Source organism: Albibacterium sp. (assembly GCF_035514885.1).
Taxonomy (GTDB): Bacteria; Bacteroidota; Bacteroidia; order Sphingobacteriales; family Sphingobacteriaceae; genus Albibacterium.
Window position 1 is genome coordinate 171,704 of sequence record NZ_DATJCH010000005.1, and the last position, 57,671, is coordinate 229,374.

Sequence of the window (57,671 nt, forward strand, 5' to 3'; positions counted from 1 at the left end):
ATAAGATTATAGTTACTGCAGGTGCACCTATGGTACCCGAAATTATGTTAAAGCAGCTCAAGATAGGAGGTATTCTTGTGATTCCGGTGGGTGATGAGAAGCAGCAGAAGATGGTGACAATTCTGAGGGTAGGAGAAGATGATTTTGATCGAATAGAGTTGGATACTTTTCGTTTTGTTCCGCTTGTAGGCGATGAAGCTTGGTAGTTAAAAATTAGAACCTTAGTATTGTTCGTCTGTACCAGGGAAGCTATTGTCTTTCACGTCTTTTATATATTGCTGTACTGCTCCTTTGATTTCTCCATGTAAATTTAAGTACTGTCTTAAAAATTTAGGTTTGAAGTTCTCAGTAAGACCTAACATGTCATTCACAACTAATACTTGTCCGTCACAACCCATTCCGGCACCTATGCCAATTGTTGGGATACGTGTGTGGCTTGATAATTCACCAGCTAGTTTTGCTGGTATTTTTTCTAGTACAACTGCAAAGCATCCTGCTTCCTGAAGGACATGAAGATTGTTTTTTAAAACATGAGCTTCTGATTCGCTTTTTGCACGTACTCCAAAACTTCCGAATTGATTGATTGATTGGGGTGTTAGTCCTAGATGTCCTACTACAGGTATTCCTGCTGAAACGATTTTTTCTACTGCTTCTTGGATTTCTGCTCCTCCTTCCAGTTTAACACCATGTGCGCCACTTTCCTTCATAATCCGGATTGCTGATTCTAAGGCCTTACTTGAAGAGCCCTGATAGCTTCCAAAAGGCAAGTCGACAATTACCATAGCCCACTTTACTGCCCTTACTACAGATGAGGCATGGTAAATCATTTGATCTAAGGTAATTGGTAATGTTGTACTATGTCCTGCAAAGACATTGGCGGCAGAGTCGCCTACTAATATGATTTCAATACCAGCTTGATCCAGAATACTGGCCATTGAGTAATCATAAGCTGTTAACATCGTTATTTTTTCGCCAGAATTCTTCATCTCCATGATGGTAGATGTACTGATGCGTTTCATTTCTTTGTGTTCAGACATAACACAAATGTAAATAATTCATTTCATTTTTTGTTATCTTTGTTCGTATGTTAACTATAACCGAAGAGAACTATTTAAAAGCATTGTTGCATCTTTCTGCACGTGAATTAAAGAATCTAGGTGTTGGTACGAATCAACTTGCAGTAAAATTGAATGTCCGTCCGGCTACTGTTAATAATATGGTAAAGAAGTTGAAGGATAAAGAGTTGGTTGATTCTGAAAAGTATGGTAAGATATCTCTTACAAGTAAGGGTAGATCGTTGGCTGTGCAAATCATCAGGAAGCATAGGTTGTGGGAAACATTTTTATTTACCAAACTTGATTTTACTTGGGATGAGGTACATGAGGTAGCTGAACAACTTGAACATATTCGATCTGAAAAGCTGATTGAGAAGCTGGATAAGTTCTTGGATTATCCGCAATATGATCCGCATGGAGATGAAATCCCTTCGAAGAATGGTAAGTATAAGGTTGAGGTAAAAAAAACTCTGTCCGATTGTAAACCCGGTTCTGTTTGCGAGATTGTATCTGTGAAAGATAATGATACTGATTTCTTGCAGTATGTAGGTTCACTTGGTATTGGAATTAATAGCAAAGTTGAAGTGATCAACAAATTAAATTTTGACGGTACACTTTCTTTGAAGATAGATAATAATAAAGTCAGCGTTTCTCAGAAAATAGCCGAAAATATATATATAAAATAATTATGAATTTGTCGTCAGACATTAATGTAAAGAATAAGAAGGCTTATTTTGAATACCATATACTCGATAAATATATTGCAGGTATTTCTTTGTTAGGTACTGAAATAAAGTCGATCAGGTCGGGTAAGGTTAATATAAATGATTCATTTTGTTCCTTTTTGGATGGTGATTTACACATTCGTAACATGCATATTTCGGAATATTCACACGGATCATTTTATAACCATGAAGCACGACGGGACCGGAAGTTGCTTTTGACAAAGAAAGAACTGAAGAAGCTTTTAGTTAAGGGAGAAGAGCGGGGCTATACAATAGTTCCTTTAAGGATGTTTATTAGTAGTAGGGGTTTCGCAAAGTTGGAAATAGCTTTGGCTCAGGGTAAGAAGGATTTTGATAAACGAGATACCATTAAAGATCGTGAGAATAAACGTGAGCTTGATAGGGTAATGAAGCGAGGTTAATTTAAAAGTTAATCTTGTATTGCTTTCCAGATTAGATCCTTTAATTCTGACAAATTCTTCTGTGCAGCTGCAGATATAAAAACATAAGGCACATTTTTCGGAAGTTCTTTTTCCATTTCTTGCTTTAGCTCATCATCCAGTAAATCAAGCTTAGTGATTGCTAAAACGCGTGGCTTATCGATAAGTTCCGGGTTGTATTCTGTTAATTCTTTCAATAGAATTTCATATTCCTGAGCAATACTTCTTGTTGTATCAGTTGGAATAGTGAATAATAGCACGGAATTTCTTTCTATATGTCTTAAAAAACGATATCCCAATCCTTTACCTTTTGATGCACCCTCAATGATTCCGGGAATATCTGCCATGATAAACGATTTGTTATTACGATAGGAAACAATTCCTAAATTGGGTACAAGTGTTGTAAACGCATAATCAGCAATTTCAGGTTTAGCTGCTGACACAACAGAAAGCAACGTAGATTTGCCAGCATTAGGGAAGCCAACTAGGCCGACATCAGCAAGGATTTTTAATTCTAGTATTATCCAGCGCTCCTGACCAGCTTCTCCGGTTTGTGCAAAGCGTGGTGTTTGTTTTGTAGCACTTTTAAAGTGCCAGTTACCTAAACCACCACGGCCACCAGGAGTTAATATTTTAGTTTCTCCATCTTCAGTAATTTCGAAAAGTATTTCGCCAGTTTCAGCATCTTTTGCAACGGTTCCTAAAGGTACTTCTAGGGTATCATCGTTTCCGTCTTTACCGGTGCTAAGTGATTTGCCACCATTTTCTCCATTCTCAGCAATTATATGCTTTCTGAATTTTAAATGAAGAAGGGTCCAGAGTTGTTTATTACCCTTTAATATTATATGTCCGCCACGACCACCGTCACCACCATCCGGGCCACCTTTAGCTGTGTTTTTATCTCTATGGAGATGTGCAGAGCCAGAGCCTCCTTGTCCTGAACGGCAGCAAATCTTCACATAATCAACAAAATTGGAGCCCTGGGACATGTCTTTTCTTATTTTAATTTTTCAATGACTTCAGATATTTTATTGAAAATATCGTCGATTGTGCCAATACCGTACACTGTGTTAAGTTTTCCTTGTTGTTTGTAAAAATTGGCAACAGGTGTAGTTTTCGATTGGTATTCTGCAATTCGTTTTCGGATAATTTCTGGATTAGCATCATCTGCTCTTCCCGAATCTTTGCCACGTAATAGTAGTCTCTTTTCTAATTCATCTTCATTTACTTCAAGAGAGATCATTCCGGCAATTTGCTCATTGTGCTTTTGTAAAAGAGCATCTAATGCCTCTGCTTGGGCAACTGTTCTTGGGAAACCATCAAAAATAAATCCATTAACATCTGGATTTTTAGCTAATTGGTTATTTATCATTCCGATTACTACTTCATCGGGCACCAATTTGCCCTCATCCATTAATTTCTTTGCTTCTAAGCCTAAGGTTGTACCATTGCTTATTTCGCTGCGAAGTAAATCTCCTGTTGATAAATGAATCAGTTGGTATTTCTCGATTAATTTTTGTGATTGAGTTCCTTTACCGGCTCCTGGTGGGCCAAATAATACTAAGTTTAGCATAGTAGTATAAAGTTAAAAAGCCTAATCAGCTGTTAGATTAGGCTTTGTAATTAAAAACGTGCACTTGAAGGGAGTCGAACCCCTAACCTCCTGATCCGTAGTCAGGTGCTCTATCCAGTTAAGCTACAAGTGCGTCCTGAATCGGAATGCAAAGATATAATTCCATTCTAATATCCGGAAATATTTCTGCTAAAATATAAAATTATTTTTTTCACCCTGATAAACGGATCCCGGCTGTGCTTGGTATTCAGTAGATTAATGATTTTATTACAGGTGATTTATATTAAAAATTAACAGAATGATATTCTTTGACACTATTTTGTACTTTTAACGTTATATTTAGGAATATGAAAATTTCCAGTTATTTGCAATTTAATGAAAAGGTTACCATGAAGCGTAAAACGGTTCGTGTCAGAGATATAAGTATTTCTTATTTACTTAAAGATAGTTCTCAAGCAGAATCAACAATCATTTTTATTCATGGATTTCCCTTCAATAAGAATATGTGGATTGGACAATTAGATGCTTTGCCTTCTGCCGTTCGTGGAATTGCTTTGGATGTTCGTGGCCATGGCAATACAACAAGCGGTCATGGGTTTTTTAATATGGACGTGTTTGCGAAGGACCTTATTGCATTTATTGAGACTTTGAAGTTAGAAAGAGTTGTATTGTGTGGAATTTCTATGGGAGGATATATTGCTTTAAGAGCTTTTGAATTAAGACCTGCACTGTTTTCAGGAATTGTTTTAAGTGATACCCATTCTTTTGCAGATACAGATGCAGGGAAGCTCAAACGCTTTGCTACAATTGAATCGGTGTTGAAGCATGGTAAGAGAATTTATGCGATTGGATTCGTCTCCAGTATTTTTTCTAAAAAGTCTATTGAAGAAAAGCCGGAGGTTGTAGACCTCATAAAAAGTTCTATTCGTAGGAATACGGAGTCTAGCATATGTGCCACACTATTGGCTTTAGCTTCGAGGACTGACACAACTTCAGTTTTGAAAAATATGAATGTGCCGGTCTTGATTCTTCGGGGAGAGGAGGATGGCATTGTTTCATTGGAGCAGGTGAAGAGTATGGAAGAATTAATCCCAGATGTAAAACATATCGAAATTCCCGATTGCGGGCATTTGCCGAATCTTGAAAACCCGGTTCGTTTTAATGGTGAAATCAGAAACTTCTTAATAAGTAAAATTCTGTAGACTCCTGTTTTTTCGATAAAAAATGGGTTAGATTTGTATCTAATTCTAATAGAAATGATTCGTGTCGCAATTAATGGTTTTGGCCGGATTGGTCGAAATACGCTTCGTACTATTCTCAATAGGCAAGAGAGGATAAGAGTAGTTGCAATAAATGATTTAGCGGATAGTAAAACATTGGCTCATTTATTTAAGTATGATTCTGTTCATGGTCCTTATCCTGGAGAAGTTTTAAGTGAGTCTGGAAAGATTATTGTTGATAGTAATGAAATTCTAGTACTTTCGGAGAGAAATCCTGCTACGTTACCCTGGAGTGAATTAAATATAGATGTTGTTATTGAGTCAACAGGTTATTTTACTCATAAGGCAGATGCAGAAAAGCATATTTTAGCAGGTGCAAAGCAGGTATTAATTTCTGCTCCTTCTCCTGATAGGGAAATACCAACCGTGGTTTTGGGAGTCAATGATTCTAGCATTGACTTTGATTTACCTATTCTTTCTAATGCTTCTTGCACTACAAATAATGTTGCTCCTTTGGTAAAAGTATTGGATGATAACTGGGGAATTGTGGATGGGTATATTACGACTGTTCACTCTATGACTGGTGATCAGAATTTACATGATGCGCCGCATCGCGATCTGCGAAGAGCACGAGCTGCATCAGCATCTATTATCCCTACCAGCACAGGGGCTGCTAAAGCAATTACCAATGTGTTCCCTCATTTAGAGGGTAAATTAGGGGGGGCAGGGATCCGTGTTCCTGTTTTAAATGGATCCCTAACTGATTTTACGTGCATTCTGAGAAAACAACCTACGGTAGAGGAGATTAATAACGCTTTTAAGAAAGCGGCTGAAGGTTCCTTGAAATATATATTGCAATATACAGAAGATCCTATTGTTTCAGTTGATATTGTAAACAGTGCTTATTCATGTATTTTTGATTCCTTATTGACTTCGGTGGTTGGGGGATTAATAAAAGTGGTAGGATGGTATGATAACGAATTTGGTTATTCTAATCGATTAGTAGATTTGTTGGTCTTGATTGAAGAGCGGAAATTAAATTAATTTGGGATGAGAATAGCTTTTATTACATCTGATGAAACATTGTCTTTGAGAAGCTTGCAACTTAGAGATGGCTGGGAATTCGATCGATGTCGTTTTGATTCTGATGAGATTGATGGAGCTTTTCACTTGGCACAAATCAATGATGATGATGAAGTAGTTTGTGTTTTATCCTTGCATCCACAAGAATATGAAAATTTAAATGGTAAAGGTTTTCAATTAAGAGGAATGGCTACTCATCCTCATTATTATAAAAAGGGACTTGGAAAGTCTTTAATAAAGTTTGCTGTTGCGGAGCTAAGAAGCAAAGGTGTTGATTATATCTGGTGTAATGCACGGAGAAATGCTTACCCTTTTTATGAAAAGATGGGCTTCGAATATATGTCGGATGAGTTTGAAATACCTACTGCTGGTCCGCATCGTAGAATGTATTTACAGCTTTCTGTCTAAATTTGTTTCTGTCGTGAATTATTCTAAATTTGTTGCGCGAATTGAATATTTTATAAAGAAGTAATAAATAATGAGAACAATAGATGATGTAAATTTTTCGGGTAAAAAGGCTTTGGTACGTGTAGACTTTAATGTTCCTTTGGACGAAAAGTTTAATGTGACAGATGATACACGTATCCAGGGGGCTTTGCCAACAATAAAGAAAATATTAAAAGATGGTGGAGCGGTTGTTTTAATGTCGCATTTTGGTCGCCCAAAAGAAGGGCCTACTGATAAATATTCTTTAAAACATATAGTAGATCATCTTTCAAAAGTATTGGATAAACCTGTACAATTTGCTACTGATTCTATTGGTGAAGATGCTCTTAAAAAAGCCTCTGACTTAAAATCGGGAGAAGTTTTATTGCTTGAGAATCTTCGTTTTTACAAGGAAGAAGAGAAAGGGGATGCAGATTTTGCTAAAAAGCTAGCTGCATTGGGCGATATTTATGTAAACGACGCTTTTGGTACTGCTCATAGAGCACATGCTTCGACTTCAATCATAGCGAATTATTTCCCTGACAATAAAGTTGTTGGTTATTTAATGGCAGCAGAGTTAGATAATGCAAAAAAAGTATTGGAACATGCCGATAAGCCTTTTACAGCCATTATGGGTGGAGCAAAGGTGTCTGATAAACTGCAGTTAATTGAATCGCTATTAAACAAAGTTGATAATTTGATCATCGGTGGAGGAATGGCTTACACTTTTATTAAAGCTCAAGGCGGTAGAATCGGTGATTCATTGGTTGAATTAGATAAGTTAGATTTAGCTCTTGATCTGATGAAAAAAGCGGATGAGAAAGGTGTTAATTTGATTCTTCCTACTGATGCAATTATAGCAGATTCGTTTTCGAATGATGCACCTCATTATCCTGGTGCCAATAATGAAATCCCTGATGATAAGATGGGATTAGATATTGGACCTAAATCTGCAGAGCACTTCGCTCAAATAATTAAGGCCTCCAATACCATTTTATGGAATGGGCCGATGGGGGTTTTTGAGATGGATAGCTATGCAAACGGAACAAAACTAGTTGCGAGTGCAATTGTTGCGGCAACTGAAAACGGAGCATTTTCATTAATCGGAGGTGGAGATTCTGCTGCAGCAATATCTAAATTTAAGATGACTGAGCATGTGAGTTATGTTAGTACTGGTGGTGGTGCACTTTTAGAATATATGGAGGGTAAGGAATTGCCTGGTGTAAAAGCAATAACTGAATAAAACCAATTATAACCTATATTATAATCCCTGATCGCTTAAGAGCTTTCAGGGATTTTTTTATGCTTTTAATAATGTAATAAAGCGAGGTTTTTTAGAAATATAGAATATTTGTTTTTGGTTGCTTTTTGAATAATCTTAGTTTTTGCATTTAAAACGGACTTTTTGTCTGATTTTAGCTGTGGAAAACTTTTTTGTGGGGGAAAGTGGGAGAAAGTGGAAGAAATTCATACTTTTACATTTGATTAGTTGAAATCGCTAAAGTATGGAACACTTTCTCGGAGAGTATGAATGCAAGTTAGACGCCAAGGGAAGAATGGTGTTGCCAGCTGCGCTCAAAAGGCAAATGCCTGATGTTGAGCGGGAGGGGCTTGTTATTAACCGAGGTTTGGAAAGTCATTTAGTAATTTATACTCGTCGGGAGTGGAATAAAATAATGGATGAGCTGAGTCGTTTGAATCAGTTTGAAAGGAAGAGTAGAGAATTTATTCGGAAATTTATGCGCGGAGCTTCTGAGCTCACATTAGATGCATCGGGTCGCGTGTTAATTCCAAAATCTTTGCAAGCCTATGCGGATATATCTTCCGAAGTCGTTTTAGCAAGCCAATTTAATAAAATCGAGGTTTGGTCAAAAGCAAAATATGATGAGCAATGGATAGATGAAGGAGATGATTTTGCAATTTTGGCTGAAGAGGTTATGGGTAACTTGAAAAGGAGGGAAGATGGAGAATGAGTATCATGTGCCGGTAATGCTTGACGAGTGTATTGAAGGTCTTCGTATAAATCCTGACGGAATATATGTGGATGTAACTTTTGGAGGTGGCGGGCATTCGAGAGCGATATTAGCCCGGTTAAGCGATCGGGGGAAGTTGTATGCTTTTGATCAGGATCCTGATGCAAAAAGGAATGTAATTCCGGATAGCCGTTTTACATTAATTCAGCAAAATTTCCGGTTTTTAAAAAATAATCTGAGGCTTCATGGTATTGAGGCCGTAGATGGAATTTTAGCTGATTTAGGAATTTCATCACATCAGATAAATGAACGTGAGCGAGGGTTTTCAACGCGCTTTGATGCTCAGCTGGATATGCGAATGGATCAGGTAGGTGAGTTGGATGCAAAAGAAGTTGTTAACAGTTATCCGGAGGAAGAATTGCATCGGATTTTCGGGATGTATGGAGAGGTTCAAAATGCTAAGACACTGGCACGAGCAATTACTTCTGCTAGGGCTCAGGAACCCATTGTAAGTATAGATCAGTTGAAGTCCTCTATTAGTAAAGTGGCTCCTAGGAATAAAGAGAATAAATATTTTGCTCAGGTTTTTCAGGCTTTACGTATTGAAGTAAATAAAGAACTTGAAGCCTTAGAGGCGTTTTTGCAACAATCAGTTTCTGTTTTAAAGCCGGGTGCTAGGTTGGTTGTAATGTCGTATCATTCGCTTGAAGATCGGTTGGTAAAGAATTATATGTTGAAGGGGAAATTTAGAGGGGATGTTGATAAGGATTTTTATGGAAATGAAATTAAACCATTTAAAATAGTTTCAAAGAAAGTTGTTGTTGCTTCAGTTGAAGAAATTGAAAGGAATAACCGTGCTCGAAGTGCAAAGTTAAGGATTGCAGAAAGGATCTAAACTATGGGGAATACATATAAGAAACAACCACTGAGTGAAAAAGTGCAGCAAGAGATGCAGGATTCTGTTGAAGCGAAAGCGTCTGCCACAGAAGAATTTGTCCATAAAGTTCTTACTGGAGGGAGGGTGTCTTCATGGACCGTGGTAAACAGTATTCCTTTTTTGCTTTTTTTTGCTTTTCTGGGAATTGTGTATATCGCTAACAGGCATTATGCAGAGAATACAGTACGTAAAATATCGAATTTAAATGGTGAGGTTAAGGTTTTAAGTTGGGAATTTAAAACCCTAAAGGCTGACTTGATGCTTAAAAGTACTCAATCTGAGATATTAGCTCAAGTTGATACGTTAGGTTTAAAAGAGTTGGTTGTTCCGCCGAGGAAAATTATTGTTAAGAAAGAGAATAAGAAATAGAAATGCCGGGTTGACATGAATATAAGAACTGACATATTGCTAAGAGCCTATATTTCCTTTGGAATTATGGTGGTGATAGCGATAGCTGTGTTATATAAAATGTTTACTATTCAATTGGTTCAAGGTGAGAAGTGGGTTGCTATGGCAGATAGCTTATCAACGCGTTATGTGGATATTGAACCTGCTCGTGGGAATATTTATTCAGTAGACGGAAGTTTATTGGCTACCTCTGTTCCCGAGTACGATATACGAATGGATTTGTTTGCTCCTGGAATTGCTGCTGATGATGTTTTTTATTCAAAAGTGGATTCTTTGGCTAAGGCATTGTCTTCTTTTTTTGGTGATAAATCTTCAGCTCAATATACCCGGTTATTACGGTCAGCAAGAACTCAACGAAATCGTTACTTTCTGATAAAGCGTGATGTTAGCTATCAATCGATGAAGAAAATGCGCACGTTCCCGATTTTTAATTTAGGTATTATGAAAGGTGGGATGATAGCAGAACAGAAAAACAAAAGAATCTTACCGTTTAAGACTTTAGCTGAACGAACCATTGGGTATAAAAATGAGCATGTTCAGCCAGTAGGTTTAGAGGGGGCTTATGCAAATTATATTGATGGCGAAGGTGGAAAACGTTTGGTTCAACGGATTGCCGGAGGAGTTTGGATGCCAGTTAATCCGGATATGGATGTTGCACCCGTGGACGGTGCAGATATTATTTCTACAATTGATATTGGAATGCAGGATGTTGCGCAGCGAGCTTTGGAGAATCAACTAATTAAAAGTAATGCGGATAATGGTTGCGTCATTTTAATGGAAGTTGCTACTGGTGAAATTCGTGCTGTTGCAAATTATACACGAGTTTCGGAAGGAGTATATCAGGAAAAATTTAATTACGCTATTGCGCAGAGTGCAGAACCGGGCTCTACATTTAAGTTAGCCTCATATTTAGTGGCAATTGAAGATGGAAAAATAGATACAGGGACGATGGTGGATACAGAGGATGGAACTTATCGTATTGCTGGTAAAACTGTTAGGGATTCTCATCATGGCGGCTATGGTCAAATAAGTGTTAAAAGAGCTTTTGAGGTTTCTTCAAATACAGCAATAACAAAACTTATTTACACACATTATAAAGATAATCCTGGAGAATTCACTAAACATTTGCGCAGACTTCATTTAAATGAAAAGTTGGGTTTGCAATTTCCTGGTGAGGGTAATCCCCTGATTAAAACTCCTGATTCAAAATCATGGAGCAAATTATCATTAACGCAAATGTCATATGGTTATGAGTTATTGATGACACCCTTGCAAATGTTGACCTTTTACAATGCTGTTGCAAATGATGGGAAAATGATAGCTCCTCTTTTTGTACGGGAGATTCGTCGGTTGGGAAATACTATAGAAAAGTATCAGGCACGAGTTATTGATGAAAGTATTGCTTCCGCCTCTACAATTAAGAAATTGCAAGAAATGCTGGAAGGAACTGTTGAACATGGAACGGGTGGGGTTGTGAAGAACTCGCTTTTTGGAGTTGCTGGTAAAACAGGTACTGCTCAAATGGCCGATGGTGCTGCTGGTTATCGAGGAAACGTAAAATATCAGGCATCTTTTGCAGGTTATTTTCCTGCCAATAATCCTAAATATTCAATGATTGTAGTGATACAAAACCCTCGGAATGGTTATTATGCGGCTACTGTTGCGGGACCGGTATTTAATGAAATTGCTCAACGTGTTTATGCTGGAGACATTTCTATGTATCAAAGTTATAATTCGTTTAAGTCTGCTGATAACAATATACAACCAGCAACTAAAAAAGGTTCAAAAGAGGCAATTAGTCGCTTATATACACAGTTTGGGTTGAGGAATAGCTCTTTTAATGAAGGAGTTTCGGAAGATAAGGACATTGAAGTGGGTAGGGTGCCCGATTTGATTGGCATGGGTCTAAAAGATGCATTGCATGTTCTGGGCAATGCTGGATTTAAAGTATCAGTGAATGGTAAAGGTAAAGTGGTTAATCAATCTTTAGCCGCTGGTGAGCAATTGGCAAAGAATCTTTTAATTTCAATTGAACTGAAATGAAGAAGCTGAAAAACATATTATCGGGAATAACAGTCTTGCAATTGAAAGGATCGTTAGATGTTTCTATTGGTCGGATTAACTTTGACTCCCGAAAAATAGCTAATGGAGATTTATTTATTGCCGTAAAGGGGACTCAAACAGATGGACATACTTATATTGAAAAAGCTATAGAGAAGGGTGCAAAGGTAATTGTTTGCCAAGAGTTGCCTGCTCATTTGGATGAATCAATAATCTATTGTTTAGTTGCTGATTCTGCTTTTGCATTGGGGGTTATTGCCCACAATTATTATGATAGGCCTTCGGAAAAAATTAAGCTGGTAGGTGTGACCGGTACAAATGGTAAAACTACTGTTGCGACTCTTTTGTATCAACTGTTTGAGGGGCTAGGTTACTATTCTGGATTAGTTTCTACCGTGCAAAATAAAATTGGTGATCGTATTATTCCATCCACGCATACTACACCAGATCCCATCAGTTTGAATGACTTGCTTCATGATATGGTTGAAAATGGTTGTGATTACTGTTTTATGGAAGTTAGCTCACATGCAATTGTTCAAAAACGTATTTCGGGCTTGAAGTTTACAGGAGGATTATTTACCAATATTTCTCATGATCACCTTGATTTTCATCTGACCTTTGATAATTATATTAAAGCAAAGAAGTTGTTTTTCGATACACTTCCTAAGAATGCTTTTGCTTTAACGAATATCGATGATAGAAATGGGATGGTTATGTTGCAAAACACGAAAGCCTATAAGAAAACCTATGGCTTAAAATCATTAGCGGATTACAATGCTCAGATTATTGAAAGTCATTTTAGCGGAATGCTTTTAAATATTAATAAAGAAGAGGTGTGGGTGAAACTTGTGGGTGAATTTAATGCTCATAATATATTAGCTGTCTATAGTACTGCTATGTTATTGGATCAAGATAGTAAGAAAGTTCTTACTGTTTTGAGCCGCTTAAAAGGTGCAGAAGGAAGGTTTGAAACGATGATTTCCAAGAATGGTAAAGTTGCAATTGTAGATTATGCACATACGCCGGATGCTTTAGAGAATGTATTATTGACTATTCGGCAATTACGAATGAATGAAGTTCAAATAATAACAGTAGTTGGTTGTGGCGGCGATCGGGATAAAAGTAAACGGGCTGTTATGGCGAAAGTAGCTGTGGGTTTAAGTGATAAGGTAATTTTGACTTCTGATAATCCACGTAGTGAAGATCCATTGTTAATTCTCAAGGATATGGAAGAGGGAATTTCGTTTGATATGAGAAGAAAATCATTTACAATTTCGGATCGAAGAGAGGCTATTCGTGCGGCTTGCCATTTAGCTCAGGAAGGGGATATCATTTTGGTAGCTGGTAAAGGGCATGAAACTTACCAAGAAATCAAGGGGGTTAAGCACCCTTTTGATGATAGAGAAGTATTGAAAGAAACTTTTAAGGAACAATAATAAACGAAATATGCTATACTACTTATTCAAGTATCTCGAGCAATATGTTCACATCCCAGCGGGTGGTTTGTTTAATTATATTTCGTTCAGAACCGCGATGGCCGTAATTCTATCATTGATAATTACGACTGTCTATGGTGGGCGCTTAATTAGGATGTTACAAAATAGACAAGTAGGAGAGACTGTTCGTGATCTTGGACTGGCTGGTGAAAGTCAGAAACAAGGTACTCCAACAATGGGAGGATTGATTATTCTGGGAGGGATATTAATACCTACAATTTTATTTGCCAAGCTTGAAAATATATATGTGATCCTGATGCTGGTTACTACCATTTGGATGGGAGCTATCGGTTTTTTAGATGATTATATTAAAGTATTTAGAAAGAATAAAGAAGGTTTAGCAGGAAGATTTAAAATAATTGGACAGGTCGGATTGGGAATAATTATTGCTTGTACAATGCAATATCATCCTGATATTCTAGTTCGACAAAAAGTTGCAGTTAGTCAAACACCAATTGAGGCTCAGTCACAGCTTGAAGAACAAGTGGGAGTAAATGGGCAAAGTTATTATACAGAGAATGTAAAGTCGACTAAAACCAACCTTCCTTTTTATAAGAAGAATGAATTCGATTATGGAAATGTTCTTACCATATTTGGCATTCCTTCCGGAAAATTTGTGTTCCCTTTATTTTTGGTTGTTGTTGTTTTTATTGTTACAGCTGTTTCAAATGGTGCTAATATTACAGACGGCGTTGATGGTCTAGCCACTGGTACGTCTGCTATAATTGGTATAACACTCGCGATACTCGCATACGTTTCCGGTAATACTATTTTTGCTGACTATTTGAACATCATGTATATACCTAATTCGGGAGAATTGGTTGTGTTTGCTGGGGCATTTGTGGGTGCTTGTGTAGGCTTCTTATGGTATAATTCTTATCCAGCTCAAGTTTTTATGGGCGATACCGGTAGTTTAGCCATTGGTGGAATTATTGCTGCCTTTGCTATTATGATTCGGAAAGAGCTGCTTATCCCAGTTCTCTGTGGTGTTTTTCTTATTGAATTGGTATCTGTGATTGTTCAGGTTTCTTATTTCAAATATACAAAACGAAAATATGGTGAGGGAGTAAGAGTGTTTTTGATGTCACCCTTGCATCACCATTTTCAGAAGAAAGGCTATCATGAATCAAAAATTGTAACACGCTTTTGGATTATTGGAATATTGCTGGCAATTATAACTATTGTAACTCTTAAGATTCGATAATTATGTTAAGTGAAGAACAACATATAGAACAGTCTGCTAAGAAATTAGTCGTTTTAGGAGCAGGAGAGAGTGGAGTTGGCGCAGCCATACTTGCCAAACAGAAGGGGTATGATGTGTTTGTGTCAGATTCGGGAATAATTAATGAAGAATATAAAAAACAGCTTATAGATATCAGTATTGACTTTGAGGAGGGCTCTCATACCGAGAGTCGGATTTTAAATGCGGATATAATTGTGAAGAGTCCAGGTATTCCACAAAAAGCTACAATCGTTAAAAAAGTAAGAGAAAGAGAGATTGAAGTATTATCCGAGATTGAATTTGCAGCTCGATATACTTCAGCGAAGTTGATTTGTATAACAGGCTCTAATGGAAAATCCACTACCTCTACTCTGACCTGGTTTATTTTAAATAAGGCAGGATTGAATGTTGGTTTAGCTGGAAATATCGGAAAAAGTTTTGCTTTACAAGTAGCGAATGAAAATTTTGATTATTACGTTCTTGAAATAAGCAGTTTCATGCTTGATGATATGACTCAATTAAAGGCTGATTTCGCTGTACTGTTAAATATAACACCCGATCATCTGGATCGATACGATTATAAAATGGAGAACTACGTTGAATCTAAATTTAAGATTATCCAGAATCAGCAGGAAGAGGATTTCTTTATTTATGATATGGATGACGAAGAGATTCTAAATGGATTAACAAAGTATAAAAGCAAAGCAACTTATATTCCATTTAGCCAGCAAAGAATACTCGAGCAAGGCGCTTTTCTGGATGAGAATAGTACAATAAATATAAAAGTTACTAACCAACCTACATTTACTATGTCAATAAATGAATTGGCCCTACAGGGAAAACATAATGTGTATAATAATATGGCTTCGGGCATTGTCGCGAAAGTATTGGAGCTGAGAAATGAATCTATTCGGGAGAGTATGGGTGAATATCAAAATATTGCTCATCGGTTGGAGCATGTTGCTCAGATTGCCGGGATAAATTTTATAAACGATTCAAAGGCTACTAATGTAAATTCTGTATGGTATGCTTTAGAGAGTATGCCAGCGAATGTTGTTTTGATTATGGGAGGAGTGGATAAAGGAAATGATTATAACATTCTAAAGGATTTGATTCATAGTAAGGTAAGTGCAATAGTTTGTATAGGGAAGGATAATGCTCGTATTCATGAAGCATTTGATGATGAAACAGAAGCTATTGTAAATACAAATTCTATGAAAGAGGCTGTTACATTAGCTTACCATTTAGCAAAGAAAGGAGATACAGTATTGCTTTCTCCGGCGTGTGCAAGTTTCGATTTGTTTAAAAATTATGAAGACCGCGGAGATCAATTTAAAGCTGCTGTTCGCGAATTATAGCTATTAAAATTAAAGACAATGGTAGATAGGATATTTAGCAAATTAAAGGGTGATCGGTGGATATGGATAATTGTGATTATTCTATCTATATGGTCGATGCTGGCTGTTTATAGTTCGGTAGGAACTTTGGCTTATAGGAATAGTAAAGGATCTGAAGTATACCTAATAAAACATACCTCTATGATAGTGGGAGGTTTTGCATTGATGTATTTTTCGCATTTGCTTGACTACCGATACTATGCTGGAATTTCGAAGATTCTGATGATTGTAACCATTCCAATTCTGTTATATACATTGGTTTTTGGAGAGACCATTAACGATGCTAATCGCTGGGTTACTATTCCGGTAATAAATCAAACATTTCAGACTTCGGATTTGGCCAAATTGGCCTTAATAACTTTTTTGGCCAGAATGCTCACCAGAAAACAGAGTAATATTAAAGATGTGAAGAAGAGCTTTATTCCTGTGATGGGCTCTGTTTGTATAATTTTTGTGCTGATTGCTTGGGCGAATTTATCAACCGCATTGATGTTGTTTGGTGTGAGTATCTTGTTGTTAATAATAGGGAGGATAAGCCTAAAGCAAATAGCCTTAGTTTGTGTAGGGGGAGGGCTGCTTCTTTTACTGGTAGTCTTTGTGGGTCCTCGTAGAGAAACATATATTTCTCGGGTTAATACTTATATGAATGGAGGAGATGCAGATCCTGATAAATCATATCAGGCTGATCATTCAAAGATAGCAATTGCTACAGGAGGGTTTTTTGGTAAAGGGCCTGGGAACAGTACAGAGAGGAACGTACTTCCTCATCCTTATTCGGATTTTATTTTTGCAATAATAGTTGAGGAGTATGGTGCTCTAGGTGCAATAGTATTAGTTTCCTTATATATCGTTTTTATGTATCGATGCATAAGGATTGTAACGCAAAGTCCAAAGGCATTTGGTGCTTTATTGGCTGCTGGTTTAGGTTTTAGTTTAACTATACAAGCATTAGCAAACATGGCGGTTGCTGTAGGTTTAGGCCCAGTTACAGGTGTTCCTCTTCCCTTAGTAAGTATGGGTGGAACTTCCATTCTCTTTACAAGCGTTGCATTGGGTATCATATTGAGTGTTAGCAGAAATATTGAAGAAGCAAAATTAGAATCTAATAAAAAGGTAATTGTGGGAGAGATTCCTGCAATAAGTTAATGATTATGGGAACGGGCAAAAGAATAATAATCAGTGGTGGAGGAACAGGCGGACATATATTTCCGGCGGTATCAATTGCGCGTGCTTTACAAAGGATTGCACCTGATACAGAGATTTTATTCGTAGGAGCTCAAGGGCGAATGGAGATGGAAAAAGTTCCTGCTGCTGGTTTTAAAATTATCGGTTTGGATATCCAAGGATTTAATAGAAAGTCTTTGCTAAAGAATTGGAGTTTGCCTTTTAAACTATTAGGTAGTCTGAAAAAGGCAAATAAGATTTTACGCGATTTTAAACCACATGTTGCAGTAGGTGTTGGTGGTTATGCATCTGGTCCACTTCTTTATGCCGCAGGAAATCAGAATATTCCCTACGTTATTCAGGAGCAGAATTCTTATGCAGGCATAACTAATAAAAAGCTAAGTAAGAAAGCAAATAAAATCTGTGTAGCATTCGAGAATATGGATAAGTTCTTTCCTGCTGATAAAATACTTGTAACGGGAAATCCAATACGTAAGGAATCTGTTGATATACAAGGAAAGCGAGAGGAAGCTTTACAGTTTTTTAATTTATCAGCAAGGAGAAAGACAGTTTTGTTAATAGGAGGAAGTTTAGGGTCTTTGACCTTAAATAATAGTGTATTTGAGGCGATTAATAAAATTATTGACGGGGATATTCAAATGATATGGCAGTGTGGCAATTATTATTACGAGTCATTTAAAAATAAACTTCCGGAAGCATACGAAAGTCAGATAAAATTATTTCCGTTTTTGCAGCGGATGGATTTAGCGTATGCGGCAGCGGATATAATTATCTCTAGAGCGGGGGCAGGAACAATAGCAGAATTATGCGTTGTTGGAAAGCCTGTAGTATTAGTTCCTTCTCCAAATGTTGCAGAAGACCACCAGTCTGTAAATGCTAGAACGTTGGCTAATAAGAATGCTGCTGTTGTGGTGACAGATGATAGTGCTCGGGAGTTTTTAATAGATATAATAATAGAATTATTGAATAACGAGGTTCATTGTACAGATTTAGCTCTGAATATAATGAAAATGGCGGTTTATAATGCAGATGATGTGATAGCAAATGAAGTGTTAAAATTAGCAGAATTGAATAGAAATGAATATTGATCGAATTAAGAATGTTTATCTAATAGGTGTCGGTGGTATCGGAATGAGTGGACTTGCCCGGTATTTTCATCACCTTGGTTATTTGGTCAGTGGTTATGACAAGACAGAAACTATCTTGACAAGCGAGCTAATTGCTGAAGGTATTGGTATTGTTTTCGAAGATTCAGAAAATATTATTCCCTCTATATTTATAGAGAATGTTGATGAAACTCTTGTAATATACACTCCTGCTGTACCGAAGGATTCAAAAATAGTTCAGGCATTTAAGCATTCGGGGCATATCCTTCATAAAAGATCAGAGGTTTTGGGTTTTATAAGTTCTAGTAAGTTTACAATTGCTATTGCTGGTACTCACGGAAAAACAACTACTTCAACACTTGTGGCTCATATTCTACAAGATAGTGGTTTTGATTGCTCTGCTTTTTTAGGAGGTATATCTATTAATTACGATTCAAATGTACTGTTTTCTTCAAGTAATATTATGGTCGTTGAGGCGGATGAATTTGATCGTTCATTTTTGACGCTACATCCAGATATTGCTGTAGTAACTTCAATGGATGCTGATCATTTGGATATTTATGGCGATCATCAGCATCTTATTGATTCCTTTAGATTATTTATAGGTCAAGTTAAAGATGGTGGAACCCGCATAGTCCGTGAAGGTTTGGATCTTCCTGCTACCTGGTATTATGACATTGATGAGGGTGCAGATATATATGCTTCTAATATTCGAATAATTGAAGGGGATTTTTATTTTGATTATCATAATGGAGAAGACGCTATTAAGGATATTCAATTGGGTATTCCTGGCAGGCATAACGTTGGTAATGCAGTAGCTGCAATAGCAGCAGCAAAGGTATGCGGAGTTCCAGATGAGGCAATTAAACATGCTTTAGCACGCTTTAAAGGAATAAAACGCCGTTTTCAGTATATTGTTAAAAATAAACGTGAAATATATATCGATGATTATGCCCATCATCCCAAAGAATTAGAAGCTTGTTTTGAGGCTGTAAAGAGTATTTATCCGGATCACAAACTCACTGTTCTGTTTCAACCTCATTTATTTTCAAGAACACGTGATTTTATAGACGACTTTGCTAAAGTTTTAAGTTCTGATGGAATTGGTAAATTGATATTGTTACCTATATATCCAGCAAGGGAGATGCCTATTGATGGTGTATCATCAGAATGGTTGCTTGATAAGATAGAGTTATCGGATAAGGTATTGTTAAGTCCGGATGGTGCTCTCAAGTATATTAAAGAAGAACGTCCAGAGCTTATATTAACAGTAGGAGCTGGAGATATTGATCGTTTGGTCAAACCTATAAAAGAAATTTTAACCAATGATTAGGTGGATAAAAAATATAAGATGGAAGCGGATATTCTTGAGTATCCTGTGGCTTAGTTGCTTAGGAGGGCTAATTTTTTTAATGGGTTTTATATCTGTTAAGAGCAATAGCTTGGTTTGTAGTGATTTGCATATTGTTATTCCGGGTGAACAATCTTTCGTTATTCGTGAAGACATTGATCAATTATTGATGAAAGAACATGGAGAGATTTTAGGGAAAACGTTGGCAACACTACCTATTCATGAAATTGAAGGTGATCTTCAAGCAATTCCTTTTATTGAAGAGGCTAGAGTAAATGTAGATATGAATGGTGTAATGACTATAAATATTAAACAAAGAGAGGCTACTTTACGTGTTATTAATGTGCGTGGGGAAGATTTTTATATAGATGAAAATGCCATTAAGTTTCCTTTATCTAAGCATTATGCGCCTAACGTTTTAGTAGCTAATGGCAATATAGTTGAAGAATTTGGATCAAATGCAGATAGTATTCAAACGTCACTGCTAACAGATATTTTTAGAACTGCTGAGTTTATACAGGCTGATTCTCTTTGGGATGATCAGATAGAACAGTTGTATGTGAATGCAAATGGCGCGATAGAAATGGTTCCAAGAGTTGGAGACCAACAAATTATTTTGGGAAATGCAGATTCGTTACAAACGAAATTCAATAAGTTATTATTATTCTATAAACACATAGCCCCAACAGTTGGTTGGGATGTTTATAAAGCAGTGGATTTAAGTTTTGCAAATCAGCTAGTATGTACTAAAAAGGAAAATTTACTTAATAACAGCATTAATTAATAGGGATATGGAAAAAAGAATTACAACCAGTATTGAAACTCCAATTGTTGTAGGACTTGATATTGGTACTACAAAGATCTGTGTTACGGTTGGCAGACGTAGTGGAATCAATAAGATTGAAGTTTTAGGCGTAGGATATGCTGAATCTTCTGGAGTTAATAGAGGCATGGTTGCTAATATTCAGAAGACAGTTTCAAGCATAACACAAGCTGTTGAGGCTGCTAGCGTTCAGTCGAATGTGAATATAAATATTGTTCACGTTGGTATCGCCGGACAACATATCAAAAGTTTGCAGCATCGTGGTATATTGACAAGAAAGGATGATACTGAGATAAACCGTAAAGATATCGAGCAACTTGTTGAAGATATGTATAAATTAGTTTTGCCTCCGGGTGAAGAAATCATTCATGTTTTACCTCAAGAGTTTACTATTGACAATGAGCCTGGAATTAAAGATCCTATTGGTATGGCTGGTAGAAGAATGGAGGCGAATTTTCATATTATATCTGGACATGTTAGTGCAGTAAAGAATATTCAGAAGTGTGTAGCTAAAGCAAATCTAGAAGCTCAAGAGTTGATATTAGAACCTTTAGCATCATCTGAGGCTGTTTTAGATGAAGCAGAGAAAGATGCAGGTGTGGTACTAGTTGATATTGGTGGGGGAACAACAGATGTTGCAATTTTTCATGAAGGAATTATACGTCACACTGCCGTAATTCCTTTAGGAGGAAATATTGTAACAGAGGATATTAAACAAGGCTGTTCTGTTCTAAGAAACCAAGCGGAACTTTTGAAGATTAGGTTTGGCTCAGCATTGGCAGATGAAAATCGTGATAATGAGATTATAAGTGTACCTGGTTTAAGAGGAAGGGATCATAAGGAAATCTCAGTGAAAAATCTTGCTTATATAATTCAGGCAAGAATGGAGGAAATCATTGAGCATGTATATTATGAAATTAAATCTTCTGGATATGAGCGTAAATTAATTGGCGGAATCGTAATCACTGGTGGTGGTGCACAATTGAAGCATTTGGTTCAGCTAGTTGAATATGTAACCGGATTGGATTGTCGTGTTGGTTTCCCAAATGAGCATTTGGCTAAAAATGAAGAATTACCAAAGAAGGTTTTTGATGAATTGAAGAGCCCGCTTTATGCTACTGGAATTGGATTGTTAATTAAAGGAATTGAAGCTGCTGAGTACAATTCTGATTCAAAAGAAAAACCTGGTAAACTTGATGTAGTGGGTATATCTGAAAGAGGTCGTTCTCGTTTCGGTTTTTTAGATCGAATAGTTAAATTTATCAGTGATGATAGCAACGTGAATGTAGATGATAAGGAATATACTAAGTAGTTTTTCCACATTTATCAATTTTTCCACAGTTTGAACATTTGTGGAAAACATTTGTGGAAAAACCTTATTATTACATTAGAATAATTGAATAAAATAATAATATTTATATCGCTCAGCAAGAGTTAAATAAGGAATTGATATGGCAGAATTAAAGTTCGAAATGATCAAAGAGCAATCATCGATTATAAAAGTAATTGGTGTTGGAGGTGGAGGTGGTAACGCTGTTAACCATATGTATAAGCAAGGAATTAGTGGAGTAGATTTTATAATCTGTAATACCGATGCTCAAGCCCTTGAGTTAAGTCCGATACCTAATAAAGTTCAATTAGGTACTAGCTTAACGGAAGGTATGGGTGCTGGTTCTGATCCTGATGTGGGCGAAAACTCTGCCATAGAGAGTATTGAAGACATTAAACGCATGCTGGGCGTTAATACTAAAATGTTGTTTATAACTGCCGGAATGGGTGGAGGAACAGGAACAGGAGCAAGTCCGGTTTTAGCGAAAGCTGCTAGAGAGCTAGGAATTTTAACTGTAGCCATTGTGACTACTCCTTTTACTTTTGAGGGTAAGAGAAGACGTCTACAAGCTGAGGAAGGTCTGGCTGAATTAAAGAAATATGTAGATTCTTATTTAGTTATTTCGAATGATCGGTTGAGGGAAATTTTTGGTAATTTAACAATGGGCGCTGCCTTCGCTAAGGCTGATGATATTTTAACAACTGCAGCCAAAGGTATTGCTGAGATCATTACTATCCCAGGTTATGTGAACGTTGATTTTAAAGATGTTAAAACTGTAATGAATGATAGCGGAGTAGCTATTATGGGTAGTGATAAAGCTGAAGGAGAAGATCGCGCACAGAAAGCTGTCGAGGGTGCTTTAGCTTCACCTTTATTAAAGGATAATGAAATAGAAGGTGCTCGTTACATTCTATTGAATATAACTTCTGGTAAGAAAGAAGTAACAATGGATGAAGTGACGATTATTACTGACTATATTCAGGGTCAGGCAGGAATGACTGCTGATCTAATTTGGGGAAATTGTGTGGATGAATCACTCGAGGATCATCTGTCTGTAACAATTATTGCAACTGGATTCCAGACTTCCGAAGATCGAATAAAGGAAGAACAGAACAAACGTGTCGAGATTCCTTTTGAAGAAGCTCCTCTGGTTCGTCCAGTGAATCAAATGAACACGACGTCTCAAACTCAAGAATTGAAGGATAAAAACATTGTTGAGGTGGACGTGAAAGTGGAAAAACAGGAAACAGTAAAGGTTCAACCTATTGATTTATTTAGTCCGTTTTCAAAGAAACCGAATAATTTAAAAGCTGATTATGAAGCTAAAGAACCAATAGTTCGTCATACCCTAATTGAGGAAGAAGAAGTAGAGCAAGAGGAAGAAGTAGATATTAAGGATGGGTATGTTTTAAAGCAAAGTGAATCTGAGTTTCATTTTAAGCTTACAGACGAATATACTTCAGAGGAAAGTGCGTCATTGGATAGACAAGAAACAATGCATTCTGATACTCCGTCTAGTAAGTCTGTTTCTAATCCAGATGCTAATCGCACAGAAGAGTCTGTTGAAGAGCAGCTAAGAAAAGCAAAAGAGCGCATTTTGCGTCTTAGAGATTTAGGTATAAAGTTAAGGTCTGCCAGTGGTTTGCAAGAGATTGAAAGTGAACCAGCATTTCGTCGTAAACAGATGTCTTTAGATAACGTCGTTCATTCTTCAGAATCACATGTCTCAAGATTTACGCTTTCAAAGGATGATGAAGAGGGTGGTATAAGACCGAATAACAGCTTCTTACACGATAATGTAGATTAGCACAGCATTTATATTAATAGAAGTATGCCTCATTGGACTGCCTAGTCTTATGATTAAAAAATCTTATATTTGTAAATCTATTAATATTGTTTTAACAAAAAATAACTATACTTTGGATTTATTTGAAAAGATATCAAACAACCTTGGACCGCTTGGTCAACATCATAAATGGTCTCATGGGTATTTCTCTTTTCCAAAATTAGAAGGTGAGATTGGTCCTCATATGAAATTTAGGGGAAAAGAGCATTTAGTGTGGAGTTTGAATAATTATTTGGGATTAGCCAATCATCCAGAGGTTCGAGAGGCAGATATTCAAGGCTCTATTGATTATGGGTTGGCATACCCAATGGGTGCAAGGATGATGTCTGGGAATTCCAATCATCATGAGGCTTTAGAACAAGATTTAGCAGCCTTTGTGAATAAGGAAGATGCCTTCTTATTAAACTATGGATATCAAGGTATGGTATCAATTATTGATGCTTTGGTAGACCGAAACGATGTAATTGTTTATGATGCAGAATCACATGCTTGCATCATTGATGGTGTACGTCTACATATGGGTAAACGTTTCGTTTACCAGCATAATGATATAGAGAGTTGTCGTAAACAATTAGAACGCGCCACTAAGCTTATAGAACAAACCGGAGGGTCGATTTTATTAATTACGGAAGGTGTTTTTGGCATGTCAGGAGCACAGGGTAAATTGAAAGAACTTGGAGAGCTAAAGAAGGAATATCCTTTTCGTATGTTAGTAGACGATGCTCATGGGTTTGGAACAATGGGGGAAACAGGTGCTGGCACGCATGAAGCACAAAATTGCAATGATGCGGTTGATATCTATTTTGGAACCTTTGCTAAATCAATGGCGGGTATTGGTGCATTCGTTGCATCAAAAGAGGAGATCGTTACTTTCCTTCGTTATAATATGCGTTCTCAAACGTTTGCAAAATCTTTACCACTACCAATGGTTGTTGGTTTAAGAAAGAGACTTGAGTTATTGAAGAGTCACCCAGAATTTCGCGAGAGACTATGGAATATAGCAACTACATTGCAAAAGGGCTTAAGAGAGAGAGGATTTGATATTGGTACAACAGATACTGTTATAACACCAGTCTTTTTAAAAGGGGATTTAACTGAAGCGACTTCCTTGACAATGGATTTAAGAGAGAATTATGGTATTTTCTGTTCAATCGTTGTTTATCCTGTAATTCCTAAAGGACTTATTGAACTAAGGTTAATTCCAACCGCAATGCATTCATTGGAGGACGTACAACGGACCCTTGAGGCGTATACAGAAATTGGCAAAAAACTTAAGGACGGTTATTATAAGCAACAGAATCTTGTTCACACCTAATTTACCCTTTGTTAAAATCTGATTTAAAGCTTAGCATGCATTTGTTTTTCGCTCTATTTGCTTTATAAATGCACTTATTAATGTATTTTATAGTGTATTTAGTTTTTTTTTTCGAAAAAAGATTCTACTTTTAGATTAATATTAATATTAACTTAATTTACAAATTAAAAGGAGTAATTAATTATGGCAACTATCGAGAAATTCAATGAGTTAAAAAGCCTATTAGAAGGTTTAGAATCTGACGCAGATAAATTCTTTAACAAAGGAAACAGTGCTGCTGGTACACGTGTAAGAAAAGGTCTTCAAGAATTGAAGAATCTTTCTCAAGATCTTCGTTTGAAAATCCAGGAATCAAAAAATGCTGGCTCTAAATAGGAAAAGCTAATAAAAAAAGAGATTGACCTTTAGCCAATCTCTTTTTTTATTTAATTGAAATTTCTAAAGATTCTTTAATTCTCTAATTATAATACTTCTGGTCTCGTCACTTACAGAAGTTAAAGGAAGTCTGGTTTTATCACCACAAATATCAAGTTGTTTAAGAATTGCTTTAATCCCTGCAGGATTCCCTTCTATAAAGCATAAATCTATAATCTTTGATAGCATGATATGGATTTTACGCGCCTCTTCGAAATTATTTTCATTACATAGGCTGGCTAAGCGACTTACATAGGTAGGGAATGCGTTTGCCAAAACTGAGATAACCCCGGATGCTCCAACTGCTGCCATCGGAAGTAAGAGTGCGTCATCTCCCGAAATGAGAAAAAAGTTGGAAGGCTTATCTCTCATGATTATAGTGTATTGGTGGAAATTGCCAGAAGCTTCTTTGATGCCAATTATATTTTTAAAAGTATTTGCTAGCCGAATTGTAGTTTCGGGTTGTATATTACTTCCAGTTCTGCCAGGGACATTATAGAGTATTATAGGAAGTGGTGATGACTCTGCTATAGCTTTATAATGTTGAAATAAACCTTCTTGTGTAGGGCGGTTGTAGTAAGGACTCACTGATAGAATTGCTGAATATCCGCTTAGATCGAAATAATCAAGCTCTTCCAAAATTTCTTTCGTGTTGTTCCCTCCAATTCCGGCAATTAAGGGAATCCTACCATTTACTTTTTCAGCTATAATTTTAAATATCTCTTGTTTTTCCTTTTTGTTCAGAGTTGCAGTTTCACCAGTTGTACCTAAGGCAACAATGTAGTCTATTCCTCCTGATATTTGATATTCAATTAATTTATCTAATGATTGAATATCTAGGGTGTCGTCTTCATTAAATGGAGTGATCAAGGCAACTCCAGAGCCAGTAAGAGCTTTCATTAACTTCTTTTTATCCTATTATTTTTACAAATATGGCTATTTTATCATTTCAAATAACTCTTCTTGAGAAATTATGTTAATATTTAATTTTTGAGCCTTTATTAATTTGGAAGGACCCATGTTTTCTCCAGCAATTAAATAGTCTAAATTTCCAGAAATTCCGCTTAACATCTTTCCTCCATTAATTTCTATTATTTGTGTTAATTCATTCCGACTTATATTTTCAAAAACCCCAGATATTAAAAAAGTTTTTCCATTTAGTTTTATACTAGTTGATTGCTTTTCTATTTTTTCTGTTTGGAATTTTAAACCTGATTGCTTTAAAAGCGTGATTTGTCCAATATGTTCTGAATTATTAAAGTAATTAATTAAACTTTCGGCAATGCGATCTCCAATCTCATGTATTGCAATAATTTCTTCGTAAGGTGCTGAAATTAGCGAATCGATGTCTTCAAAGTGTTCGGTAAGCTTTTCTGCAATAGTTGCTCCGATGTGTCTTATGCCTAAGCCGAAAAGAACTCGATGAAAGGGTTTCTCTTTCGATTTTTCAATGCCTGATAACATATTATTGATTGATTTCTCACCAAATCTTTCCATCTCTATTAGTTGATCGTAGTGACTATTTAAAGTATATAGATCACTAATATGTTCTATAATACCAGCTTTATAGAGAGCTTCAATAGTCTCGTTTCCTAAACCGCTAATATCCATAGCCTTTTTGCTTGCAAAATGTTGTATCCCACCAATAATTTGAGGAGGGCAGTGTTGGTCGTTCGGACAGTAATATATGGCTTCTCCTTCTTCTCGTTCTAATAGACTTTCACATTCCGGACAATAACTTGGATACTGAATGGGTAAAGAATCTAATTTTCTCTTACTGATATCAACGGCTATAATTTTAGGGATGATTTCTCCGCCCTTTTCTATAATCACTGTATCATGCTCATGTAAATCTAGTCGCTTTATTTCATTGGCATTGTGTAGTGTTGCACGTTTTACAGTTGTACCAGCAAGTAAAACTGGTTTTAAATTAGCAACAGGTGTTACAGCGCCTGTGCGTCCTACTTGATAGCTAACCTTATTTAATATTGTTTGAACTTCTTCAGCTTTAAATTTATATGAAATTGCCCATCTTGGAGATTTTGCTGTAAATCCTAGATCTTCTTGCTGAATGTAGTTATTTACTTTAATGACGATACCATCAATGTCAAAACTGAGTTTGTGTCGGTTTGCCTCCCAGTAAGAGATGAATTTTAAAACATCATCAATGTTTTTACAAGTTGAAAAATATTCACTTATTGGAAAGCCCCATTCTTTTAGTGCTAGTAAACTTTCAGAATGTGTTTTGAATAGCTTGTCCCGGTTATTGGCGTATAAAAAATAGAAGAAACAATCGAGAGGACGTTTTGCTACCTCTGCGGAATCTTGTAACTTAATTGTCCCAGCCGCAAAATTTCGTGGATTTGCAAAAGCAGTCTCTCCTAATTCGGTCCTGTTATTATTTAAACGAAGAAATGCAGCACGATGCATAAAGATTTCACCTCGTACTTCGAAGATAGCAGGATAATCGTTTTTCTCTAGTTGGTGAGGAATACTTCGTATAGTTTTGACATTATTTGTGACATTATCACCTCTGGTACCATCGCCTCTGGTTATAGCCTGAATTAGTTTTCCATTCTCGTAACGAATACTTATTGATAAGCCATCAAACTTGAGCTCGCAAATATATTCTATATTCTCACCTACGATTTTTCTTACCCGATCGTCAAAATCTTTTAACTCTTGCTCATTATAAGTATTACTTAGAGAGAGCATTGGCCATGCATGGGCTACTGTCTCAAATCTTTTTGTGATATCGCCACCTACTTTTTGAGTTGGTGAATTCTTATCATAAAATTCTGGATAAGTGTTCTCTAATTCGTTAAGCTCTTTTAGCTTTTGGTCGAAATCATAATCAGAAATGGTTGGCTGTGCTAAAACATAATAGTTATAATTGTGTTTTTTTAGCTCAGATCTTAAAGTTTCAATTTTCGTTCGAATTGTTGAATTAACCATAAATACGAAGTTAAATATTCTGAGAATTAATTAAGATTTTAATTAATAGAATCCTTGAGTTTATTATTTGATTTAGGAATGAATAGTAAAATCAAATAGCTTGAAATTGCACAAGCAGCCATTATTGTAATCATGGGTATATTGGTTCTGTTATGGGCGATACTTACTAATACAGATGCGACTGCACCAATAGAAAGTTGGATAGTACCTAGTAGTGCTGAAGCACTTCCCGCGGATTTAGAAAATGGATTTAGTGCTAAAGCTGAAGTATTCGGAAATACAAAACCTTGACAAGCTAGGAAACAAAAAATAAGGATAACGATTCCTGAAAGTGTCAAGGAGTTAACGAGTGCTAAAATTAACATTAAAGACCCAGCAGTAGCTTGCACCATTAAAGCATATTTTGAGATGATTTCACTGCTAAATCTTTTTAGCATCAAGGTGTTTAATTGGCTGGTTGTAATTAATCCTGCAGCTAATAATGCAAAAATCCATCCGTATTGTTTTTCATTTAATCCATATATCTCCATCATGACAAAGGGTGACCCGGAAAGGTAGGCATAAAGGCCTGAAGATGCTGTTCCGCCAGCTATGGAATATATAAGGAATTGTGGATTTTTAAGAACTTTCCAAAATCCTCTTATAATCGGTGTAGGGAGTAAAGAAATATTAGTGTTAGGTTTGCTTTTTGGAAGTATGAAAATAACACCTAAAGATATTAAGACCGTCAATACAGTAAGAAAAACGAAAATGTAATGCCAACCCCAAATCTCAATAATATAACCTCCCATTGTAGGTGCTAATATTGGTGAAATGCCAATTACTAACATTAACATAGAGAATATCTTTGCAGTTTCCGAAGGAGGGAAATAATCTCGAACCATGGCTCTTGAGGCTACCATTCCTGCGCAGCTTCCTAAGGCTTGAATAAAGCGAAGAAAAATCAAACCATCTGCTGATTGTATAAAAACACAGCCAATAGAAGCTCCAATATAAATTAATAGGCCTATTAATAAAGGAAATTTTCTTCCGAAGCGGTCTAATAACGGTCCGTAAATCATTTGTCCACCGGCAATTCCTATAAAGAAACTAGTTAAGGATAGTTGAATATGTTCAATATTTGTTTGTAGATCTAAAGCTATTGCTTTAAAACCTGGCAGGTACATATCAATAGAAAACGGGCCAATTGCTGATAATAAGCCAAGCATTAATATGATTAAAAACTTTTTGTTTTTATTCTGAGCCATTGAAAATTTTAATTCGAACCATTAATTTAGTTTATCAAGTTCCATTTTAACAAAATCCACAAGTTCTTTTACGTATTCTTTGTTAAACTTAAAAGTAATGCCTGCTGTTTGATATATTTCTGGAATGGTTTTAGTATAGCCAAGTTTCAATGCATTTAGATAGTTATTTAAGCCTTTCTCTGGATTTTCGATATAGTTTTTCCATATAGCAATAGCTCCTAACTGGGCCATTCCGTATTCTATGTAGTAAAAAGGCACTTCAAAAATATGAAGCTGTTTTTGCCATAGGTTTTTGAGAGCATCGGAGTGTTCATCCCAATTTGCAAAACTATGTCCGAACCTTATAAATATCTTTTTCCATTCTTGTTCTCTTTCTAAATCGGTATGATTGGGATGAGTGTAGATCCAATGTTGAAATTGATCTACGGTGGCAACCCATGGTAGCGTTTTTAATACATCAACAAGCTGATCACGTTTGGCTCGTTTTAAATCTTCTTCATTGTCAAAAAAGATATTCCAATGTGACATAGAAATTAATTCCATTGACATTGAGGCAAGTTCTGCTACCTCACTTGGTAAATGTTTAAAATCATTAAGTTCTAAATCTGCTGAGATAAAAGTGTGCAAAGCGTGACCACCTTCATGTACCATGGTAGTAAGATCTCGGAAAGTATTCGCAGAATTCATAAAAATAAAGGGCGCCCCGCTTTCAGATAATGGATAATTGTATCCACCAGGGGCTTTTCCTTTCCGGCTTTCTAAATCGAATAAATTATTGGCTTTCATTATTTCTATGCGTTCACCAATGTAATTGTCAAGTTTTTGGAAACACAGCTGGGTTTTTTGTATTAAATCCTCTCCATCAATAAAAGGTTTGAGAGGAGCATGGCCTGAAGGATCAACATCCATATCCCAAGGTTTTAAGCTTTCTAATCCAAGCTTCTCTTTTCTTCTTTTTGCTTCCAGAGAGAGTATGGGTACCACGGTTTTCTCAATAGCGTCATGAAATTGATAGCAATCCTCAGGAGAGTAGTCGAAACGGCCCATCGCTTCAAACATATAGTCTCTGAAATTATTAAAATCAGCATTATTTGCAACTTGGTGTCTTAAGATTATTAATTGGTTAAATAATTCGTTGAGCTTTGTTTTATCTTCTAACCTACGGGTAGTAATTGCAGTCCATGTGGTTTCCCGGATATATCTATCAATATCTTTTAGAAAAACAGCTGCTTGCTCTAAGGTATATTCTTTTTCATTCAAGAAAACAGACATGGAGCCTGTAATTGACTGATATTTTTGCTGTTCTAATTGAATCTTTGTTTGGAGAGGAATGTTTTCTTCTCGAAACAGGTCAAGAGACTTTTGAACACTTCGTAGATAAATAAAATACTTATTGGAATCAAGTTCTTTAGCATACGGGGAATCAATTAATTTTTTATTTAATTGATTATTAATGGGAGCTATCTTAGGTTCAATTTCAGTTGCAAAATATTGAAAGTCGCGAAGAAGTTTTTCGTCTGCCGTATTACAGGTCATCCTAATATAACGCCAAGCTGCGTCTTCTTCTATAATTGCTTCTAGTTCGCTGCGATTTTGCATCCATTTCTCAAGTTCGCTTAATGAATGGATAGGTCGATTTAGCAGATCAAGAAACAGTGGATGCAGCTCTTCCCAAACAATTTGAAGATTTTGTTTCGCAAAATTTCTTTTCTTTTTTTTTAGTGTCAAGTTTTTCATTCTTTAAATCTTTAAAGCCAGATATCCAATAGAAAAAATAAAGCGAAAATGACAGAGGCTATTCCGTTCGTGGTCATAAAGGCTCTATTTACCCGTCTTAAGTCTGAGGGGCTAATAATTATATGCTGATAAATTAATAGCGAGATATAAAATAACACGCCTATATAATATAGCCATCCCAGATCTATATAGAATACAGGTAGAGTGATGAATATTACGGATAGTCCATGGAAAGTTTCAGAGATATGTAAGGCATTCTTTTTTCCGAAAAAAGTAGGGATGGAATTCAATTTATGATCTTTATCAAATTCTTCGTCTTGTAGGGCATAGATGATATCGAAGCCACTAACCCAAAAGATAACCGCTAGAGAAAAGAAAATAGGTACAATATTAAATGTTCCGGTTACAGCAAGGTAAGCACCTAGAGGTGCTAGTCCTAACCCAATTCCTAAAACAATATGACATAAAGCTGTGAATTTTTTAGTGTAGCTATAACCTAAAATAACAGCTAAGGCAATTGGTGAAAGATAGAAACAAAGTGGATTAATAAACCACGTTGCCGCTATAAATAGCATACAGTTTAGGAGCGTGAAAGTTAGAGCTTGAGATGCTGAAATTTTTCCAGCTGGGATATCTCGCATTGCTGTACGTGGGTTCATTGCATCGATATCTCGATCAAGGTATCTATTAAAGGCCATAGCAGCATTTCGGGCAAAAACCATGCAACAAAGCATTAGGATAAAGATAGGCAGTGTAAAACTTGCATCTGTTATATAAGTGGCTAAAAAGAAACCTATGATAGCAAATGGAAGAGCAAAAATGCTATGTGCAAAGAGTACTAATGAAAAGTATTTTTTCATATCTTAAAGAAAACAATGTTTCGACTAGGACTGAAAGTTATTATTAATAACGTTAATAGCACTTAAAACGTCAGAGCAACCTATATTTGTTTCTGCAGAAGTAAGAAATGTCTCAGGTACTTCTTCGAACCATTCCAATAGCGCTTTTTTAAATTTAGAAATATTTTGAGTGGATTTTAGATTTGACTGTTTATCTGCTTTCGTAAAAATAAGTAAAAAAGGAATCCCGTTCTCTCCAAGCCATTGACAAAATTCTAAATCAATCTTCTGAGGCTCAAGACGACTATCAATTAGCACGAATAGACATTGGAGATTTTCACGTACACGTAAGTATTTACGAATAAATTTTTCCCATTCAGTCCGGTTTGAGCGAGAGGTTTTTGCATATCCATATCCTGGTAAATCAACCAAATACCAATCGTTATTAATTAAGAAGTGGTTTATTAATTGGGTTTTTCCGGGAGTTTGAGAGGTTTTTGCTAAATTCTTTTTATTAGTTAGCGCATTTATAAGCGAGGATTTACCAACATTAGAGCGGCCAATAAAAGCGTATTCAGGTAAATTAAGTTCAGGTAATTTGTCGGTTCTTGTATTGCTACATAGAAATTCAGCGCTTTTAACATTCATAATGCAAAGTTAAAACATTAATATGAGAAATTGAATGTTCAATCAGTTACATGAAATCACGCTTTTGTTTATAAGTTTTTATGGATTCAGCTTTGTATATTTGCGTTTAACAATGTCAAAAACTATTACACCGTACGAGAAAGAAAATATAAGCAAGAAGCAACAGGTTGCTGATATGTTTAATAATATCTCAAGAAAATACGACTTTCTGAATCGTGTTTTATCTTTTGGGATTGATAAAATATGGAGGAGGAAAGCTATTCATACATTAAAAACATTAAAGCCTCAGCTTTTGTTAGATGTAGCAACAGGAACTGGTGACTTTGCTTTAGAGGCTATCCGGCTTTTGAAGCCAAGAAAGGTTGTTGGTGTTGATATTTCAGAAGGCATGTTGGCTATAGCAAGAGATAAAATAGCGGACCGTAAATTGTCGGATTGTTTCGAAGTTCAGTTGGGAGATTCTGAAAGGTTGAGTTTCTCAGATGGTACATTTGATGCAGTTACAGTAGCTTTTGGCGTTCGGAATTTTGAAAATCTGCAACAAGGTTTAGACGATATTTGTCGGGTTATCCGTCCGGGTGGCCAGGTAGTGATTCTAGAGTTTTCTAAACCGAGAGGATTCCCAATCAAGCAACTGTATACATTTTATTCTAAAAATATTTTACCCCAAATAGGGAAACTATTTTCTAAAGATAGCAGAGCTTATTCTTATCTACCTGAATCTATTGCCCAGTTCCCAGATGGAAATGATTTCACTGACTTATTATTAAATGCCGGATTTAAACAGGTTTCATGTAAGCCACAAACTTTTGGTATTTGCACGATATATATTGGAATTAAATAAAAAATTAAATGACGGCTTGATAAGCAGATTTATTTAATTGTAAATAATATTTTTCAGAATATGGCAAAAATAGCAATGATTACAGGAGCCAGTGCTGGAATTGGGCAAGCCTGTGCGGAAATTTTCGCAAAGAATGGATATAACCTTATTTTATCTGCGCGTAGGTATGAACGGCTTGAAAAATTATCCAAACGATTATCGAGTGATTATGGTATCGTTGTACAGGTAATGGAAGTTGATGTGCAGAATAAGGAAGAGGTGATTAATAGTTGGGAGATGTTATCTGAAGACTGGAAGCAAATTGATGTTTTAATTAACAATGCGGGTTTGAGCTTAGGTTTAGAGCCTATTTATAATGGTGAAATTGATGATTGGGATAGAATGATCGATACCAATATCAAGGGATTATTGTATGTAAGTAAGGTGGTAATTCCAAGGATGAAGGAAAATGAGTCTGGTCATATAATTAATATTGGCTCAATTGCAGGAAAGGAAGTATATCCCAATGGCAACGTTTATTGTGCAACAAAGCATGCTGTAGACGCTTTAAGTAAATCAATGCGGGTCGAATTGTTGCCTTATTCTGTGAAGGTAACAGTTTTACATCCAGGGGCAGTGGAAACAGAGTTTTCAGTAGTTCGTTTTAAAGGTGATACACATCGTGCAGAGAAGGTTTATGATGGGTTTGATCCATTATTGGCAAATGACATTGCTGATGCTGCATGGTACGTTGCTTCGCGACCGCAACATGTAAATATTAATGAAATGCTAATTATGCCTACCAATCAAGCTAATAGTATTTCCTTTAATAAAAATTTGAATTAGGGTATTGTACAATATAAAATAAGTAAAGAGTTTATTAATAATTTAATTTCATATGGCACTAAAGAATCAAATTGACCAAGATATAAAAACAGCTATGTTGGCAAAAGATCAAGCACGATTAAGAGGTCTTCGTGCTATAAAATCAGCAATTTTGGTGGCTGAAACAGAAAAGAATGCAGGCGTATTTAATGAAGAGTCTGAAATAAAGGTCTTACAACGTCTTATTAAGCAGCGCAAGGAGTCTGCAGAAATCTATCAGCAACAGAATCGCCCTGATTTATATGCAATTGAGAAGGAAGAGCAGGATGTTATTGAAAGTTACTTGCCACAACAATTAGATAAAGATGAAATCAGAAAAATAATTCTTTCAGTTGTTAAAGAAAACGGCTTTACCAGTATAAAAGATATGGGTAAGGTTATGGGTATGTCAAATAAAATACTTGCCGGTAAAGCCGATGGAAAGACCATCTCGGAAATTGTTAAAGAAGTACTGATACCTTAATAAACAACAATAAATTTAACCAATTTTATTACATTTAGAAAAAATTGGGCACTCATTTGAAATGTAGCCTAAGGAGAAATAACAAACTAGTTAAAGATATTCTATGGATTTTACCATAAAAGAAGATAAAGGTTTTAAATACGTTGATGAGGGAGCGGGAGAGGTAATAGTATTACTTCATGGATTAATGGGTGCATTAAGTAATTGGGAGTATGTAGTTAATCAATTTAAAGATAGCTATCGAGTAATCATTCCAATGTTGCCAATTTATGAAATGCCAATTCTAACTACGGGTGTAAAAAGCCTGTCCAAATTTTTGAAGAAGTTTGTGACGCATATGAAACTTAAAGATTTCGTTATAGTTGGGAATTCTTTAGGAGGACATGTAGGATTGATGTATGTTGCATCGAATCAGGAGAATGTTAAAGCGTTGGTATTAGCAGGAAGTTCTGGTTTATACGAAAACGCATTTGGAGGATCTTTCCCTAAACGTGGTAATTATGATTATATAAAAGAAAAAGTTCAGTTTACTTTTTACGACCCTGCTACAGCTAGTGAAGAACTTGTCGATGAGGTTTTTTCTACAGTAAATAATCGTGAGAGAGTTATTCGCATTTTAGCGAATGCTAAATCAGCTATCCGCCATAATATGGCGAAAGATCTACCTAAGATAAAAATCCCTGTTTGTATCATATGGGGAAAACAAGATAAGGTAACACCCCCAGATGTAGCTGAACAGTTTAATACATTATTACCAAATTCAGAATTACACTGGATTGATAAATGTGGACATGCTCCAATGATGGAACAACCTGTAGAGTTTAATATTGTATTAAAGGAATATTTAAGTAAATTAAACTAAATGCAATATAAATCGTTTAATCTATAAAGAATACGACGGTGACTGCAAAAGAAATAATATCAGATTCTATCTATCCTGCTAAAACTTCCGACAGCTTACGGACATTGATAAATCGTATGCATGAATATCGGATTGAGCATTTACCTCTTATTCGGTATAATCAATTGGTTGGTCTAATACATGAAGATGATGTTATCTCAGCTATTGAAAGAAAGGATGATTCTAAACTTAAAGATCTGCCTCATGAGTTAATTTATGTGTATGAAAACCAACATATATATGATGTAGTGCGTCTATTTTATCTTCATCAATTAGATTTATTGCCTGTTATTGATGAAAAACAATATTATGTTGGATGTATTACCATACATGATATTCTTAATAAAGTTGCAATGATTATCGCCTCCGATGAACCTGGCGGGATTATCATTCTTGAAGTAAATAACCGTGATAACTCGTTATCTCAAATTGCACAGATTGTCGAATCGGATAATGCTCAAATTTTGAGTTCCTATGCTCGATCTTTTCCGGACTCAACAAGGATGGAGATTACTCTGAAACTTAATAGAACAGATATTGCATCTATCGTAGCGTCATTTCTAAGATATGATTATGACGTGAAGGCTACGTTTAACGAGGTTCGGGTTTATGATACTTCGCGTGATAGATATGAACAGCTTCTTAATTATTTAAATATGTAATTATAGCTGTCTAAAATAGACAGTTATGTATTGTCAAGACCCCTCAGAAATAAATGAAAGTTGCAATTTACGGTATTGAATTTCAGAAAGCAGTAATTCCATATGTTGAACAGCTTTTCGAATTGTTGAAAAGTAAGAATGTGGAAATCTGGGTATATAAAGAGTTCGATTCTTTTCTGTCCATTTTTATGGACTGTGGTTTGCGAAGTACGTATAAAGATAGATTTGAACTACCTTCTGATATAGATTTTATGTTAAGCTTAGGAGGAGATGGAACGATGCTTTCGGCTGTTTCCATATTACGTGATTCAAAAATTCCAATAACCGGAATAAACTTAGGTAGATTAGGTTTTTTAGCAAGTATAAATAAGAATCATGTCGATCAAGCTTTAGAGCTTTTACTAAATAAAGAGTATAGTATTGAGAAAAGAACTCTTTTATCTGTTGAAGCCCATGGCATAGACTTGTTTAATGGTGATAGATTTGCATTAAATGATGTTACTGTACTAAAAAGGGATTCGTCAGCGATGATTACAGTCAATGTTTATTTGAATGGTGAGATTCTGAATGCGTATTGGGCAGATGGAATAATATTTGCAACCCCTACAGGGTCAACTGCTTATTCTTTGAGTTGTGGTGGACCAATCATTTTGCCAGGGTCTGGTAATTTTGTTATAACGCCTGTTTCACCTCATAATTTAAATGTAAGACCACTTGTTATATCTGATAAAGACGAATTAACTATTGAAATCGATAGTCGTAGTGATAGTTTTTTACTGTCATGTGATTCTCGAACATGTGATTTGAAGACGAGTGTAAAGCTTAAAATCACGAGAGCTGATTTTAATATTAATCTCATTAGATTGAAAGGAGAAAGTTTCTTCTCTACGCTTCGACAGAAGTTATTATGGGGGTTAGATACAAGAAACTATTAAATCTTCATAAATTTATAACATTCTACTTACCTTTGGCTTTTAATTCCAAAAAAATATCTCTAGAAAAAAGCTTTCTGATAAAATTTTATCTTAATTTATAAATAAATTGGTAATCAAATTATAAATGGAACTAAAAGAACAGATAGATCTAAATAAATTACCGAAACACATTGCTATTATTATGGATGGTAATGGCCGATGGGCAAAGGAAAGAGGAAAATTACGAGTGTTTGGACATAGTAAAGGGGTAGATTCTGTTCGCCAAGTTGTTGAAGCAGCTGTTGAAATAGGTGTTTCATATCTTACATTATATGCGTTTTCAACGGAAAACTGGAAGCGACCTAAGCTTGAAGTAATTGCTCTAATGGAGATTTTAGTATCTGCAATTAATAAAGAAACTCAAACCTTAATGAAGAATGGTGTGAGGTTAAATGCAATAGGAGATTTGAAACAATTACCTGAAGCTTGTTTTAAACAACTATCCAAAGCAATCGACCTGACTTCAAACAATACGAATTGTACGTTAACTCTAGCATTAAGTTATAGTTCTAGACAAGAGATAGCTGATGCTACTAAAAGAATTGTTAAGCAAGTATGTGATGGAAAGTTAAGTATTGAGCAAATAGATCAGGATGTTGTTTCTAGTAATCTGGAGACCGCAAATATGCCTGACCCGGAATTAATGATCAGAACAAGTGGAGAGCAGCGAATCAGTAATTTTCTATTATGGCAACTAGCATATTCTGAATTATATTTTGTTGATAAATTATGGCCTGAATTTAACAAAAATGATTTCTATGAGGCTATAATAGCCTATCAAAAGAGGGAAAGAAGGTTCGGACTTATAAGTGAACAGCTCTCTTAAAAAAGATATCCCTTGAAAAATGCAATATTGTGGATTATTTCCACTTTTTTTGCAAAATAATATTTTAACAAAAATTAACAACTGTTTGCGCTACTTTAGCAGCGTTAAATTATATCAATGAAGCAACTACTTTTTACATTTTGTTTGATTTTACTTGGAAGCGGTGTTTCTTTAGGCCAAATCCAATCTGGGAATATCAATAATGGAAACTCTTTAAGTCAGGATGATGAGTTCAGTTACATAAGACCACAAGAATATATTATTGGTGGAGTTGAAGTGAGTGGAACTCAATATTTAGATAATGATGTTTTAATAACAATATCTAAATTGAATGTGGGTAATCGTATTGAAGTTCCTGGTGAAGTTATCTCTAACGCTATAAAGAATCTTTGGCTTCAGGGCTTGTTTGATGATGTAGCTATTAATGTAAAATCAATTCAAGGCGATTCGATTTATCTTGATATTGCTGTAGTTGAACGGCCAAGATTAACAAGAATTGATATAACAGGTTTAAATAAATCGCAGATTAAGGATGTTCAGGAACGAGTAGGTGGAAATACTGGTAAAATTGTTAATGAAAATCTTCTGAGTACAACCCAAAATACAATCGAAAGATACCTTGCTGAAAAAGGATACCTTTATCCTGAAATTAAAATGTCTCAGGTAAATGACACCACTGAAGTAAATAATCAAATCTTAGTGGTAGATGTTGATCGCCAAAGTAAGGTGAAAGTAAATCGGATCAACATTGAGGGAAACAGTGTTTTTTCTGATAGTAAACTTCGCAAATTTATGAAGAAGACGAAACAAAAAGCATGGTGGAGGATTTGGGGTTCTGGTAAGTTTAATAATGAAAAATACGATGAAGCTAAGACTAATTTAATTACTAAAATTCATGAAGAAGGATATCGTGATGCTGAAATCATATCTGACACTGTACGTCAAGTAAGTAATAAACGAGTTGATATAGATATTGAAATATATGAAGGACCAAGATATTACTATGGAGATATTAGTTGGTCTGGGAATGCTAAATATAATGATACAGTTTTAAATACAGTTTTGGGTATTAAGAAGGGTGATGTCTTTAGTGAGGATAAATTGCTTGTAAAACTTTACGGGCCATCCCGGTCTGGAGCAGACGTTTCATCTTTATACTTGAATGATGGATATTTAACATTTAGCGTTGATCCAGTTCAAACTAAAATATACGGGGATACCATTGATGTAGAACTTCGTATGTATGAGGGTCCACAATATACAGTTAGTAAGATAAGCGTTAAAGGAAATGATGTAACAAATGATCGGGTGATTTTGAGAGAAATTGCCAATAAGCCAGGACAGAAGTTCTCAAAGGATTTGGTTATGCGTACCGTGCAAACTATTGCACAGTTAGGTAATTTTGATGAAACAAAAACAAATCCGGTTCCAATTCCAAATCAATTAGAAGGAACAGTAGATATGGAATACAATGTAGTTGAAAAACCTTCAGATCAAATTGAACTTTCAGGAGGTTTTGGTGGGAACCGAATTATAGGTACATTGGGATTAACATTTAATAATTTTTCTACCAGAAGACTGTTTGATAAAGGTGCTTGGAAACCACTTCCAAGAGGAGATGGGCAGAAATTGAGTCTTCGAGGTCAAACAAATGGCAAACAATATCAATCGTATAGTTTTTCGTTCTCTGAGCCATGGCTAGGAGGTAAAAAGCCAATCTATTTTGGTGTAAGTGCATTTACTTCATCATCATCTTATGGATATAATCCATGGACAGGAAAGCAAACCGTTCCTGATGAAGAAATGCAACGTATTAGAATGAACGGATTTACAATCAGTTTAGGAAAGCGATTGAATTGGCCTGATAATTATTTTAGATTAAATTATGCTGCTAATATTCAACAATATAAACTCCAAAATTGGAGAGGTTATTTATTTGAAACTGGAACTTCTTATAATTTCAATTTAACACAGGAAATAAGTCGGAATTCATTAGATGCATTAATTTACCCAACTTCGGGAACTAATATTAAGTTCACGATTCAAGCAACTCCTCCTTATTCATTGTTTAATAAAACAAATTATTTAACAGCATCTGACGAGGAGCGCTATAAGTTTACGGAATATCATAAGTGGAAATTTGACTCTCAGTGGTTTCAAAGAATTGCTGGAAAGTTGGTATTAAAAGCACAAGCTCAATTTGGTTTCTTAGGAACTTATAGTAGTGCAACTGGACAACCCGCATTTGAACGTTTTAAATTAGGGGGAGATGGAATGCAGGGTTTTGATTTTATCCAAGGATCAGAAATTATTGCTATGCGTGGTTATGCTAATGGATATATAATCCCTGAAGGATCAGATCCTAGAGTTGCGCAAAATTCAGGAAGCCCCATTTATACTAAATATCAATTAGAACTTCGTTATCCGATTATGGTAACTGATCAGGCTACTGCATTCGGTATGGTATTTGGTGAAGCAGGTAATACTTGGAATAATTTTAAGGATTTTAATCCTTTCCAAGTTCGTCGTACATTGGGTGTTGGCGCTCGTGTATATCTACCTATTTTTGGCATGTTAGGTATAGATTATGGATATGGGTTTGATCCAATTCCTGGAGTAGCAGAAAGTCAGTGGCGACAGAATGTTACTTTTAGTATCCAGCAAAATATTGGAGGATTTTAAATAATTTCTATGATTATCTTAACTATTTTTGTGGGATAATCATAGAAAAGATTTCTTAAATTAAAACGATTTTTATAAACGAGATATAAACTAGAATAAATAACAATAAAAAGAACAAATTAGAAATGAAAAATTTAATAAAAGCAATCGCTATAGTTGCCGTAATTTTCTTCTCAGCTGGAGTTGCCAATGCTCAACAGAAATTAGGACATATTAACTCCGGTGAGATTTTACAAGCTATGCCTGAAGTCAAAACAGCTGATGCTGCATTTGAAACATTCCGTCAAACAAAATTGACTGAATTAGAGGCAATGGATAAAGAGCGCCAAGCAAAAATCGTGACATTTCAAGAGAAGTACAAAACTCTTACTGAAGAAAATCAAGCTGCATTAGGCCCAGAACTTGAAGCATTAAACCAAGAAATTCAAACTATGGAGCAAAGAATCAATGAAGCAGATCAGAAAGCCCAAACTGACCTTACTCAAAAGCGTGAAGAGCTTTATAAACCTATTTTAGATAAAGCTGAAACTGCAATTAAAGCTGTCGCTAAAGAACAAGGATTTGCTTATGTTTTTGATACACAAAATCAAGCAATAGTTTATTTTGATGGCGGAGAAAATATTACAGCTTTAGTTAAGACTAAATTGGGTATTCAATAGGACTTAAAAATCCTCTTCAATATTCGTTGAATAGCCCTTGTTGCTTATTGGCGATCTTTTAGTTATTATTTATAAGAAAGCGGATCAATTATGATTCGCTTTTTTTCTTTAATTAATTGATACTTATTAGTGAGAAATAAAATAATACTTTCAATGGCGTTAAGAATTCCTTAATTTTGCAATTCATTTTCAACTATGAGTGATTCAATCAAACACGAGTGCGGTATAGCACTAATCCGTTTATTAAAACCTTTATCATTTTATCAAGAGAAGTATGGCACATCCCTATATGGACTAGACAAGCTGTATTTACTTATGGAAAAACAGCATAATAGGGGTCAGGATGGTGCTGGTATTGCTACAATTAAGCTTGATATCAAACCTGGACATCGATATATTAGTCGATACCGGGCATTGGGAAAGAATGCAATTTCAGAGATTTTTGCACATGTTCAAGAAAAGTTTGCTAATCTTCAGAAGACTAATCCTGAGAAACTTGCCGATAGCACTTGGTTAAAGGAGAATATGAGTTTCACAGGAGAGGTTCTAATGGGTCACTTACGATACTCTACTCAGAGTAATAACAGTTTGGAAAATTGTCATCCTTTTCTTCGTCAGAATAACTGGAAGACTAGAAATCTTGTTATCTCGGGGAATTTCAATATGACAAATGTTGATGAATTGTTAGAGCAACTTTTTGAGCTGGGTCAACATCCTAAAGAGCAGGTAGACACAGTAACGGTATTGGAGAAGATAGGGCATTTTTTAGATACAGAGAACGATGCTTTGTTCTCTCAGTTTAAGAAAGAGGGTTATACAAATGTTGAAATAAGTGAGTTGATTGCTAAAAATCTAGATGTAGCTACGATTTTGCGACGTTCTGCAAAAACGTGGGATGGTGGATATGCGATTAATGGAATTCTTGGACATGGAGATGCTTTTGTTATGCGTGATCCTGCAGGAATTCGTCCGGCATTTTATTACCAAGATGATGAAGTGGTTGTTGTTACATCTGAACGACCGGCAATTCAAACAGCTTTTAACGTTTCAATTGATGATGTTAAAGAAATTGATCCTGGACATGCTTTAATTATTAAGAAAGACGGGACTGTCTCTATTGAGCAGTTTATTGCTCCTACAGTAAAGAAAGCTTGTTCTTTTGAAAGAATATATTTCTCTCGGGGAAGTGACGCATCTATTTATAAGGAAAGAAAGATGCTCGGACAATTATTGTGTGATTCTGTTTTAGAAAAAGTAGATTACGATATTAAGAATACGGTCTTTGCTTTCATCCCTAATACGGCAGAAATTGCATTTCAGGGCTTGCATGATGGAATTAATAGTTATGTCAGGGAATTGCAGGGCAACTGTCTTTTGCATCGTGTGGATAAAATTTCTGATGAAGAAATGAGTAATACTATTAACATCGTTCCGCGTTTTGAAAAGTTAATAATTAAAGATGCAAAATTGCGTACATTTATTACTCAGGATGCAGATAGGCAAGATATGGTAGCACATGTATATGATACAACTTATGGTGTTGTTAAGCCAGGTGTTGATACAATTGTTGCTGTAGATGATTCTATTGTAAGGGGAACAACTCTGAGACAAAGTGTATTGAAAATTTTAGATAGACTTAAGCCTAAAAAAATTGTTATAGTTTCTTCAGCTCCTCAAATTAGGTATCCTGATTGTTATGGCATTGATATGTCACGTATGGGGGAGTTTGTTGCTTTTGAAGCAGCAATCTCATTATTACGTCAGAGGAATATGGATCATATTATAGATGATGTATATCAGAAATGTTTATTTTCTCAAGATTTGGATAAAGAAGAAGTTGTAAACTATGTGAAGGAGATTTATGAACCTTTTACTTATGATGAGATATCTAAGGAGATTGCCAGGATAATTACACCATCAGATATTAATGCTGAAGTGGGTGTGGTTTACCAAACACTTGATAATTTACACATAGCTTGTCCCGACCATTTAGGTGATTGGTATTTCTCCGGTGATTATCCAACGCCAGGTGGAAATAAGGTAGTTAACAGAGCATATATGAATTGGATGGAAGGCAAGAATGCAAGAGCATATTTTTCTGCATAAAGTTAGTTTTTTGTGAGACAGCCAAGTTTTGATGAGATATTTATGAACCTTGCAGAGGAACTCGCATTGAAATCACATTGTATTAGAGCACAAGTTGGCGCAGTTCTATCGAAGGAGACTAGAATTATTTCGATCGGCTATAATGGTCCGCCAGCAGGAACTCATAATTGCGATGAGGAATGGCCAGAAGTTGGATGTGATAAAGATAGCAAAGGGAGTTGTTCTCTTGCATTGCATGCAGAGCAAAATGCGATTCTATATGCTGTAAAGAATGGCGCAGATTTGCAAAAAGCTACTTTATATACAACTCTTTCTCCATGTTTACCTTGCGCACGGCTAATCTTTTCAGCGGGAATTGTGCAAGTTTTTTACCGAAATTCTTATGCAGAGTATAAAGGTTTATTGGAAGATGAAGGAATTGCTTTTTTAAATCGCTTTGGAGTAGAGACGATACGCATTTAAATAGTTATTATTGATAAAAGGTAATAGTTATGGGCTATAAAAGTTTGAGGCATTGTGTTGAAGATTTAGAACGAAATGGACATTTGATTCGCGTAACGGAAGAAGTTGATCCTTATCTTGAAATGGCTGCCATCCATATGCGGGTTTATGATCAACAAGGCCCTGCATTACTTTTTGAAAATGTTAAGGGTAGCTCATTTCCGGCAGTTTCTAATTTGTTTGGCACCTTAGAGCGCTCACACTTTATGTTCCGTGATACATTAGATAATGTCAAAAGATTAGTAAGCCTTCGTTCTGATCCTTTTAGTATAGTTAAGAATCCAATTCAATCTTTTCGAGCTGTTTGTGCTGGAGTTGCAGCATTTCCGGTAAAGTCTCGATTGAGTGCGCCTATAAGTTATGCTAAAACCCAAATTAGCAATGTGCCTCAGATAGTAAATTGGCCAATGGATGGAGGATCTTTTGTGACTATGCCTCAAGTTTATACAGAGGATATTGATAAACCAGGTACAATGAATTCTAATCTTGGTATGTATAGGATTCAACTTAGTGGAAACGACTATATACAGAATCAAGAGATTGGTTTGCATTATCAGTTGCATCGAGGAATTGGTATTCACCAGACTAAAGCAAACGAATTAGGGAGGCCGTTAAAGGTGAGTATTTTTGTGGGCGGTCCGCCTTCACATGCATTGGCTGCAGTAATGCCTTTACCTGAAGGATTGTCTGAACTTACATTCGCGGGAGTTCTGGGAAATAGACACTTTCGTTATTTCTATGATAAAGAAGGGTTTTGCATCTCGGCAGATGCAGATTTTGTAATAACTGGAACTGTTTATCCCAATGAGAATAAACCAGAAGGGCCATTTGGTGACCATCTTGGATATTACAGTTTGGTTCACCCCTTTCCCTTGATGCATGTTCATAACGTTTACCATCGTAAGGATCCTATTTGGTCCTTTACAGTTGTAGGACGACCCCCCCAAGAGGATACAAGCTTTGGAGCTTTAATACATGATATTACAGGTTCAGCCATGTCAAGCGAGATAAATGGTTTGCATGCCGTAAATGCGGTGGATGCTGCCGGTGTCCATCCTTTACTATTAGCTATTGGCAGTGAACGTTATACTCCTTATTTGAAGTTGAAGCGTCCTCAGGAAATCCTGACAATTGCAAACCAGATATTAGGTACAAACCAATTGAGTCTGGCTAAGTATCTTTTTATTTCGGCATATGAAGATCAGCCGGATCTTGATATTTACGATGTGCCAAAGTTTTTTCAACATATACTCGAACGATTGGATCCAAGTCGTGATTTGCATTTTCATACTAACACATCCATAGATACACTTGATTATTCAGGAGATGATATAAATTCTGGATCGAAAGTGGTGATTGCAGCTGCAGGTGATAAATTGCGAGATCTTATTATAGATAAACCTTCTAACTTCCCGGTTTTAAGAGGGTTTGCCAATTCTAAGTTTGTGATGCCAGGTGTTATTGCAGTTGAAACATCAGAGTTTGAAGATTATAAAACAGATGGCAAATTAATTAATGAGTATGCTTCAGCATTAGAAGAATATGATTTAAGTGGTATTGGCTTAATTGTATTATGTGATGATGCTTCCTTTACTTCTGAAACTTTAAATAATTTTCTCTGGATAACTTTTACACGAAGTAATCCTTCGCATGATCTATACGGGGTAAGAAGTTTTATTTCCAATAAGCACTGGGGCTGTAAAGGGCCAATACTTATTGATGCTCGTAAAAAACCACATCATGCTCCTGAATTAGTGAAAGATGCGGAAGTAGAAAGTAAAATCAATCGTTTGGGAGTTAAAGGAAAATCTTTGTATGGTTTCATCTAACAATAAAATTTATTATTATTTGGACTCATTATAGATAATGTATATCTTCGCATGTCTTTAAGTGCGAATTATAATATGTGTAGAGATTTTAATTGTTTAAATGAGTTATATAAAACAGAATTTGGAGCTGTTTATCAATGTAATTTAAATAACTGTTATTGGTTGAAGTTCGCCGACGAGTGGTATCCCTTGAAAGTTTCAGATTTTCTATTCTTTAAAAAAGAAGTTGATTCAATAGATATTGTATCAATGTTGGTAGATTCCTCTAGGAATTCAGATGTGTTCATCTTACAATCATTTAGAGCAAGGTGTTGTTTCGTTTTAAACGCCCATGAAATATTACAACTTAAGGATTTGCTAAGTGCTGCCCGCTTTATGATTGAATTAAATAGTGTAATTCAAGAATGCTTAAGTTATTCTCCATCTTATTCCGTAAATTAGTTTACTTAGTCACTCTTTGATTGTTTTATCTATTAATTTAGATTGAATTTGTATTGCGAATTCTTAAACAATCTAACCCTATAATTGTTATTTTTGAACAGTATCACGATATTGTGTTAGACAAAATATAGGATTATGAAAGACTTACTTCGCTTAAAAACTTCTTTGAAAGAAGAAATCGAAAATATATTAAATGAGCAAATCAAAGTAGAGGCTCATTCTTCGGCAATATACTTAGCTATGTCTTCTTGGTGTGACGACCAGGGATTAGATTATAGTTCTCAATTTTTTGAAAAACAGGCTGCAGAAGAACGTGTACATATGATGAAATTTTTTAAATATGTAAATGATCGTGGAGGTCGTGCTATTTCACCAGAAATTGCTAACATTCCTAAAGATTTTGAATCTTTCCGAGCTGTGTTTGAAATGGCACTAGAGCAGGAAATGCATGTGACTCAACAAATTAATAACATTGCCGACAAATGCATGAAGAGTAAAGATTTTGTTACCTTTCAATTTCTACAATGGTTTCTGGAAGAGCAAATTGAAGAAGAATATGTTGCCAGAAGAATTTTGGAAATATTTGATGTTATTGGAGAAGAAGGAACTGGTCGTTGGGAAATTGATAAACACGTTCAAAAAGTGTCATATTCTGGCGAATAGTTTTAAATTAGAAATTAATAGAATAGGGTTATCATTGGAAAATGGTAACCCTATTCTATTGTATTAACTCGGATAATGTTCTATATTTCGATAAATTAATTTATATTCTTTTTAAAGGGTTGGATTAAGCGTTGAAAGGAAAGTAACCTGATATATTGATCATTTTATGCGGTTAATTTTGATTTTCACATTAATGTCTATTTCGTTTCTGGTTAATGGCCAGCAGACGATGGATGTTCGTGGAGTAGTTCAGGATTCTGCAGGTATAGGTTTGGCCGGGGTGAATGTTAGATTGATTTCTAAAACAGATAGTTTGTTGACATTCACAAATAATAACGGCCGATTCACTTTTCGAAATGTCAAATCGTATGAATTCCGTCTCAGCTCCAGTTTATTAGGTTACCAACTGTATGATGATTATTATAAATTAGATCCTTCGAATTCAGAGCAAATCTTTGTTGTTATGGAACCTCAAAAGAATGTTCTTGATGAAGTAGTTGTTTTTGCAGTCCCTGTTGTTATAAAAGAAGATACGATCCAATACAATGCTGCTGCTTTTAAAGTTGCTAAGGGGGCGCTTCTGGAAGAGTTATTAAAGAGGTTGCCGGGTATAGAGGTTGACAGGTCTGGTGCGGTGAGAGCTCAAGGAAGCCTTGTTTCTAGAGTAAAGGTGAATGGAGTCGATTTTTTTGGTGGAGATGTTCTAACTGCCACAAGGAATCTGCCTGCAGATATTGTTGAAAATATTCAGGTTATAGATGATTATGGAGAGCAGTCTAACTTTACCGGAATGCGTAAATCATCTTCTGAAAAAATCATTAATATTTCAATAAAAGAAGATCGGAATCAAGGTATGTTTGGTCAGTTAACTACTGGAGTAGGAACCGATTATCGATACTTAGCAAGCGCTTCGGCCAATAGTTTTAATGATGATCGTCAATTATCAGTGTTAGGTTCCATAAATAATACGAATTCCAGCTTATTTAGCTTTGGAGACGTTAGTGGAGGTGGTCAAGAAAGTGGTCCTTCCGACCTTAGCAGTATAATAGAATTAGATGATGGTATTAATAGAACAAATTCGTTTGGATTTAATTTTAGAAATGATTTAAATCAGACTGTTAGTACATATGGAGGATATATTTATACTAATCGAAAAAATAGTACTGAAGGATCAACCAATTTAACGAGTGTTTTTCAAAATAATACGATCAATAGTGAGGAGAATAGAAACTCGGATACTGAGAATGGTCGACATAGTTTAATATGGAATTTTGAATCCAATGCTAGTAGTAGGACTTACTTTAAAGTAAGTCCTACTCTATCTTATTATTCTACCAATGGCTTATCTTCAAGTACCAGTACAATAAATAATCGATATTTAAGTACACATCGTTCTTTGGATTCTGAAAATGATGTTTTTTCTCCAGATGGAGATATCAGTTTGATATTGAACCATAGATTTAAAAAGGAAGGCCGGAAGTTTAGTATAAATGTCTTAAGTACTATTTCGGGAAATGAAAAGAAGGATCGAATTAATGAGTATCGTACTAACATAGATTCTAGCATTATTAATCCTATGGAGAGCAGAGAGCAACTACAACAACTTTTGTTAAATGATCAAAGTCTCTTTAATATTCATGTACTTGGTTCTTATGTAGAGCCTATTAATAATAAAAGTTTTATTGAGTTGAATTATGAGCATAATTATGTGTCAAATAAGAATAAGCATGAAACGTTTAGTACAGGCAATTTGCAGTCTAGTTCATTGGAAGTTGATTCCACTTATATGAAGTATGCCTATCAGTTTCAAAGTAATCAAATTGGTTTTAATTATCAGTATAATGATGAACAGACAAGTTATACAATAGGCTTTGGGTTACAACCTACAAATATTGTTGGATATACATTGAATCGCGATATCTCTACGAATAAGAAATTTATCAACTTTGTGCCAAGTGCGCGTTTCGCTTATAAAATTAATAAGTTCAGTAATCTCTCGATTACCTATTTGGGTCGGAATAATCAACCAGATTTTTCTCAAATTCAACCCATTCGAGATTTATCAAATATCCAGAACTTAGTTATTGGTAATCCTAACTTAGAAAGCGAATTCATAAACAATGTTAGTCTTCAATTCAGGAACTTCAATCTTAGATCGGGAAACACTTTTTTTAGTAATCTGTCCTTTCAGAATATTAGGAATAAAATTGTTACGAATCGAGTTTCACTTAATAATAGTACCCGTCAGGAAACTAGTTTTTTAAATACATCAGGTTATTTTGATGCAAATGCATACTATCTTTATTCATTATCAATGATAGAGCAGGTTTTAAATATTAATATAAGTGGATCAGCAAATTATAGTAACAATATATCTTTTATAAACTTCAGGAAAAATAGTGGCCGCTATCTAGTATATACTCAGGCGGCTGATATTTCATATACCTTAGAAGACTGGTTGGATCTTGGATTAAGAAGTTCTTTTACACTGAACCAAACCAGAAATACTTTATCTTCAATGATAGATAATGATGCCTATACCTGGACTTTTGGCTTAGGTGGTAAAACCTATTATAAAGAATGGGCGCTTAGTTTCGATATATCTCAACGCATAAATAATGGATTTAGCGATTTTATTAGCGCAAATCCAACTTTATTAAATGTTTATATTGAACATTCATTTTTAAAAAATAAGAGAGGAACTTTTCGTATTCAAGGTTATGATCTATTTAATGAAAATACGGGTGTTACTCATGAGGTTATGGGAAATGATATCTATCAAACACGGAATAATCGCTTAGGACGTTATTTTTTAGTCTCACTTAATTTTAGAATACAAAAATTTCCAAATATGAAATGATAAAAGGAATTATATATAAAGAGCCTGGTGGTGTTGATGTACTGACAATCGTTGAAATGGAAAGACCAGAGTGTAAGGATAATGAGGTTCTTATAAAGGTGGTTGCCTCAGGAGTTAATAAGCCAGATATTTTTCAACGTAAGGGGAATTATAATGCACCGGCTGGGGTAGTTCAGAATATTCTTGGATTGGAAGTGTCTGGTGTTATTGAGGAATGTGGGAAAGGAGTGGCTCGATGGAAAGTGGGAGATCAGGTATGTGCGCTATTAGCAGGTGGTGGTTACTCGAGTTGTGTCGTTGTCGATGAGAACCATTGTTTGCCTAAACCAGCTAACCTAAGTTTTGTAGAAGCAGCTTCATTACCAGAAGTAATTTTTACTGTATGGCATAATCTGTTTCAACGAGGTGGATTATTAAATGATGACAGAATTCTTATTCATGGAGGGAGTGGTGGAATTGGAGTTGCAGCCATTCAACTTGCAAGTATTTTTGGACATCAGGTGTATGTGACTGCCGGGAATGATGATAAATGTCAGAAATGCATTGATTTAGGAGCAACAGTTGCTATTAATTATAATACTGAAGATTTTGAAGGAATACTAAAATCTAATAAAGTTGATGTGATTCTGGATAGTATAGGCGGATCTTATTTTGAGAAGAACATAAATATTCTGAGAACTGACGGGAGACTAATTTATATCAATGCAGTTAAGGGAGCAAATGTTCAGCTTAATATTGGAAAGATAATGAAGGAGCGATTAACAATTTCTGGAAGTACATTGAGAAACCGTGATGCACAGTTTAAAGCTGATCTTGCAAATGAAATTGAGAGAAATGTTTGGCCAAAAATCGAAGATGGTTTGTATAAACCTGTTATTTATAAGTCCTTCTCTTATGACAATGTAGCTATTGCACATCAATTGATGGAGCGTGGAATCCATTTTGGAAAAATTGTTTTGGAATGGTAATATCACTTAGAATTCTATAAATCAAGTTGCCGTAAAATTCAATATGATTTCCTAACTTTGGAACCATGCAAGAAAAGATTATTATCCTTGATTTTGGCTCCCAATACACACAATTAATTGCACGGCGAGTTAGAGAATTGAGCGTTTATTGTGAGATTCACCCTTATAATAAACCGCCAGAAATTGATTCATCTGTAAGAGGTATTATTTTATCTGGAAGTCCATTTTCTGTTCATCAAGAAGATGCTCCCTTTTTTGACTATTCTACTATATATAAGCAACTACCCTTATTAGGAGTTTGCTACGGTGCTCAATATTTGGCTCAACATCTTGGTGGCGAAGTTAAAGCATCTAATGTAAGAGAGTACGGCAGGGCTAACCTTCAGTTTGTGGACGATACCAATCTTTTATTGAAAAATATATCTCCTAATTCTCAAGTTTGGATGTCGCATGGAGATACTATTTCGACAGTGCCTAATAAATTTAAGATTATTGCTAGCACAGACCATGTGAAAATTGCCGCGTATCAGATCGAGGATACTCAGACTTATGGTATTCAATTTCACCCAGAGGTAACCCATAGTATTGAAGGGAAAACCGTTATAGAGAATTTCCTAATTGATATTTGTGGATGCGCGCAAGACTGGACTGCAGATATTTTTGTTGAAACTAGTATAAAAAGCCTTCGTGAACAAATAGGAGATGATCATGTTATATTAGCACTTTCCGGAGGGGTTGATTCTTCTGTAGCTGCAATTCTATTACATCATGCAATTGGTAAGAACCTTCACTGCATATTCGTTGACAATGGATTGTTGAGAAAGGGGGAATTTGAACAAGTTCTAGATTCATATAAACATATGGGCCTGAACATAAAGGGCATAGATGCTAAAGATAAATTCTATAAGCAGTTAGAAGGAATAAAAGATCCTGAAAGAAAACGCAAAATTATTGGTGCTGGTTTTATTGAAGTATTTGATGATGCTGCACATGAAATAGGTAAAGAGTTGCCTGAAGGAGTGGAGGTTAAGTGGTTGGGACAGGGAACAATTTATCCAGATGTTATTGAGTCAATCTCTGTAAACGGTCCATCAGCTACTATAAAATCTCATCACAATGTGGGAGGTTTACCTGACTTTATGAAATTAAAGGTTGTAGAACCTTTGAGATCCTTATTTAAAGATGAGGTTCGAAGAGTAGGGAAGGCTTTAGAAATGGATCCTGTTATTTTAGGAAGGCATCCCTTTCCTGGACCAGGGTTGGGAATTCGTATATTGGGCGATGTAACAGCTGAAAAAGTAAGGATTTTACAAGAGGCAGATGCTATTTTTATACATAATTTGCGCGATTCTGGTTGGTATGATCAAGTTTGGCAGGCTGGAGCAATATTTCTTCCTGTCCAATCAGTAGGAGTAATGGGAGACGAAAGAACTTATGAACATGTTATTTGTTTACGTGCTGTAGGGTCGATGGATGGAATGACTGCAGATTGGATTCATTTACCTTATGATTTATTATCAAAGATATCTAATGAAATTATTAATCATGTTAAAGGAATCAATAGGGTTGTATACGACATTAGTTCAAAGCCGCCAGCAACGATTGAGTGGGAGTAGATTAGCTGCATTTTTATTGCTACTTATGTTTATAAGTAGTTGTTCTATATTAAAGCCTAGACCTTCTGCTCCGGTTACACCACCAGATGAAAAGCCGATAGAGTCGGAGCTTCCGGAAGACGATGTTGTAAAACCAATAAACGAAAGTGTAAACTCTATCGTATTATTGTTGCCATTTGAATTAGACAAGATAAAATCTGAACCAACAAGAGCTGATGTAAAACATTCTGAGGTACCGCTTGACTTTTATCAGGGTTTTAAAGTAGCATTAGATAACCTAGTTCAGGAAGGATATAATTTTAAATTAACAGTCCTAGATACCCGAGATAACACATCTCAAAATGCACGATTGGCAGTTACTCCAGAAGTTCAATCTGCAGATTTAATTGTTGGTCCAATTTTCCCCAAAGAAATTCCTGTATTTTCTAACGCTGGTAAATTAACCTATAGTCTTCAGGTCTCTCCGCTTGCAGCATCAAAACCCTCTCAATTTAATATTCCTAATTTGGTAAGCTTAGTCGCTCCTATTGATCTTCATAGTGAAGGTTTAGCAGATTACTTGGATGATATTAAGAAGACAAATGATCGAATAATTATTATAAATAAGTTAGATGATGATAGTAGGGGATTCTTAAATCCTTTAAAGCAGAGTTTAACAAAAAAAGGTGTTAGCTATTCAGAAATTACTGATCTTAATCAGATAGGGGATATAGTTAGTACCAATGGGAAGAATTTTGTTGTATTGGGGACGCTTGATAGGTATTCAGTGAATTCAATTCTTGCGAGACTAGTTGAAACTCAAGCTCAGTTAGGTTTAACTATTGAGTTATTTGGCCACCCTAATTGGAGCAAAGCATCTTTTGATAGTATCAATTTAAACTTGCTTAAGACTAAAATAACTACTTCATATTATGTAAATACTTTTAAGTCGAATGTACGTGACTTCGAAAGGAAGTATATTGAAGAATTTAGAATAAAGCCTTCCGAATATGCATATAAAGGATTTGATACAGGTTATTTCTTTGGTTCTTTGTTAGGGAAATACGGTGCGGATTATCCTATCCATTTAACTTCTGAAGAGTATAACGGACTACAAACAAATTATAGGTTTGAGAAAAACTCCCAATGGGGTTATGTTAATTCTTACATTCGTATTCTTCAGTTTGATGGAAATGACTACGTTCCTGTAAATTGATTTGATTTTTCCTGAATATATTCATGATTAATGAAAAGCGGTTGGAGCAGCAGCTCCGTATATTTGAAAGGATTCTTCATGACTATAAGTTTGAAGAGCCATTGTCGAGGTTTTTAACGAGTTATTATAAACAACATCGACAAATGGGTTCAAATGATAGAAGAATCGCAAGTAGATTACTTTATAATTATTTTCGGTTAGGACAAGGTCTTCCAGAGTTGCCTTTATTTACGCGTTTGGCGATTTCGGAGTTGCTCTGTACAGATTCGCCTGATTTTCTAACATTAATACAGCCCAAATTGTTACCTCATACCAAGGAAAGTTTGGAAATGAAGATTAATTATCTGGACAAGGAGTATGGTTTTTCTTTAAATTCAGTGTTTCCGTTTTCAGATAGGATTTCAAAATTGATTGATCTGGAAGGATTCATTTCAGGACATTTTATACAACCTGATTTGTTTATTCGTATTCATTCTGGTCAGGAAACTTCGGTTAAAAGAGTTTTAGATGAAAATGATATTAATTATAAAGAATTCGCTTCAAGTACTTTAGGCTTTGTTAATGGTAGCCAGTTGGATAAGATAAAGTCAATCCAGGGTAAATATGAGGTTCAAGATTTTAGCTCTCAGCAAACTGGAAGCCTTTTTAAAGCAAGAGCTGATGAAAGTTGGTGGGATGCTTGTTCTGGTTCAGGAGGTAAATCCATATTGTTGAAACAGTTGCATCCTGAGATTAAATTACTTGTTTCTGATTCGCGGAATACGATATTGAGGAATCTGGATAGTCGCCTAGAGAATGCAAATATAACTGGGTATCGAAGGAAAATCATTGATTTGACAAAGGATACAGATCCAATGCTCGGAAGTGAATTGTTTGATGGAGTTATATTAGATATTCCTTGTTCTGGTTCTGGAACATGGGGACGTACTCCAGAAGGAATGACCTCTTTCTCTGAAGAAAGATTAAATCATTATATAGGATTACAACGTCAGATTATTGAAAATGTAGTTAAACATGTACGGCCAGATAAGCCATTGATTTATATTACTTGTTCAGTATACAGACAAGAAAACGAGGATCAGGTTGCGTTTCTTGAGACAAAGGGTTTTAGAGTAGAAGAAATGACTTATTTTGAGGGTGCGCCTCACCATGCAGACACACTATTTGCTGCAAGATTGATTGCCAATTAAAGTCCGGTATTTGAACGGAATAGCTTAATGGCTATTGCTAGTAGAATAATACCAAAAGCTTTTCTCAATACGCTTAAACCGGTTTTACCGAGCATTTTCTCAAGCAGATATGTATTCTTTAATACCAAATAAACTACCAGGAAATTAAGAAAAATTCCTATTATAATGTTTTGCGTCTCAAATTCTGTTTTAAGAGAAAGGAGAGTAGTTAATGAACCTGCTCCTGCTATTAAAGGGAATGCAAGAGGTATAATAGAGGCAGTTTCATAACTATCATCTTTAAATACAGTAATTCCCAGAACCATTTCCATCGCAATAAAAAATATCACCAAAGACCCTGCAATAGCAAATGACGCTACATCCACTCCAATTATATTAAGAAGTTGTTCTCCTATAAATAAGAAAGCAAGCATTATTCCCAATGCCACTAGACACGTTTTCTCTGGTTGGATTTTGCCAACCTTTTGTCTAAGATCAATGATAATAGGAATGGATCCTAGGATATCAATGATTGCAAATAGTATCATTGATACTGACAGAATTTCTTTAAAATTGAAATACGTACTCATGCCTTTAATTAAATTCTTTTATTCTTTATTATTTCTGGCTTCTGCACGGATTATACTATGTTTTCTGCCATATAGGAGATAGATAACAATTCCGATTACCATCCAGATTGCTAATCTCTCCCAACTCTCGATTGGTAGGGATCCCATTAATATAACACATACAATTATACCTAATATAGGTATGAAAGGAACCCATGGTGTTCTAAATGGTCGGTGGATATTTGGTTCTGTTTTTCTTAGAACTATGATACCAATACATACTAATGTAAATGCAAATAATGCACCAATACTTACCATATGACCTAAATCCAGAATGGGAACGAATCCTGCGAAAAGGCTTACAAATATCATAAATACTAAATTGGTTTTCCATGGTGTTTGTTTTTTGGATAGATCAGAAAACATTTTTGGTAATAATCCATCCTTACTCATACTATAAAACACTCTGCTTTGACCCAACAGCAATACTAAAATTACCGAGGTGTAACCAGCAAGAATTGCTATCATCATAAATTGATTTAGGAAAGTATATCCTGTTACTGCGAATGCTGTCGTAACTGGTCTGGCATTATTTTCAAATTCTGTATAGTTTGCCAGTCCTGTCATAACATAGGAAAACAAAAAATATAATATGGTACATACTAAAAGTGAACCGATGATTCCAATAGGCATATCCTTTTGTGGGTTTTTAGCTTCTTGTGCTGCAGTACTTACAGCATCGAAACCAATAAATGCGAAGAAAACGATTCCAGCACCTCTTAATATCCCCGTTATGCCATATTCTCCGAAATACCCCTCTTTAAAAAAATCAAATAAGCCTATCTTGCCTGATTTTAACAATTCTTCTCCTTCATTGACAGGGATAAATGGGGTATGATTAGCTGTATTCATGAATGACCAGCCCAAACTGATAAAGATTAAAACAACAGCTACTTTTACTACTACAAGAACATTATTTACAAAGGAAGACTCTTCTGTTCCACGTATTAATAATAAAGATAGAAGGCATACAATTATGATTGCCGGTAAGTTAATGATACCACTTTCTATACCTCCACTAGCTGTCTGGTATGTCTCCCAAGGTCCATGGAGGAATTGCTGGGATATATGAATGCCATATTCAGAAAGAAATTGGTTTAAGTATTGAGACCAACTTACTGCTACTGTTGCTGCACCTAGCGCATATTCTAATACAAGGTCCCATCCAATAATCCAAGCCATCCATTCACCCATGGTAGCATAAGAATATGTATAGGCACTTCCGGCTACTGGAATCATTGAAGCAAATTCAGCATAGCAAAGACCAGCAAGAGCACAAACGATAGCAGCAATTACAAACGATAGTGTTACAGCAGGTCCTGTATTTTCGGCTGCTACAATTCCTGTTAATGAAAACAAACCGGCACCAATGATCACACCTACCCCTAATGCAACTAAATGATATTTGGTTAAGGTTCTTTTCAATGTTCCAGAGCCGATTTCATTTGATTCAGCAATTAATTTTGATAATGATTTCTTGAATAGCATTTCGTTTCTCTTTTCAATAAACTAAATGTGATGTATAATTCGCTAATATATCAAACGTACAAATTTCTTGTTGAAATAATAAAGGCGACTTAATTATTTATTAAGTCGCCTTTATTATTGGGGTTTATAATTGGTAATAATAGTTAATATCTGACTATTTTAGGTTCGCTATTTTCTATAATAATCACTTTTTGAGTATCTTGTTTAATATTCTTTACTTCATGGTTAGGACCCACATTAATATGAGGAGCTATGATTAAAGATACGATTGACATTAGTTTAATCAAAATATTCATCGAAGGCCCCGAAGTATCTTTAAAAGGGTCACCCACAGTATCGCCAGTAACAGATGCTTTATGCGGTTCTGAATTCTTATAGTGCATAGCACCATCTATTTCAACTCCCTTTTCAAATGACTTTTTAGCATTATCCCATGCTCCCCCAGCATTACTTTGAAACATACCCATTAATACACCAGAAACTGTTACCCCCGCCAATAGACCTCCAAGAACTTCTGGT

Annotated in this window: 53 protein-coding genes and 1 tRNA gene (2 of these 54 running past the window's edge); 41 read left to right on the forward strand and 13 right to left on the reverse strand. The window is 35.5% G+C overall.

The window, feature by feature from the left end; genetic code table 11:
- On the forward strand, window positions 1-206 hold the 3' portion of the coding sequence (locus tag VL047_RS01530) for a protein-L-isoaspartate(D-aspartate) O-methyltransferase (RefSeq protein WP_325357806.1). Its footprint begins 451 nt before the window's first position; 206 of the gene's 657 nt are visible here — the last part of the coding sequence; the start codon falls outside the window, past its left edge; its stop codon occupies window positions 204-206.
- A 15-nt stretch (window positions 207-221) separates the two neighbouring features.
- On the opposite strand, the gene panB is transcribed toward VL047_RS01530, so the two are convergent.
- On the reverse strand, window positions 222-1,037 hold the full coding sequence (gene panB / locus VL047_RS01535; protein ID WP_325357808.1) for a 3-methyl-2-oxobutanoate hydroxymethyltransferase: 816 nt from the start codon (window positions 1,035-1,037) through the stop codon (window positions 222-224).
- Between the two features lie 47 nt (window positions 1,038-1,084).
- On the opposite strand from panB, the gene VL047_RS01540 reads away from it, so the two are divergent.
- Window positions 1,085-1,741, forward strand: a complete 657-nt coding sequence (locus VL047_RS01540; RefSeq protein WP_325357810.1) for a metal-dependent transcriptional regulator — start codon at window positions 1,085-1,087, stop codon at window positions 1,739-1,741.
- Between the two features lie 2 nt (window positions 1,742-1,743).
- Window positions 1,744-2,202: an SsrA-binding protein SmpB gene (smpB, locus tag VL047_RS01545; RefSeq protein ID WP_325357812.1), complete on the forward strand. Its 459-nt coding sequence runs from the start codon at window positions 1,744-1,746 to the stop codon at window positions 2,200-2,202.
- Between the two features lie 8 nt (window positions 2,203-2,210).
- On the opposite strand, the gene obgE is transcribed toward smpB, so the two are convergent.
- The 3 genes from obgE to VL047_RS01560 form a co-directional block, all read right to left on the reverse strand.
- Window positions 2,211-3,209 carry a GTPase ObgE gene (gene obgE / locus VL047_RS01550; RefSeq protein ID WP_325357814.1) on the reverse strand — a complete coding sequence of 333 codons (999 nt, stop codon included), beginning with the start codon at window positions 3,207-3,209 and terminating at the stop codon, window positions 2,211-2,213.
- 8 nt (window positions 3,210-3,217) lie between these two features.
- Entirely contained in the window at window positions 3,218-3,793 is a 576-nt protein-coding gene (locus VL047_RS01555) for an adenylate kinase (RefSeq protein ID WP_325357816.1), read from the reverse strand.
- A 59-nt stretch (window positions 3,794-3,852) separates the two neighbouring features.
- A tRNA-Arg gene (locus VL047_RS01560) sits at window positions 3,853-3,926 on the reverse strand.
- A gap of 214 nt (window positions 3,927-4,140) precedes the next feature.
- On the opposite strand from VL047_RS01560, the gene VL047_RS01565 reads away from it, so the two are divergent.
- From VL047_RS01565 to VL047_RS01655, 19 genes are all read left to right on the forward strand, one after another.
- Complete coding sequence (locus tag VL047_RS01565; protein WP_325357818.1) at window positions 4,141-4,995, forward strand: alpha/beta hydrolase; 855 nt, start codon at window positions 4,141-4,143, stop codon at window positions 4,993-4,995.
- Window positions 4,996-5,052: 57 nt separating this feature from the next.
- Window positions 5,053-6,057 carry a type I glyceraldehyde-3-phosphate dehydrogenase gene (gap, locus tag VL047_RS01570; protein ID WP_325358006.1) on the forward strand — a complete coding sequence of 335 codons (1,005 nt, stop codon included), beginning with the start codon at window positions 5,053-5,055 and terminating at the stop codon, window positions 6,055-6,057.
- Window positions 6,058-6,063: 6 nt separating this feature from the next.
- The gene (locus tag VL047_RS01575) at window positions 6,064-6,504 is read left to right on the forward strand and encodes a GNAT family N-acetyltransferase (RefSeq protein WP_325357820.1); all 441 of its coding nucleotides are present in this window, start codon (window positions 6,064-6,066) and stop codon (window positions 6,502-6,504) included.
- Window positions 6,505-6,574: 70 nt separating this feature from the next.
- A complete protein-coding gene (locus tag VL047_RS01580) occupies window positions 6,575-7,765 on the forward strand; it encodes a phosphoglycerate kinase (RefSeq protein ID WP_325357822.1) in 1,191 nt (396 codons plus the stop codon).
- 262 nt (window positions 7,766-8,027) lie between these two features.
- Entirely contained in the window at window positions 8,028-8,495 is a 468-nt protein-coding gene (gene mraZ, locus VL047_RS01585) for a division/cell wall cluster transcriptional repressor MraZ (protein ID WP_325357824.1), read from the forward strand.
- Complete coding sequence (gene rsmH / locus VL047_RS01590) at window positions 8,485-9,390, forward strand: 16S rRNA (cytosine(1402)-N(4))-methyltransferase RsmH (RefSeq protein ID WP_325357826.1); 906 nt, start codon at window positions 8,485-8,487, stop codon at window positions 9,388-9,390. Before mraZ ends, rsmH begins: the two co-directional genes overlap by 11 nt.
- A gap of 3 nt (window positions 9,391-9,393) precedes the next feature.
- Window positions 9,394-9,801 (forward strand): FtsL-like putative cell division protein, encoded by a 408-nt coding sequence (locus tag VL047_RS01595; protein ID WP_325357828.1) that lies wholly within the window; start codon window positions 9,394-9,396, stop codon window positions 9,799-9,801.
- Window positions 9,802-9,816: 15 nt separating this feature from the next.
- Window positions 9,817-11,883 carry a penicillin-binding protein gene (locus VL047_RS01600; RefSeq protein WP_325357830.1) on the forward strand — a complete coding sequence of 689 codons (2,067 nt, stop codon included), beginning with the start codon at window positions 9,817-9,819 and terminating at the stop codon, window positions 11,881-11,883.
- Window positions 11,880-13,337: a UDP-N-acetylmuramoyl-L-alanyl-D-glutamate--2,6-diaminopimelate ligase gene (locus VL047_RS01605; protein WP_325357832.1), complete on the forward strand. Its 1,458-nt coding sequence runs from the start codon at window positions 11,880-11,882 to the stop codon at window positions 13,335-13,337. Before VL047_RS01600 ends, VL047_RS01605 begins: the two co-directional genes overlap by 4 nt.
- A 10-nt stretch (window positions 13,338-13,347) precedes the next feature.
- Window positions 13,348-14,601 carry a phospho-N-acetylmuramoyl-pentapeptide-transferase gene (gene mraY, locus VL047_RS01610; protein WP_325357834.1) on the forward strand — a complete coding sequence of 418 codons (1,254 nt, stop codon included), beginning with the start codon at window positions 13,348-13,350 and terminating at the stop codon, window positions 14,599-14,601.
- A gap of 2 nt (window positions 14,602-14,603) precedes the next feature.
- The gene (gene murD / locus VL047_RS01615; RefSeq protein ID WP_325357836.1) at window positions 14,604-15,977 is read left to right on the forward strand and encodes a UDP-N-acetylmuramoyl-L-alanine--D-glutamate ligase; all 1,374 of its coding nucleotides are present in this window, start codon (window positions 14,604-14,606) and stop codon (window positions 15,975-15,977) included.
- A gap of 18 nt (window positions 15,978-15,995) precedes the next feature.
- Window positions 15,996-17,162: an FtsW/RodA/SpoVE family cell cycle protein gene (locus VL047_RS01620; RefSeq protein WP_325357838.1), complete on the forward strand. Its 1,167-nt coding sequence runs from the start codon at window positions 15,996-15,998 to the stop codon at window positions 17,160-17,162.
- 5 nt (window positions 17,163-17,167) lie between these two features.
- The gene (murG, locus tag VL047_RS01625; RefSeq protein WP_325357840.1) at window positions 17,168-18,289 is read left to right on the forward strand and encodes an undecaprenyldiphospho-muramoylpentapeptide beta-N-acetylglucosaminyltransferase; all 1,122 of its coding nucleotides are present in this window, start codon (window positions 17,168-17,170) and stop codon (window positions 18,287-18,289) included.
- Window positions 18,279-19,640 carry a UDP-N-acetylmuramate--L-alanine ligase gene (murC, locus tag VL047_RS01630; RefSeq protein WP_325357842.1) on the forward strand — a complete coding sequence of 454 codons (1,362 nt, stop codon included), beginning with the start codon at window positions 18,279-18,281 and terminating at the stop codon, window positions 19,638-19,640. Before murG ends, murC begins: the two co-directional genes overlap by 11 nt.
- Window positions 19,633-20,442: a cell division protein FtsQ gene (locus VL047_RS01635; protein ID WP_325357844.1), complete on the forward strand. Its 810-nt coding sequence runs from the start codon at window positions 19,633-19,635 to the stop codon at window positions 20,440-20,442. The genes murC and VL047_RS01635 overlap by 8 nt, the downstream gene beginning before the upstream one ends.
- A 7-nt stretch (window positions 20,443-20,449) precedes the next feature.
- Window positions 20,450-21,793: a cell division protein FtsA gene (gene ftsA / locus VL047_RS01640; protein ID WP_325357846.1), complete on the forward strand. Its 1,344-nt coding sequence runs from the start codon at window positions 20,450-20,452 to the stop codon at window positions 21,791-21,793.
- Between the two features lie 139 nt (window positions 21,794-21,932).
- Window positions 21,933-23,618, forward strand: a complete 1,686-nt coding sequence (ftsZ, locus tag VL047_RS01645) for a cell division protein FtsZ (RefSeq protein WP_325357848.1) — start codon at window positions 21,933-21,935, stop codon at window positions 23,616-23,618.
- Between the two features lie 112 nt (window positions 23,619-23,730).
- Window positions 23,731-24,972, forward strand: a complete 1,242-nt coding sequence (locus VL047_RS01650; RefSeq protein WP_325357850.1) for an aminotransferase class I/II-fold pyridoxal phosphate-dependent enzyme — start codon at window positions 23,731-23,733, stop codon at window positions 24,970-24,972.
- A gap of 183 nt (window positions 24,973-25,155) precedes the next feature.
- Complete coding sequence (locus VL047_RS01655) at window positions 25,156-25,347, forward strand: histone H1 (RefSeq protein ID WP_132224593.1); 192 nt, start codon at window positions 25,156-25,158, stop codon at window positions 25,345-25,347.
- Between the two features lie 63 nt (window positions 25,348-25,410).
- On the opposite strand, the gene dapA is transcribed toward VL047_RS01655, so the two are convergent.
- Genes dapA through yihA form a run of 6 tightly spaced genes read right to left on the reverse strand, consistent with a single transcriptional unit; the run spans window position 25,411 to window position 32,812 of the window.
- Window positions 25,411-26,286 carry a 4-hydroxy-tetrahydrodipicolinate synthase gene (gene dapA, locus VL047_RS01660; protein ID WP_325357853.1) on the reverse strand — a complete coding sequence of 292 codons (876 nt, stop codon included), beginning with the start codon at window positions 26,284-26,286 and terminating at the stop codon, window positions 25,411-25,413.
- A 36-nt stretch (window positions 26,287-26,322) separates the two neighbouring features.
- A complete protein-coding gene (ligA, locus tag VL047_RS01665; protein ID WP_325357855.1) occupies window positions 26,323-28,341 on the reverse strand; it encodes an NAD-dependent DNA ligase LigA in 2,019 nt (672 codons plus the stop codon).
- Window positions 28,342-28,379: 38 nt separating this feature from the next.
- Window positions 28,380-29,588, reverse strand: coding sequence for a multidrug effflux MFS transporter (locus VL047_RS01670; RefSeq protein WP_325357857.1), 1,209 nt, complete (start codon window positions 29,586-29,588; stop codon window positions 28,380-28,382).
- 21 nt (window positions 29,589-29,609) lie between these two features.
- Window positions 29,610-31,325, reverse strand: coding sequence for a M3 family oligoendopeptidase (locus VL047_RS01675; protein WP_325357859.1), 1,716 nt, complete (start codon window positions 31,323-31,325; stop codon window positions 29,610-29,612).
- Between the two features lie 11 nt (window positions 31,326-31,336).
- Window positions 31,337-32,185, reverse strand: a complete 849-nt coding sequence (locus VL047_RS01680) for a UbiA-like polyprenyltransferase (protein ID WP_325357861.1) — start codon at window positions 32,183-32,185, stop codon at window positions 31,337-31,339.
- 24 nt (window positions 32,186-32,209) lie between these two features.
- Complete coding sequence (gene yihA, locus VL047_RS01685; protein WP_325357863.1) at window positions 32,210-32,812, reverse strand: ribosome biogenesis GTP-binding protein YihA/YsxC; 603 nt, start codon at window positions 32,810-32,812, stop codon at window positions 32,210-32,212.
- A gap of 112 nt (window positions 32,813-32,924) precedes the next feature.
- On the opposite strand from yihA, the gene ubiE reads away from it, so the two are divergent.
- The 19 genes from ubiE to VL047_RS01775 all read left to right on the forward strand — a co-directional run bounded on the left by ubiE (window position 32,925) and on the right by VL047_RS01775 (window position 55,056).
- On the forward strand, window positions 32,925-33,656 hold the full coding sequence (gene ubiE, locus VL047_RS01690; RefSeq protein WP_325357866.1) for a bifunctional demethylmenaquinone methyltransferase/2-methoxy-6-polyprenyl-1,4-benzoquinol methylase UbiE: 732 nt from the start codon (window positions 32,925-32,927) through the stop codon (window positions 33,654-33,656).
- A gap of 60 nt (window positions 33,657-33,716) precedes the next feature.
- Entirely contained in the window at window positions 33,717-34,481 is a 765-nt protein-coding gene (locus VL047_RS01695) for an SDR family NAD(P)-dependent oxidoreductase (protein ID WP_325357868.1), read from the forward strand.
- Window positions 34,482-34,533: 52 nt separating this feature from the next.
- Window positions 34,534-34,983 (forward strand): GatB/YqeY domain-containing protein, encoded by a 450-nt coding sequence (locus VL047_RS01700; RefSeq protein ID WP_325357870.1) that lies wholly within the window; start codon window positions 34,534-34,536, stop codon window positions 34,981-34,983.
- Between the two features lie 103 nt (window positions 34,984-35,086).
- Window positions 35,087-35,845, forward strand: a complete 759-nt coding sequence (locus VL047_RS01705; RefSeq protein WP_325357872.1) for an alpha/beta hydrolase — start codon at window positions 35,087-35,089, stop codon at window positions 35,843-35,845.
- A 38-nt stretch (window positions 35,846-35,883) separates the two neighbouring features.
- Window positions 35,884-36,546 (forward strand): CBS domain-containing protein, encoded by a 663-nt coding sequence (locus VL047_RS01710; protein ID WP_325357874.1) that lies wholly within the window; start codon window positions 35,884-35,886, stop codon window positions 36,544-36,546.
- Window positions 36,547-36,599: 53 nt separating this feature from the next.
- Window positions 36,600-37,481 (forward strand): NAD kinase, encoded by an 882-nt coding sequence (locus VL047_RS01715; RefSeq protein WP_325357876.1) that lies wholly within the window; start codon window positions 36,600-36,602, stop codon window positions 37,479-37,481.
- Window positions 37,482-37,605: 124 nt separating this feature from the next.
- The gene (locus tag VL047_RS01720) at window positions 37,606-38,346 is read left to right on the forward strand and encodes an isoprenyl transferase (RefSeq protein WP_325357878.1); all 741 of its coding nucleotides are present in this window, start codon (window positions 37,606-37,608) and stop codon (window positions 38,344-38,346) included.
- 117 nt (window positions 38,347-38,463) lie between these two features.
- Complete coding sequence (locus VL047_RS01725; protein WP_325357880.1) at window positions 38,464-41,028, forward strand: BamA/OMP85 family outer membrane protein; 2,565 nt, start codon at window positions 38,464-38,466, stop codon at window positions 41,026-41,028.
- Window positions 41,029-41,153: 125 nt separating this feature from the next.
- Window positions 41,154-41,687 (forward strand): OmpH family outer membrane protein, encoded by a 534-nt coding sequence (locus VL047_RS01730; RefSeq protein WP_325357882.1) that lies wholly within the window; start codon window positions 41,154-41,156, stop codon window positions 41,685-41,687.
- A gap of 195 nt (window positions 41,688-41,882) precedes the next feature.
- Window positions 41,883-43,793 (forward strand): amidophosphoribosyltransferase, encoded by a 1,911-nt coding sequence (locus VL047_RS01735; RefSeq protein ID WP_325357884.1) that lies wholly within the window; start codon window positions 41,883-41,885, stop codon window positions 43,791-43,793.
- Window positions 43,794-43,805: 12 nt separating this feature from the next.
- On the forward strand, window positions 43,806-44,255 hold the full coding sequence (locus VL047_RS01740; protein ID WP_325357886.1) for a dCMP deaminase family protein: 450 nt from the start codon (window positions 43,806-43,808) through the stop codon (window positions 44,253-44,255).
- A gap of 29 nt (window positions 44,256-44,284) precedes the next feature.
- Entirely contained in the window at window positions 44,285-46,123 is a 1,839-nt protein-coding gene (locus VL047_RS01745) for a UbiD family decarboxylase (protein ID WP_325357888.1), read from the forward strand.
- A gap of 75 nt (window positions 46,124-46,198) precedes the next feature.
- Window positions 46,199-46,564, forward strand: a complete 366-nt coding sequence (locus VL047_RS13525) for a DUF6686 family protein (RefSeq protein WP_414635296.1) — start codon at window positions 46,199-46,201, stop codon at window positions 46,562-46,564.
- A gap of 135 nt (window positions 46,565-46,699) precedes the next feature.
- Window positions 46,700-47,227: a ferritin gene (locus VL047_RS01750; protein WP_325357890.1), complete on the forward strand. Its 528-nt coding sequence runs from the start codon at window positions 46,700-46,702 to the stop codon at window positions 47,225-47,227.
- Between the two features lie 193 nt (window positions 47,228-47,420).
- Window positions 47,421-50,087, forward strand: a complete 2,667-nt coding sequence (locus VL047_RS01755) for an outer membrane beta-barrel protein (RefSeq protein ID WP_325357892.1) — start codon at window positions 47,421-47,423, stop codon at window positions 50,085-50,087.
- Window positions 50,084-51,055 (forward strand): NAD(P)H-quinone oxidoreductase, encoded by a 972-nt coding sequence (locus tag VL047_RS01760; protein ID WP_325357893.1) that lies wholly within the window; start codon window positions 50,084-50,086, stop codon window positions 51,053-51,055. Before VL047_RS01755 ends, VL047_RS01760 begins: the two co-directional genes overlap by 4 nt.
- Window positions 51,056-51,120: 65 nt before the next feature.
- Window positions 51,121-52,671 carry a glutamine-hydrolyzing GMP synthase gene (guaA, locus tag VL047_RS01765; RefSeq protein ID WP_325357895.1) on the forward strand — a complete coding sequence of 517 codons (1,551 nt, stop codon included), beginning with the start codon at window positions 51,121-51,123 and terminating at the stop codon, window positions 52,669-52,671.
- A 25-nt stretch (window positions 52,672-52,696) separates the two neighbouring features.
- Window positions 52,697-53,866: an ABC transporter substrate-binding protein gene (locus VL047_RS01770; RefSeq protein ID WP_325357897.1), complete on the forward strand. Its 1,170-nt coding sequence runs from the start codon at window positions 52,697-52,699 to the stop codon at window positions 53,864-53,866.
- Between the two features lie 23 nt (window positions 53,867-53,889).
- Window positions 53,890-55,056 (forward strand): RsmB/NOP family class I SAM-dependent RNA methyltransferase, encoded by a 1,167-nt coding sequence (locus VL047_RS01775; RefSeq protein ID WP_325357899.1) that lies wholly within the window; start codon window positions 53,890-53,892, stop codon window positions 55,054-55,056.
- Here VL047_RS01775 and VL047_RS01780 read toward each other — a convergent pair.
- The 3 genes from VL047_RS01780 to VL047_RS01790 form a co-directional block, all read right to left on the reverse strand.
- Window positions 55,053-55,625, reverse strand: coding sequence for a MarC family protein (locus VL047_RS01780; RefSeq protein WP_325357901.1), 573 nt, complete (start codon window positions 55,623-55,625; stop codon window positions 55,053-55,055). The genes VL047_RS01775 and VL047_RS01780 overlap by 4 nt on opposite strands.
- Window positions 55,626-55,643: 18 nt before the next feature.
- On the reverse strand, window positions 55,644-57,152 hold the full coding sequence (locus VL047_RS01785) for an APC family permease (RefSeq protein WP_325357903.1): 1,509 nt from the start codon (window positions 57,150-57,152) through the stop codon (window positions 55,644-55,646).
- Window positions 57,153-57,295: 143 nt separating this feature from the next.
- Window positions 57,296-57,671 carry the final stretch of a sodium-translocating pyrophosphatase gene (locus tag VL047_RS01790; RefSeq protein WP_325357905.1) on the reverse strand. Its footprint extends 1,826 nt past the window's final position, so the window shows 376 of its 2,202 coding nt (coding positions 1,827-2,202); its start codon lies off the right edge, out of view; it ends in the stop codon at window positions 57,296-57,298.

Coding starts and splice junctions, on each gene's coding strand:
- dapA (WP_325357853.1), bottom strand. CDS start 26,286: ATGAAAGCTCTTACTGGCTCTGGAGTTGCCTTGATCACTCCATTTAAT.
- rsmH (WP_325357826.1), top strand. CDS start 8,485: ATGGAGAATGAGTATCATGTGCCGGTAATGCTTGACGAGTGTATTGAA.
- VL047_RS01705 (WP_325357872.1), top strand. CDS start 35,087: ATGGATTTTACCATAAAAGAAGATAAAGGTTTTAAATACGTTGATGAG.
- VL047_RS01655 (WP_132224593.1), top strand. CDS start 25,156: ATGGCAACTATCGAGAAATTCAATGAGTTAAAAAGCCTATTAGAAGGT.
- ubiE (WP_325357866.1), top strand. CDS start 32,925: ATGTCAAAAACTATTACACCGTACGAGAAAGAAAATATAAGCAAGAAG.
- VL047_RS01580 (WP_325357822.1), top strand. CDS start 6,575: ATGAGAACAATAGATGATGTAAATTTTTCGGGTAAAAAGGCTTTGGTA.
- VL047_RS01675 (WP_325357859.1), bottom strand. CDS start 31,325: ATGAAAAACTTGACACTAAAAAAAAAGAAAAGAAATTTTGCGAAACAA.
- mraY (WP_325357834.1), top strand. CDS start 13,348: ATGCTATACTACTTATTCAAGTATCTCGAGCAATATGTTCACATCCCA.
- VL047_RS01680 (WP_325357861.1), bottom strand. CDS start 32,185: ATGAAAAAATACTTTTCATTAGTACTCTTTGCACATAGCATTTTTGCT.
- VL047_RS01770 (WP_325357897.1), top strand. CDS start 52,697: ATGTTTATAAGTAGTTGTTCTATATTAAAGCCTAGACCTTCTGCTCCG.
- VL047_RS01715 (WP_325357876.1), top strand. CDS start 36,600: ATGAAAGTTGCAATTTACGGTATTGAATTTCAGAAAGCAGTAATTCCA.
- guaA (WP_325357895.1), top strand. CDS start 51,121: ATGCAAGAAAAGATTATTATCCTTGATTTTGGCTCCCAATACACACAA.
- smpB (WP_325357812.1), top strand. CDS start 1,744: ATGAATTTGTCGTCAGACATTAATGTAAAGAATAAGAAGGCTTATTTT.
- VL047_RS01725 (WP_325357880.1), top strand. CDS start 38,464: ATGAAGCAACTACTTTTTACATTTTGTTTGATTTTACTTGGAAGCGGT.
- VL047_RS01785 (WP_325357903.1), bottom strand. CDS start 57,152: ATGCTATTCAAGAAATCATTATCAAAATTAATTGCTGAATCAAATGAA.
- VL047_RS01605 (WP_325357832.1), top strand. CDS start 11,880: ATGAAGAAGCTGAAAAACATATTATCGGGAATAACAGTCTTGCAATTG.
- VL047_RS01745 (WP_325357888.1), top strand. CDS start 44,285: ATGGGCTATAAAAGTTTGAGGCATTGTGTTGAAGATTTAGAACGAAAT.
- VL047_RS01695 (WP_325357868.1), top strand. CDS start 33,717: ATGGCAAAAATAGCAATGATTACAGGAGCCAGTGCTGGAATTGGGCAA.
- VL047_RS01595 (WP_325357828.1), top strand. CDS start 9,394: ATGGGGAATACATATAAGAAACAACCACTGAGTGAAAAAGTGCAGCAA.
- yihA (WP_325357863.1), bottom strand. CDS start 32,812: ATGAATGTTAAAAGCGCTGAATTTCTATGTAGCAATACAAGAACCGAC.
- VL047_RS01575 (WP_325357820.1), top strand. CDS start 6,064: ATGAGAATAGCTTTTATTACATCTGATGAAACATTGTCTTTGAGAAGC.
- VL047_RS13525 (WP_414635296.1), top strand. CDS start 46,199: ATGTGTAGAGATTTTAATTGTTTAAATGAGTTATATAAAACAGAATTT.
- VL047_RS01620 (WP_325357838.1), top strand. CDS start 15,996: ATGGTAGATAGGATATTTAGCAAATTAAAGGGTGATCGGTGGATATGG.
- panB (WP_325357808.1), bottom strand. CDS start 1,037: ATGTCTGAACACAAAGAAATGAAACGCATCAGTACATCTACCATCATG.
- VL047_RS01735 (WP_325357884.1), top strand. CDS start 41,883: ATGAGTGATTCAATCAAACACGAGTGCGGTATAGCACTAATCCGTTTA.
- murD (WP_325357836.1), top strand. CDS start 14,604: ATGTTAAGTGAAGAACAACATATAGAACAGTCTGCTAAGAAATTAGTC.
- VL047_RS01600 (WP_325357830.1), top strand. CDS start 9,817: ATGAATATAAGAACTGACATATTGCTAAGAGCCTATATTTCCTTTGGA.
- VL047_RS01760 (WP_325357893.1), top strand. CDS start 50,084: ATGATAAAAGGAATTATATATAAAGAGCCTGGTGGTGTTGATGTACTG.
- ftsA (WP_325357846.1), top strand. CDS start 20,450: ATGGAAAAAAGAATTACAACCAGTATTGAAACTCCAATTGTTGTAGGA.
- VL047_RS01755 (WP_325357892.1), top strand. CDS start 47,421: ATGTCTATTTCGTTTCTGGTTAATGGCCAGCAGACGATGGATGTTCGT.
- VL047_RS01565 (WP_325357818.1), top strand. CDS start 4,141: ATGAAAATTTCCAGTTATTTGCAATTTAATGAAAAGGTTACCATGAAG.
- mraZ (WP_325357824.1), top strand. CDS start 8,028: ATGGAACACTTTCTCGGAGAGTATGAATGCAAGTTAGACGCCAAGGGA.
- VL047_RS01720 (WP_325357878.1), top strand. CDS start 37,606: ATGGAACTAAAAGAACAGATAGATCTAAATAAATTACCGAAACACATT.
- VL047_RS01635 (WP_325357844.1), top strand. CDS start 19,633: ATGATTAGGTGGATAAAAAATATAAGATGGAAGCGGATATTCTTGAGT.
- murC (WP_325357842.1), top strand. CDS start 18,279: ATGAATATTGATCGAATTAAGAATGTTTATCTAATAGGTGTCGGTGGT.
- VL047_RS01670 (WP_325357857.1), bottom strand. CDS start 29,588: ATGGCTCAGAATAAAAACAAAAAGTTTTTAATCATATTAATGCTTGGC.
- VL047_RS01540 (WP_325357810.1), top strand. CDS start 1,085: ATGTTAACTATAACCGAAGAGAACTATTTAAAAGCATTGTTGCATCTT.
- VL047_RS01780 (WP_325357901.1), bottom strand. CDS start 55,625: ATGAGTACGTATTTCAATTTTAAAGAAATTCTGTCAGTATCAATGATA.
- VL047_RS01750 (WP_325357890.1), top strand. CDS start 46,700: ATGAAAGACTTACTTCGCTTAAAAACTTCTTTGAAAGAAGAAATCGAA.
- ftsZ (WP_325357848.1), top strand. CDS start 21,933: ATGGCAGAATTAAAGTTCGAAATGATCAAAGAGCAATCATCGATTATA.
- ligA (WP_325357855.1), bottom strand. CDS start 28,341: ATGGTTAATTCAACAATTCGAACGAAAATTGAAACTTTAAGATCTGAG.
- VL047_RS01700 (WP_325357870.1), top strand. CDS start 34,534: ATGGCACTAAAGAATCAAATTGACCAAGATATAAAAACAGCTATGTTG.
- VL047_RS01730 (WP_325357882.1), top strand. CDS start 41,154: ATGAAAAATTTAATAAAAGCAATCGCTATAGTTGCCGTAATTTTCTTC.
- obgE (WP_325357814.1), bottom strand. CDS start 3,209: ATGTCCCAGGGCTCCAATTTTGTTGATTATGTGAAGATTTGCTGCCGT.
- murG (WP_325357840.1), top strand. CDS start 17,168: ATGGGAACGGGCAAAAGAATAATAATCAGTGGTGGAGGAACAGGCGGA.
- VL047_RS01775 (WP_325357899.1), top strand. CDS start 53,890: ATGATTAATGAAAAGCGGTTGGAGCAGCAGCTCCGTATATTTGAAAGG.
- VL047_RS01555 (WP_325357816.1), bottom strand. CDS start 3,793: ATGCTAAACTTAGTATTATTTGGCCCACCAGGAGCCGGTAAAGGAACT.